General features: G+C 72.8%; 57 protein-coding genes, 2 pseudogenes and 1 riboswitch (2 of these 60 running past the window's edge). Of the genes and pseudogenes, 19 read left to right on the top strand and 40 right to left on the bottom strand.

All coding sequences use genetic code 11. The annotated features are described in order from the left end of the window. On the bottom strand, positions 1 to 145 hold the 5' end (the start) of the coding sequence (locus tag IEZ04_RS27395) for a YbaK/EbsC family protein (protein WP_189219648.1). The gene continues 413 nt to the left of window position 1, outside the view; 145 of the gene's 558 nt are visible here — the first part of the coding sequence; it begins with the start codon at positions 143 to 145; the stop codon falls past the left edge of the window. A gap of 44 nt (positions 146 to 189) precedes the next feature. Next, positions 190 to 984, bottom strand: coding sequence for an acyltransferase (locus tag IEZ04_RS27400; protein WP_189219649.1), 795 nt, complete (start codon positions 982 to 984; stop codon positions 190 to 192). A gap of 134 nt (positions 985 to 1,118) precedes the next feature. Between IEZ04_RS27400 and IEZ04_RS27405 the strand changes: the two genes are divergently transcribed. Then, a complete protein-coding gene (locus IEZ04_RS27405) occupies positions 1,119 to 1,649 on the top strand; it encodes a gamma carbonic anhydrase family protein (protein WP_189219650.1) in 531 nt (176 codons plus the stop codon). Positions 1,650 to 1,667: 18 nt separating this feature from the next. On the opposite strand, the gene IEZ04_RS27410 is transcribed toward IEZ04_RS27405, so the two are convergent. From IEZ04_RS27410 to IEZ04_RS27420, 3 genes are all read right to left on the bottom strand, one after another. Continuing rightward, complete coding sequence (locus IEZ04_RS27410) at positions 1,668 to 2,315, bottom strand: DedA family protein (protein ID WP_189219651.1); 648 nt, start codon at positions 2,313 to 2,315, stop codon at positions 1,668 to 1,670. Between the two features lie 106 nt (positions 2,316 to 2,421). After that, positions 2,422 to 4,944 (bottom strand): beta-glucosidase family protein, encoded by a 2,523-nt coding sequence (locus IEZ04_RS27415; RefSeq protein WP_229821305.1) that lies wholly within the window; start codon positions 4,942 to 4,944, stop codon positions 2,422 to 2,424. A gap of 145 nt (positions 4,945 to 5,089) precedes the next feature. Beyond that, positions 5,090 to 5,542: a DUF4442 domain-containing protein gene (locus IEZ04_RS27420; RefSeq protein WP_189219652.1), complete on the bottom strand. Its 453-nt coding sequence runs from the start codon at positions 5,540 to 5,542 to the stop codon at positions 5,090 to 5,092. A gap of 105 nt (positions 5,543 to 5,647) precedes the next feature. On the opposite strand from IEZ04_RS27420, the gene IEZ04_RS27425 reads away from it, so the two are divergent. Beyond that, on the top strand, positions 5,648 to 6,955 hold the full coding sequence (locus tag IEZ04_RS27425) for an MFS transporter (protein WP_373296369.1): 1,308 nt from the start codon (positions 5,648 to 5,650) through the stop codon (positions 6,953 to 6,955). Between the two features lie 11 nt (positions 6,956 to 6,966). On the opposite strand, the gene IEZ04_RS27430 is transcribed toward IEZ04_RS27425, so the two are convergent. The 3 genes from IEZ04_RS27430 to tuf form a co-directional block, all read right to left on the bottom strand. Continuing rightward, a complete protein-coding gene (locus IEZ04_RS27430) occupies positions 6,967 to 7,497 on the bottom strand; it encodes an ABC transporter substrate-binding protein (RefSeq protein ID WP_189219654.1) in 531 nt (176 codons plus the stop codon). Between the two features lie 156 nt (positions 7,498 to 7,653). After that, positions 7,654 to 8,499: a spermidine synthase gene (locus IEZ04_RS27435; RefSeq protein ID WP_189219655.1), complete on the bottom strand. Its 846-nt coding sequence runs from the start codon at positions 8,497 to 8,499 to the stop codon at positions 7,654 to 7,656. A gap of 68 nt (positions 8,500 to 8,567) precedes the next feature. Beyond that, complete coding sequence (gene tuf, locus IEZ04_RS27440) at positions 8,568 to 9,746, bottom strand: elongation factor Tu (RefSeq protein WP_189219656.1); 1,179 nt, start codon at positions 9,744 to 9,746, stop codon at positions 8,568 to 8,570. Positions 9,747 to 10,508: 762 nt separating this feature from the next. Here tuf and IEZ04_RS27445 point away from each other — a divergent pair. Beyond that, positions 10,509 to 11,315, top strand: a complete 807-nt coding sequence (locus IEZ04_RS27445; protein WP_189219657.1) for a TVP38/TMEM64 family protein — start codon at positions 10,509 to 10,511, stop codon at positions 11,313 to 11,315. Positions 11,316 to 11,334: 19 nt separating this feature from the next. Here the strand turns inward: IEZ04_RS27445 and IEZ04_RS27450 are convergent, their stop codons facing one another. Genes IEZ04_RS27450 through IEZ04_RS27460 form a run of 3 tightly spaced genes read right to left on the bottom strand, consistent with a single transcriptional unit; the run spans position 11,335 to position 14,266 of the window. After that, complete coding sequence (locus IEZ04_RS27450; RefSeq protein WP_373296370.1) at positions 11,335 to 12,075, bottom strand: cupin domain-containing protein; 741 nt, start codon at positions 12,073 to 12,075, stop codon at positions 11,335 to 11,337. Then, entirely contained in the window at positions 12,069 to 13,004 is a 936-nt protein-coding gene (locus tag IEZ04_RS27455) for a DUF6807 domain-containing protein (RefSeq protein WP_189219658.1), read from the bottom strand. The genes IEZ04_RS27450 and IEZ04_RS27455 overlap by 7 nt, the downstream gene beginning before the upstream one ends. Continuing rightward, positions 13,001 to 14,266: a Gfo/Idh/MocA family protein gene (locus tag IEZ04_RS27460; RefSeq protein WP_189219659.1), complete on the bottom strand. Its 1,266-nt coding sequence runs from the start codon at positions 14,264 to 14,266 to the stop codon at positions 13,001 to 13,003. The genes IEZ04_RS27455 and IEZ04_RS27460 overlap by 4 nt, the downstream gene beginning before the upstream one ends. A gap of 337 nt (positions 14,267 to 14,603) precedes the next feature. Between IEZ04_RS27460 and IEZ04_RS27465 the strand changes: the two genes are divergently transcribed. Next, complete coding sequence (locus tag IEZ04_RS27465) at positions 14,604 to 15,479, top strand: undecaprenyl-diphosphate phosphatase (protein WP_189219660.1); 876 nt, start codon at positions 14,604 to 14,606, stop codon at positions 15,477 to 15,479. A gap of 346 nt (positions 15,480 to 15,825) precedes the next feature. After that, positions 15,826 to 16,137 carry a hypothetical protein gene (locus IEZ04_RS27470; RefSeq protein WP_189219661.1) on the top strand — a complete coding sequence of 104 codons (312 nt, stop codon included), beginning with the start codon at positions 15,826 to 15,828 and terminating at the stop codon, positions 16,135 to 16,137. Between the two features lie 332 nt (positions 16,138 to 16,469). On the opposite strand, the gene IEZ04_RS35185 is transcribed toward IEZ04_RS27470, so the two are convergent. From IEZ04_RS35185 to IEZ04_RS27485, 3 genes are all read right to left on the bottom strand, one after another. After that, positions 16,470 to 16,946: an N-acetylmuramoyl-L-alanine amidase gene (locus IEZ04_RS35185; protein ID WP_229821306.1), complete on the bottom strand. Its 477-nt coding sequence runs from the start codon at positions 16,944 to 16,946 to the stop codon at positions 16,470 to 16,472. 154 nt (positions 16,947 to 17,100) lie between these two features. Beyond that, positions 17,101 to 17,586, bottom strand: a complete 486-nt coding sequence (locus IEZ04_RS27480) for a hypothetical protein (protein WP_189219662.1) — start codon at positions 17,584 to 17,586, stop codon at positions 17,101 to 17,103. 15 nt (positions 17,587 to 17,601) lie between these two features. Then, complete coding sequence (locus IEZ04_RS27485; RefSeq protein WP_189219712.1) at positions 17,602 to 18,666, bottom strand: hypothetical protein; 1,065 nt, start codon at positions 18,664 to 18,666, stop codon at positions 17,602 to 17,604. A 17-nt stretch (positions 18,667 to 18,683) separates the two neighbouring features. Between IEZ04_RS27485 and IEZ04_RS27490 the strand changes: the two are divergent. Together IEZ04_RS27490 and IEZ04_RS27495 are read left to right on the top strand one after the other, a co-directional pair. Then, a pseudogene (locus IEZ04_RS27490) lies at positions 18,684 to 18,809 on the top strand (undecaprenyl-diphosphatase); the annotation flags it as partial. Positions 18,810 to 18,949: 140 nt separating this feature from the next. Beyond that, positions 18,950 to 19,129: a hypothetical protein gene (locus tag IEZ04_RS27495; RefSeq protein ID WP_189219663.1), complete on the top strand. Its 180-nt coding sequence runs from the start codon at positions 18,950 to 18,952 to the stop codon at positions 19,127 to 19,129. A gap of 121 nt (positions 19,130 to 19,250) precedes the next feature. On the opposite strand, the gene IEZ04_RS27500 is transcribed toward IEZ04_RS27495, so the two are convergent. Next, on the bottom strand, positions 19,251 to 19,877 hold the full coding sequence (locus IEZ04_RS27500) for a DUF4291 domain-containing protein (RefSeq protein ID WP_189219664.1): 627 nt from the start codon (positions 19,875 to 19,877) through the stop codon (positions 19,251 to 19,253). A gap of 174 nt (positions 19,878 to 20,051) precedes the next feature. On the opposite strand from IEZ04_RS27500, the gene lnt reads away from it, so the two are divergent. Continuing rightward, the gene (gene lnt / locus IEZ04_RS27505) at positions 20,052 to 21,665 is read left to right on the top strand and encodes an apolipoprotein N-acyltransferase (protein WP_189219665.1); all 1,614 of its coding nucleotides are present in this window, start codon (positions 20,052 to 20,054) and stop codon (positions 21,663 to 21,665) included. Here lnt and IEZ04_RS27510 read toward each other — a convergent pair. Then, complete coding sequence (locus tag IEZ04_RS27510) at positions 21,568 to 22,494, bottom strand: Gfo/Idh/MocA family protein (RefSeq protein WP_189219666.1); 927 nt, start codon at positions 22,492 to 22,494, stop codon at positions 21,568 to 21,570. The two genes, lnt and IEZ04_RS27510, sit on opposite strands and share 98 nt — an antisense overlap. Positions 22,495 to 22,506: 12 nt before the next feature. Then, positions 22,507 to 23,796: an FAD-dependent monooxygenase gene (locus IEZ04_RS27515; protein ID WP_189219667.1), complete on the bottom strand. Its 1,290-nt coding sequence runs from the start codon at positions 23,794 to 23,796 to the stop codon at positions 22,507 to 22,509. Between the two features lie 140 nt (positions 23,797 to 23,936). Here IEZ04_RS27515 and IEZ04_RS27520 point away from each other — a divergent pair, with 140 nt between their 5' ends. From IEZ04_RS27520 to IEZ04_RS27530, 3 genes are all read left to right on the top strand, one after another. Further along, positions 23,937 to 24,527: a TetR/AcrR family transcriptional regulator gene (locus IEZ04_RS27520; protein WP_189219668.1), complete on the top strand. Its 591-nt coding sequence runs from the start codon at positions 23,937 to 23,939 to the stop codon at positions 24,525 to 24,527. 51 nt (positions 24,528 to 24,578) lie between these two features. Beyond that, entirely contained in the window at positions 24,579 to 25,091 is a 513-nt protein-coding gene (locus IEZ04_RS27525; protein WP_189219669.1) for a DinB family protein, read from the top strand. 119 nt (positions 25,092 to 25,210) lie between these two features. Next, positions 25,211 to 25,723 (top strand): hypothetical protein, encoded by a 513-nt coding sequence (locus tag IEZ04_RS27530; RefSeq protein ID WP_189219670.1) that lies wholly within the window; start codon positions 25,211 to 25,213, stop codon positions 25,721 to 25,723. On the opposite strand, the gene IEZ04_RS27535 is transcribed toward IEZ04_RS27530, so the two are convergent. The 7 genes from IEZ04_RS27535 to IEZ04_RS27565 all read right to left on the bottom strand — a co-directional run bounded on the left by IEZ04_RS27535 (position 25,720) and on the right by IEZ04_RS27565 (position 32,054). Beyond that, positions 25,720 to 26,208 (bottom strand): tetratricopeptide repeat protein, encoded by a 489-nt coding sequence (locus IEZ04_RS27535; protein WP_189219671.1) that lies wholly within the window; start codon positions 26,206 to 26,208, stop codon positions 25,720 to 25,722. The two genes, IEZ04_RS27530 and IEZ04_RS27535, sit on opposite strands and share 4 nt — an antisense overlap. A 187-nt stretch (positions 26,209 to 26,395) precedes the next feature. After that, positions 26,396 to 27,079: a uracil-DNA glycosylase gene (gene ung / locus IEZ04_RS27540; protein ID WP_189219672.1), complete on the bottom strand. Its 684-nt coding sequence runs from the start codon at positions 27,077 to 27,079 to the stop codon at positions 26,396 to 26,398. Between the two features lie 187 nt (positions 27,080 to 27,266). After that, the gene (locus tag IEZ04_RS27545) at positions 27,267 to 28,847 is read right to left on the bottom strand and encodes an ABC transporter substrate-binding protein (RefSeq protein ID WP_189219673.1); all 1,581 of its coding nucleotides are present in this window, start codon (positions 28,845 to 28,847) and stop codon (positions 27,267 to 27,269) included. 159 nt (positions 28,848 to 29,006) lie between these two features. Further along, positions 29,007 to 29,783: an SDR family oxidoreductase gene (locus tag IEZ04_RS27550; RefSeq protein WP_189219674.1), complete on the bottom strand. Its 777-nt coding sequence runs from the start codon at positions 29,781 to 29,783 to the stop codon at positions 29,007 to 29,009. Between the two features lie 37 nt (positions 29,784 to 29,820). After that, a complete protein-coding gene (gene fabG, locus IEZ04_RS27555) occupies positions 29,821 to 30,582 on the bottom strand; it encodes a 3-oxoacyl-ACP reductase FabG (protein WP_189219675.1) in 762 nt (253 codons plus the stop codon). 237 nt (positions 30,583 to 30,819) lie between these two features. After that, the gene (locus IEZ04_RS27560) at positions 30,820 to 31,230 is read right to left on the bottom strand and encodes a DUF3037 domain-containing protein (protein WP_189219709.1); all 411 of its coding nucleotides are present in this window, start codon (positions 31,228 to 31,230) and stop codon (positions 30,820 to 30,822) included. A gap of 68 nt (positions 31,231 to 31,298) precedes the next feature. Further along, positions 31,299 to 32,054, bottom strand: a complete 756-nt coding sequence (locus tag IEZ04_RS27565; protein WP_189219676.1) for a HipA family kinase — start codon at positions 32,052 to 32,054, stop codon at positions 31,299 to 31,301. A gap of 270 nt (positions 32,055 to 32,324) precedes the next feature. On the opposite strand from IEZ04_RS27565, the gene IEZ04_RS27570 reads away from it, so the two are divergent. Both IEZ04_RS27570 and IEZ04_RS27575 read left to right on the top strand, forming a co-directional pair. Further along, positions 32,325 to 32,795 carry a Rieske (2Fe-2S) protein gene (locus tag IEZ04_RS27570; RefSeq protein ID WP_189219677.1) on the top strand — a complete coding sequence of 157 codons (471 nt, stop codon included), beginning with the start codon at positions 32,325 to 32,327 and terminating at the stop codon, positions 32,793 to 32,795. 29 nt (positions 32,796 to 32,824) lie between these two features. After that, positions 32,825 to 33,292, top strand: coding sequence for a pyridoxamine 5'-phosphate oxidase family protein (locus tag IEZ04_RS27575; RefSeq protein WP_189219678.1), 468 nt, complete (start codon positions 32,825 to 32,827; stop codon positions 33,290 to 33,292). A gap of 43 nt (positions 33,293 to 33,335) precedes the next feature. On the opposite strand, the gene IEZ04_RS27580 is transcribed toward IEZ04_RS27575, so the two are convergent. Then, positions 33,336 to 34,241: a LysR family transcriptional regulator gene (locus IEZ04_RS27580; RefSeq protein WP_189219679.1), complete on the bottom strand. Its 906-nt coding sequence runs from the start codon at positions 34,239 to 34,241 to the stop codon at positions 33,336 to 33,338. 38 nt (positions 34,242 to 34,279) lie between these two features. On the opposite strand from IEZ04_RS27580, the gene IEZ04_RS27585 reads away from it, so the two are divergent. Next, the gene (locus IEZ04_RS27585) at positions 34,280 to 35,281 is read left to right on the top strand and encodes a DMT family transporter (RefSeq protein WP_229821312.1); all 1,002 of its coding nucleotides are present in this window, start codon (positions 34,280 to 34,282) and stop codon (positions 35,279 to 35,281) included. A gap of 39 nt (positions 35,282 to 35,320) precedes the next feature. Here the strand turns inward: IEZ04_RS27585 and IEZ04_RS27590 are convergent, their stop codons facing one another. Next, on the bottom strand, positions 35,321 to 36,664 hold the full coding sequence (locus IEZ04_RS27590; protein ID WP_189219681.1) for an aminotransferase class I/II-fold pyridoxal phosphate-dependent enzyme: 1,344 nt from the start codon (positions 36,662 to 36,664) through the stop codon (positions 35,321 to 35,323). A 128-nt stretch (positions 36,665 to 36,792) separates the two neighbouring features. Between IEZ04_RS27590 and IEZ04_RS27595 the strand changes: the two genes are divergently transcribed. Beyond that, positions 36,793 to 37,488, top strand: coding sequence for a pyridoxamine 5'-phosphate oxidase family protein (locus IEZ04_RS27595; protein ID WP_229821313.1), 696 nt, complete (start codon positions 36,793 to 36,795; stop codon positions 37,486 to 37,488). 141 nt (positions 37,489 to 37,629) lie between these two features. Here the strand turns inward: IEZ04_RS27595 and IEZ04_RS27600 are convergent. The 3 genes and pseudogenes from IEZ04_RS27600 to IEZ04_RS27610 all read right to left on the bottom strand — a co-directional run. Further along, positions 37,630 to 37,938, bottom strand: a pseudogene (locus IEZ04_RS27600) (EamA family transporter); the annotation flags it as partial. A gap of 47 nt (positions 37,939 to 37,985) precedes the next feature. Beyond that, the gene (locus IEZ04_RS27605) at positions 37,986 to 38,558 is read right to left on the bottom strand and encodes a Clp protease N-terminal domain-containing protein (protein ID WP_229821307.1); all 573 of its coding nucleotides are present in this window, start codon (positions 38,556 to 38,558) and stop codon (positions 37,986 to 37,988) included. A gap of 368 nt (positions 38,559 to 38,926) precedes the next feature. Beyond that, entirely contained in the window at positions 38,927 to 39,544 is a 618-nt protein-coding gene (locus IEZ04_RS27610) for a PadR family transcriptional regulator (RefSeq protein ID WP_189219683.1), read from the bottom strand. A 200-nt stretch (positions 39,545 to 39,744) separates the two neighbouring features. Here IEZ04_RS27610 and IEZ04_RS27615 point away from each other — a divergent pair, with 200 nt between their 5' ends. After that, a complete protein-coding gene (locus IEZ04_RS27615; RefSeq protein WP_189219684.1) occupies positions 39,745 to 40,554 on the top strand; it encodes a PhzF family phenazine biosynthesis protein in 810 nt (269 codons plus the stop codon). Positions 40,555 to 40,579: 25 nt separating this feature from the next. Here the strand turns inward: IEZ04_RS27615 and IEZ04_RS27620 are convergent, their stop codons facing one another. Continuing rightward, complete coding sequence (locus IEZ04_RS27620) at positions 40,580 to 41,359, bottom strand: CPBP family intramembrane glutamic endopeptidase (protein WP_189219685.1); 780 nt, start codon at positions 41,357 to 41,359, stop codon at positions 40,580 to 40,582. A 301-nt stretch (positions 41,360 to 41,660) separates the two neighbouring features. Then, on the bottom strand, positions 41,661 to 43,178 hold the full coding sequence (locus tag IEZ04_RS27625; protein ID WP_189219686.1) for a glutamate-cysteine ligase family protein: 1,518 nt from the start codon (positions 43,176 to 43,178) through the stop codon (positions 41,661 to 41,663). 569 nt (positions 43,179 to 43,747) lie between these two features. On the opposite strand from IEZ04_RS27625, the gene IEZ04_RS27630 reads away from it, so the two are divergent. Beyond that, positions 43,748 to 44,326, top strand: a complete 579-nt coding sequence (locus tag IEZ04_RS27630; protein ID WP_189219687.1) for a hypothetical protein — start codon at positions 43,748 to 43,750, stop codon at positions 44,324 to 44,326. A 491-nt stretch (positions 44,327 to 44,817) separates the two neighbouring features. Continuing rightward, positions 44,818 to 45,024 carry a DUF5999 family protein gene (locus IEZ04_RS27635; RefSeq protein WP_189219688.1) on the top strand — a complete coding sequence of 69 codons (207 nt, stop codon included), beginning with the start codon at positions 44,818 to 44,820 and terminating at the stop codon, positions 45,022 to 45,024. A gap of 139 nt (positions 45,025 to 45,163) precedes the next feature. On the opposite strand, the gene gcvP is transcribed toward IEZ04_RS27635, so the two are convergent. Next, entirely contained in the window at positions 45,164 to 48,049 is a 2,886-nt protein-coding gene (gcvP, locus tag IEZ04_RS27640; protein WP_189219689.1) for an aminomethyl-transferring glycine dehydrogenase, read from the bottom strand. Between the two features lie 188 nt (positions 48,050 to 48,237). After that, positions 48,238 to 48,333, bottom strand: a riboswitch (glycine riboswitch). A gap of 124 nt (positions 48,334 to 48,457) precedes the next feature. On the opposite strand from gcvP, the gene IEZ04_RS27645 reads away from it, so the two are divergent. Beyond that, positions 48,458 to 48,826: a PRC-barrel domain-containing protein gene (locus IEZ04_RS27645; protein ID WP_189219690.1), complete on the top strand. Its 369-nt coding sequence runs from the start codon at positions 48,458 to 48,460 to the stop codon at positions 48,824 to 48,826. A 30-nt stretch (positions 48,827 to 48,856) separates the two neighbouring features. On the opposite strand, the gene IEZ04_RS27650 is transcribed toward IEZ04_RS27645, so the two are convergent. From IEZ04_RS27650 to IEZ04_RS27685, 8 genes are all read right to left on the bottom strand, one after another. Next, complete coding sequence (locus IEZ04_RS27650; protein ID WP_189219691.1) at positions 48,857 to 50,281, bottom strand: DNA polymerase IV; 1,425 nt, start codon at positions 50,279 to 50,281, stop codon at positions 48,857 to 48,859. Between the two features lie 61 nt (positions 50,282 to 50,342). Continuing rightward, a complete protein-coding gene (locus IEZ04_RS27655) occupies positions 50,343 to 51,023 on the bottom strand; it encodes a MerR family transcriptional regulator (protein WP_189219692.1) in 681 nt (226 codons plus the stop codon). Positions 51,024 to 51,337: 314 nt separating this feature from the next. Then, positions 51,338 to 51,811 (bottom strand): bifunctional nuclease family protein, encoded by a 474-nt coding sequence (locus IEZ04_RS27660; RefSeq protein WP_004002801.1) that lies wholly within the window; start codon positions 51,809 to 51,811, stop codon positions 51,338 to 51,340. A 146-nt stretch (positions 51,812 to 51,957) separates the two neighbouring features. Next, positions 51,958 to 52,716 (bottom strand): transcriptional regulator FtsR, encoded by a 759-nt coding sequence (ftsR, locus tag IEZ04_RS27665; RefSeq protein WP_189219693.1) that lies wholly within the window; start codon positions 52,714 to 52,716, stop codon positions 51,958 to 51,960. 42 nt (positions 52,717 to 52,758) lie between these two features. Beyond that, complete coding sequence (locus IEZ04_RS27670) at positions 52,759 to 53,709, bottom strand: zinc-ribbon and FHA domain-containing protein (protein WP_189219711.1); 951 nt, start codon at positions 53,707 to 53,709, stop codon at positions 52,759 to 52,761. 82 nt (positions 53,710 to 53,791) lie between these two features. Beyond that, positions 53,792 to 54,637, bottom strand: coding sequence for a DUF881 domain-containing protein (locus IEZ04_RS27675; protein ID WP_189219694.1), 846 nt, complete (start codon positions 54,635 to 54,637; stop codon positions 53,792 to 53,794). Positions 54,638 to 54,651: 14 nt separating this feature from the next. Then, positions 54,652 to 54,984, bottom strand: a complete 333-nt coding sequence (locus tag IEZ04_RS27680; protein ID WP_189219695.1) for a small basic family protein — start codon at positions 54,982 to 54,984, stop codon at positions 54,652 to 54,654. After that, positions 54,981 to 55,145, bottom strand: the final stretch of a protein-coding gene (locus IEZ04_RS27685) for a DUF881 domain-containing protein (RefSeq protein ID WP_189219696.1). Its footprint extends 738 nt past the window's final position; only the last 165 of its 903 coding nucleotides appear in the window; its start codon lies off the right edge, out of view — the gene reads right to left on this strand; its stop codon occupies positions 54,981 to 54,983. Before IEZ04_RS27685 ends, IEZ04_RS27680 begins: the two co-directional genes overlap by 4 nt.

The following is a 55,145-nucleotide window of genomic DNA, read 5'->3' on the forward strand; positions in this document are numbered from 1 at the left end:
CGGGTTCGGTGTCCACGTACACGATCTGCTCGGCGGGAACGCTGCCGGTCCAGTCGCGCACGGCGGCGGCGACCGGGGCGGTGAGCTCGTCGAGGCAGTCGGGGGCGGGCGTCGCGTGCTCGAAGTGTCCGATGGGTGCGTGCATGTGCCGCACGCTAACAGGACCGCACCGGACACCGGACCGGTGTCTCACTGCACGGGCGCCCCGCCGTCGTCCCGCGCCGCGAGCCCGCGCACGCCCTCCTCGTCCAGTTCGCCCAGCTCGTCCGGTACGGCCAGCGCCAGCAGTTGCTCGGACGTCACCCCGTCCGGTACCGGCACCGGTGCGGGCGTCCGCAGGGGCGGCTGCCAGCCGGCCGCGGGGTCCCAGCTGCGGACCACGCGCGCGGGCGCCCCGGCCACCACCGAGTGGTCGGGTACGACGCCGCGGACCACCGCGCCCGCGGCCACCACCACGTTCCGTCCGATCCGCGCCCCCGGCAGGATCACGGCACCCGTCCCGATCCAGCAGCCGGGACCTATGGACACCGGCTCCATCCGCGGCCACTGCTTGCCGATCGGCTGGTGCGGGTCGTCGTAGGAGTGGTTCGTGGAGGTGACGTAGACGTACGGCCCGACGTAGCAGTCGCTGCCGATGGTGACCGTCGTGTCGGCGATGACGTGGCTGCCGCGGCCGAGGACCACACCGTCGCCGATGCGCAGGATCGGGTCGGGGCCGAGGTCGAGGTCGGGCATCAGCCCCGCGGTCAGCGTGACCTGTTCGCCGATGACGCAGTGCGCGCCGAGGTGGATCCAGGGCTCCCCGAAGACCGTGCCGAGCGGGAAGGCCAGCCGGGTGCCGGCGCCCAGCGCGCCGAACCGGAACCGGCCCGGCCGGTCGGCGGTCACCGAACCCGTGCGCTGCACCCAGGCCCAGCCCGCGTGGACGGCCCGCTGGACGATGCGGCGCCGCCAGGACGAGAACGTGTTCTTGCGCTCGGGCACCAGCTCACCGTACTGACCACGGCTGCCGCCCGGACCGCCGTACCGCTGTGATCTTCACCCCACGGCCCCGCGGGGGACGGGGGCGGCCGCACGGCTTACGGTGCCCGTACCCCGACGACACGAAGGAGCGGACGATGACGCACGAGGCCCTGATCGCGGGTGTGGCCGGCAAGGAGCCGAAGGTGGACCGGCAGGCGTACACGGCACCGAGGTCCGTGGTGGTCGGCGAGGTGACGCTGCATCCGGGGGCGAGCGTCTGGTACGGCGCCGTGCTGCGCGCGGAGGCCGAGCCGATCGTCGTCGGCGCGAACAGCAACGTGCAGGACAACTGCACCCTCCACACCGACCCGGGCTTCCCGGTCTCGATCGGCGAGGGCGTCTCGATCGGGCACAACGCGGTGGTGCACGGCGCCACCGTCGAGGACGGCTGCCTGGTCGGGATGGGTGCCACGGTGCTGAACGGCGCGGTGATCGGCGCCGGTTCGCTGGTCGCGGCGCAGGCGCTGGTGCCGCAGGGCATGCGGGTGCCGCCGGGTTCGCTGGTCGCGGGGGTGCCCGCGAAGGTCAGGCGGGAGCTGACGGCGGAGGAGCGCGAGGGCCTCGCCCTGAACGCGGCCCACTACGTGGAACTGGCCGGGACGCACCGCGAGGCGCACGAACGCTGACCGGCCCGGCGGCGGAGGCTACTCGGCGGCCGGGACCGGTTCGGCCGCCGCCGGCTTCTCGTCCTGCGCCTTCCTCGCCTTGCGCCGCACGATCAGCATCGAGGCCGCACCGAGCAGCACCGCCACCACCAGGCCGAGCCAGGAGAAGCGCTTGAGCCAGGACTCGGCGACGACACCGACGTAGTAGACGACCGCCGTGGTGCCGCCCGCCCACACGATGCCGCCGAGGACGTTGGCGATCAGGAACTTCCAGTACGGCATGCGCAGCACGCCCGCCAGCGGTCCGGCGAAGATGCGCAGCAGGGCCACGAACCGGCCGAAGAAGACGGCCCACATGCCCCACTTCCGGAAGGACCGCTCGGCGGTGGCGACATGGCCCTCGCTGAAGTGCCGGGGGAACCTGTCGCCGAGCCAGGCCAGCAGCGGGCGCCCGCCCTTGCGGCCGATGGCGTAGCCGATGGAGTCACCGATGATCGCGCCCGCGGTGGCGCACGCGCCGAGGACGACCGGGTCGATGTCACCGTGCTGCGAGGCCAGCAGGGCGGAGGAGACCAGGATGATCTCGCCGGGCAGCGGGATGCCCAGACTCTCCACGCCGATGACCAGGCCCACCAGCGCGTAGATGCTCACCGCGGGCACCGTCTCGAGCCATTCCTGGACGTGCAACGCCGCCGCTCCTTTCGCGTTCACCGGGCCTGACGGCTCCCGGCGTGCGGCTCCCGGGGAGCCGCACGCCGGGCAGCCTACCTCTTCGAGAAGACGCGTCCGCGGGTCACCGGGACACCCTTCCGACGACGGTGAGAGCCAGATCACGCGAGGACGCGCCGATCCACACGGTCCGCCGTCCGGTGCCGAGCACCCAGCCGTGCCGTTCCGGGTCCCAGGACGACAGGGTCCGCCGCCGGACGGTCACGGTGATCCGGCGCCGCTCCCCCGCCCGCAGTGCGAGCCTCCGGTAACCGCCCAGGACGCGTACGGCCTGGTCGAGCCGGAGGTCCGGGGAGCGGCCCACGTACACCTGCGGGACCGCGACGCCCGCGCGGTCGCCGGTGTTGCGCACGGTGAAGCCCACGTCGAGCCCTCGCCGCGTCCACCGCGCCGACGGCTCCGCGTAGGAGAAGGAGGTGTACGACAGCCCGTGCCCGAACGGGAACAGCGGCCGCACGCCCTTCGCGTCGTACCAGCGGTGGCCGATGTGGACGCCCTCCGCGTACTCCACGGTGCCGTCGACCCCGGGGTAGCGGCGCGGGTCGCCGGCGACGGGGTGGTGGTCGTCGCCGGCCGGGAAGGACTGGGTGAGGCGGCCGCCCGGGTCGCAGTCGCCGAACAGGACGGCGGCGGTGGCGGCCGCGCCCTCCTGGCCCGGGTAGTACATCTGGAGCACGGCGGCGGTCCCCTCCAGCCAGGGCATCGAGACCGCGGACGAGGTGTTGAGGACGACGGTGGTGCGCGGGTTGGCCGCGGTCACCGCCCCGATCAGCTCCTCCTGGTGGCCGGGGAGCGCGAGGGTCGTGCGGTCCAGGCCCTCGGTGGCGTCCTCGTAGGCGAACAGGACGACGTGACGCGCCTCCCGCGCGGCCTTCACGGCCCGGGCGACCTCCCGTGCGCGGGTGGTGCCGTCGACGCACCGCAGCCGGAACCGCAGCCCGTCGGCGCCGCCCGCCGCGGTGATCCGCAGCCGGTGGCGGCCCTTCGTCACCGCGGTCGTGGCGCGGCGCACGGACAGTCCGTCAGGCGCGGCGGAGCCGAACCCGCCGGAGAAGAACTCCTGGTAGCCGGGCTGCTGCGGGAACAGCTCCGCACCGTCGAGCAGCACCTTCGGCCGCTTCGTGGGGTCTCCGTCGTAGTGCAGGACGAACGTCCACTCGTCGTCCCGGTGCACGGTGAGCGTCCCGTCGTACGCCCAGTCCTTCCCGGCGGCGACGCGCCGCTCCTCGAGGCGGACGGCCGGGGTGAGGGCGTCCCCGGGCAGTGCCTCGCCGAAGAGGTTCTCGCCGGGCGCGTGGGTGACCCGCGCGTGTGTGCCCGCGCGCCGCCGGATCGCCGTCAGGGGGCTGTCGGCGTGGTCGGGCACGACGTGGGCGCTCCCGCCGCCGCCGACGAAGGGGCGGGAGCCGGAGGGCCCGATGACGGCGATGTCCCCGGCGCCGGCCGGCAGGGGCAGCGCCCGGCGTTCGTTCCTGAGGAGGGTGGCCCCGGCCTTGGCGACCTCCAGCGCCACGGCGGCACCCGCGCGCGCGTCACGGCGTGGGCGGGGCGGGCCGCCGTGGCCGTCGAGCAGTCCGAAGCGGTCCAGTACGCCGAGGATCCGGCGGACGGCCCGGTCGACGTGTCCCTCGGGGACGCCGCCGTCCCGGACGGCCCGCTCCAGCGCGGCGCCGAAGTACCTGCCGTCCGGCATCTCCATGTCGAGGCCCGCGGCGATCGAGGCGACGGTGCTGTGCGCGGCGGACCAGTCGGTCATCACCCAGCCCGCGAAGCCCCAGGTGTCCCGCAGGACCTTGGTGAGCAGGTCCCTGTTCTCGCAGGCGTGGACGCCGCCGACCTTGTTGTACGCGCCCATCACGGCACCCGCGCCGGCGGTGACGGCCGCTTCGAAGCCGCGCAGTTCGACCTCGTGCAGCGTCTGCTCGTCCACCCGCACGTCGACCGTCTCGCGGTCCCGCTCCTGGTTGTTCAGCGCGAAGTGCTTGACCGTCGCGACGAGGCCCTCGTCCTGGATGCCGCGGATCTCGGCCGCGACCAGGTCGCCGGAGAGCAGCGGGTCCTCGCCGAACGTCTCGAAGTTGCGGCCCGCGTACGGGGTGCGGACGAGGTTCACCATCGGGGACAGCAGCACGTCCTGGCCGAGCGCGCGGCCCTCGCGGCCGATGACCCGGCCGTAGCGGCGGGCGAGGTCCGGGTCGAACGCGGCGGCGAGCAGCACCGGGGCGGGCAGCGCGGTGGCGTGCCGCGTCACGCGCACCCCGGCGGGGCCGTCGGCCAGCCGGAGCGGGGGGATGCCGAGGCGGGGCACCCCGGGGACGTACCCGGCCTGGCCGAGCGGTGCGGGATCGGTGGCGCCGTGCAGGAGGGAGATCTTCTCGGCGAGCGTGAGCCGGGCGAGCAGCCGCTCGACGCGGGCCGGTCCGCCGGAGGAGAGGGAGGTGGTGGCGGTGTGCGGGGGGACCGTGAGCCCGGTGGCGGTCGCCGCCGTGGCGACCGTGACGGCTCCGCCCAGCAGACGCAGGGCGGAGCGCCGGGACACGGAGGACGGGGCGGGAGCGGTGGTGGGGGTGCGGGCGGGGACGGACACGGGCCGTCACTCCTTCGTGCGCGTGTCGTGGCGGACCGCGTGGAACACGCCGGCGGGCGCCGGCTCCCGGCCCTTGCCCACACTCTGCTCCACCGGCGACAGGGCATGCCGCCGGACACCGCGGGTACGGCACGAAAGCGTGACGTCAGCCGCCCGGGCGCAGGGTCCACACCACCGTCATCTCCCCGGTCACGGCGCCGTCGCCGCGCCGTATGGCGACGGACACCGGGAACTCCGGACGCTGTCCGGCGTCCAGTTCGGCGACGACCTCGGCGGCGGGGCGGCCCAGCGTCGCGGTCGCCGTGACCGGCCCCATCGCCAGCTTCCTGTACGCGATCTCGGCGCCGACCGCGAGCGGTACGGCCCGGGAGAGCTGCTCCCCGAAGGCCGCGAGCACGACGGCGCCGCTCGCCGACTCGCCCAGCGTGAACATGGCGCCGGCGTGCGGGCCGCCGAGGTGGTTGTGGTAGTCGCGCTGGTCCGGCAGCGTCACCACGGCCCGCTCCGGCGTCGTCTCCGCGAACTCCAGGTTCAGCGTCCTGGCCATCGGCACCGTGGCGGCGAGCATCTCGCCGATCGACTTCTGGTCTGCGCTCATGAGCCGGAGGTTACCCACGAGTAGCCACTGTTGGCCAGGGTGGTGCGGAGGACGGCGCGAACAAACGATTTGGCACCTCGCTCCCCGGCCCGGGACAGTGTGCCGGTGACCTCAGCAGACCCCGTACGCCCCCGGCGCCGCGCCTGGGCGGGCCGCAACCACACCCTGCTGACCGCCGCGGCGGTCGTGACGGGCCTGGGCAGCCACGGCGCCCTGATCGCCTCGGCGTTCGCCGTCCTCGAGGCGGGCGGCGACGGCGGCGACGTCGGTCTGGTCGCGGCGGCGCGCACCCTGCCGCTGGTGCTGTTCCTGCTGGTGGGCGGCGCGATCGCGGACCGGCTGCCGCGGCACCGGGTGATGGTCGCGGCGAACACCCTGAACTGCGTCTCACAGGGCGCCTTCGCGGCGCTCGTGCTGACCGGGGAGCCCCAGCTGTGGCAGATGGTGCTGCTGTCGGCCCTCGGCGGCACCGGACAGGCGTTCTTCGGCCCGGCGGCCGAGGGCATGCTGCTGTCCTCGGTCACCGCCGAGCAGGCGGGGCGCGCCTTCGCGCTGTTCCGTTTCGCGACGCAGGGGGCGACGCTGACCGGCGCGGCCGTCGGCGGCGCGCTGGTCGCCGTGATCGGCCCCGGCTGGGTGCTCGCGGTGGACGCCGCCGCGTTCGCGGTCGCGGGGCTGCTGCGCGCCTTCCTCGACGTGAGCCACATCCCGCCGCGTACACCGGGCCACGGCATGCTCGCCGATCTGCGGGACGGCTGGCGGGAGTTCACCGGACGGACCTGGCTGTGGGCGATCGTCGTCCAGTTCTCCCTGGTCAACGCGGTCGTCACCGCAGCCGACGCGGTCTACGGACCGCAGGTCGCCCGGGACCACCTCGGCGGGCCGGGCTCCTGGGGCCTGGCGCTCGCCCTGTTCGGCGCGGGCAACGCGGCCGGGGCGCTGCTGATGACGCGCTGGCAGCCGCGCCGGCTGCTCCTCGTGGGCACGCTGTGCGTGTTCCCGTTCGCGCTGCCGTCCGCCGCGCTGGCCGTACCGCTGCCGCTGTCCCTGCTGTGCGCGGCGATGTTCGTGAGCGGTCTGTCCATCGAGGTGTTCGGCGTCTCCTGGATGACCGCGCTGCACCAGGAGATACCCGAGGAGAAGCTCTCCCGGGTCGCGGCGTACGACTGGATCGGCTCGGTGTCGCTGGTGCCCCTGGCCACGGCACTGGCGGGCCCGGCGGAGGGCGGGTTCGGGCGCCCGGCGGCCCTGTGGGGCTGTGCCGCGCTGGTCGTGGCGGCCACCGCTGCGGTGCTGTGCGTGCGGGACGTACGGGATCTGACGCGGCGCACCGGGCCCGTGGGCGTGAAGCGGCCGGGCGACGGGCCGGACACGGCCGTCCCGGCCGCCCCGGCGTCCGCCACCGGGGGTTGAGCCCCGCACGGTCAGCGCGGCGGATCGGAGGACGGCCGCGGGGCGGGCGGGAGGCGTGGCACCGCGTCGCGCAGCGCGCGGGTGGCGGGGTGCGCGGGGTGGCGCAGCACGTCGGCCAGCAGGCCCTCCACCACGACCCGTCCGTGCCGCAGGACGGCCACGTGCCGGCACAGCCGCTCCACGACCAGCGTCAGCGGGTGCCCGGAGCGGAACCGCACGTGGTCGCGCAGGGTGAACGTCCAGGTCCGGCGGTCCTTCGACGAGGTCCACCGGGTCGCGAGCACCCCTTCGGCCCTGCCGGTGCCGGCGTCGTACCGGGTGAGCGTCTCGTACGTGTTGGCGAGGGCCACCATCTCGTCGGAGTAGGAGCGCGCCGGGTCGCACTCGGTCACCAGCCCCGTTCCGATCAGGTGGACGAAGGTGTCGTCGTCCCGGCCGGCCGTACCGCCCCCGCCGGAACAGCCGCCCACCGCCAGCGACGGCGGCCGCCGCGGTGGCCAGGGGCCGCGGACGGCTCCGCGCGCGGTCCGCTGCGCGGACATCCGTCCGGGTGGAACGACCGGGGAAAGGCTGCACCGACATGACCGGGCCCTCCGGGACTGGTCCTGCCAGGTTGGCACGCGCGTACGGCTGATCGGCAGCCCCCGTCGGGCTGTTCGAGCTCCCGCCGGGCCGTACCGTCGCCGGTGCCGCGGGCCCTAACCGATGCCGAAGGCGCCCTCCGGCGGCTCCGGCGACGGTACGGCGTCCTCGTCGCGCACGGGCTCGGCGGCGCCGACGAGCACGCGCAGCGCCGCACCGTGCACGACGCGGGCCGGGAAGGCGTCGGCGGCCGTGCGGCGGGCCAGCGCCGCGGTGTCGAGCGGCCGGTGGGCGGCGAGGAGCACGGCGTTGCCGAAGCGCCGGCCGCGCAGCACGCCCGGCTCGGCGACCAGCGCGAGCTCGGCGAAGACCGTGGCCAGCGTGGCGAGCTGGGAGCGCAGGAAGGCGAAGGGCGCGGCGTCCGCGAGGTTGGCGAGATAGACCCCGTCGCCCCGCAGGACGCGGGCGGCGGCGCGCGTGTACGCGACCGTCGTCAGGTGCGCGGGGACGCGGGAGCCGCCGAACACGTCCGCGACCAGGATGTCGGCGGAGCCGGCCGGTGCCGCCTCGAGCCAGGCGCGGGCGTCCGCGCCGTGCAGCGTGATCCGCTCCCCGGCCGGCAGGGGCAGGTGTTCGGTGACCAGTTCCAGCAGGCCGCGGTCGGCCTCGACGACGTCCTGGCGGGAGCCGGGCCGGGTGGCGGCGACGTACCGGGGCAGGGTGAGCGCGCCACCGCCGAGGTGAGCCACGTCGAGCGGCCGCCCGGGCGCGGCCACCGTGTCCAGCGCGTGCCCGAGCCGCCGCGCGTACTCGAACTCCAGGTGGGCCGGCTCGTCGAGGTCGACGTACGACTGCGGCGCCCCGTCGACCGTCAGCAGCCAGGCCCGCTCCCGGTCGACGTCCGGCATGAGCTTGGCGGTCCCGTGGTCGGTGACCCGGGTGACGGGTATGGGCTCGTTCACGGACCCATTGTGCCGCCGGGCCGCGCGGGGCCGGGTGCCCGCACACCTGCGGGCACCCGGCCCCGTGTTCAGCCGACCGAGGTCACCGTCCCCGCGCCGACCGTGCGTCCGCCCTCGCGGATCGCGAAGCCGAGGCCGGGCTCCAGCGGGACCTCACGGCCGAGCGTGACCGTCATCGTGACGGTGTCGCCGGGCCGGGCGACCGCCGTCTCCCCGAGGTCGATGTCGCCGACCACGTCCGCGGTGCGGAGGTAGAACTGCGGCCGGTAGCCGGTCGACACCGGAGTAGTGCGGCCGCCCTCGCGCGCCGACAGCACGTACACCCGCGCCGTGAAGCGGCGGCCGGGCACGACGCTGCCGGGCGCGGCGACGACGTGCCCGCGCCGTACGGCGTCGCGCGGGACACCGCGCAGCAGCAGCGCCACGTTGTCGCCGGCCTGGGCCTCCGCCATCGGCTTCCCGAAGGTCTCCACCCCGGTGACCACGGACTCCAGCTCCGCGCCGAGCACCTCCACGCGGTCGCCCACGCGGACGGTGCCCCGCTCGACGGCGCCGGTGACGACCGTGCCGCGGCCGGTGATGGTGAGGACGTTCTCCACCGGCAGCAGGAACGGCGCGTCCAGGTACCGCTCCGGCACGGGCACGTACGTGTCCACCGCGTCGAGCAGCGCCTCGATCGACGCCGTCCAGCGCGGGTCGCCCGCGAGGGCCTTCAGCCCGGAGACCCGGACGACGGGGACGGAGTCGCCCCCGTAGCCGTGCGCGGTGAGCAGTTCGCGGACCTCCAGCTCGACCAGGTCGGTCAGCTCCTCGTCCCCCGCGTCCGCCTTGTTGAGGGCGACGACGATGTGGTCGACGCCCACCTGGCGGGCGAGCAGCACGTGTTCGGCGGTCTGCGGCATGATCCCGTCGAGCGCGGAGACGACGAGGATCGCCCCGTCGAGCTGCGCCGCGCCGGTGACCATGTTCTTGACGTAGTCGGCGTGGCCCGGCATGTCGACGTGCGCGTAGTGCCGGGTGCCGGTCTCGTACTCGACGTGCGCGATGTTGATGGTGATGCCACGCGCGGCCTCCTCCGGCGCCTTGTCGATGCGGTCGAAGGGGACGTAACGGGTGCTGTCGCCGGAGCCGCGCTCGGCGAGCACCTTGGTGATGGCGGCGGTCAGGGTGGTCTTGCCGTGGTCGACGTGACCCATGGTGCCGATGTTGAGATGGGGTTTCGTGCGGACGTAAGCCGTCTTGGACATGGCGCTGCCTCGAAGTGTTCGGCTGTGCTCAAGTGACGGTTCCGGCGCGGAGAAGCGGCCGGAACGGGGACCCCGAGGTGTTTCCGACCCTCCCCCTGCGGGGTCCGCCGGACGATCCGGGGAGGGTCAGCTTCGGGCGCCGTCTGCCGCTGCGGCGGCCGTGCCGATGACGACGAGAAGGGCAGCCTTCGGCGCATCCGCGACTGTCGCGGATGCGGCGCTGAGGAAGGCGTGCCGGAACATGACGCCGATCATCTCCGACGCGTCCGCCCGCGTCGAACGATTTTCGTGACGGGTGTGACCACGGGGATCCACGGCCGCCAAAGCGGCTCCGGGGCGTCTTTTGACGAGAGATGCTTCACACGGCGACGCACGGCCTGGACGGCGCGGGGGGGCGGGAGGGGCGCGGGAGGGGCGCGGATGAAGCGCGCGCTTCTCCCTGAGCCGCTTGGCGCGCGCTCACCGCCCGCGCGGCCGACCGCTTCCGAGCCGGTCCGTCCGTGGCGCGCGGCGCGGCTGTCCGCGTCCCGTCTCGCCAGGTCAGCGCGGGGAGGGACGGAGAAGTCGCCGTGTTCCACGAAGGCGCGTACGGGTCCCCGGGGCGGCCGCCGAGGTGTACGGAGAGCCGATCCGTGTCAGCGCGATGCCGGCCGGAGACGGCGTTCCGGTGCCCCGGCCGGGTAACCCGGCGTTCCCCGGCCCGTGGCGGTCGTGAGACGTTCCATACGGCGCTCACACATATCGGTCGGTTACTGTCGCCGGATGCTCGATGCCACCACCCGCTCTGGGGGCACCGCCACGGCCGTTCCCCCGGCCACCGCCACGGAGCTCGCCGCCCCCGCGGCCGCCTCTTCCCCGTCCCTGTCCGTTCCGCCCGTCTCCCCGACGGGCCCCGCCGCACGCTGCGTCCGCGTGCTGCTCTCCCCATGGGCGCGTTTCTCGCTGCTCCTGGCGCTCCTCGCGGGCGCCGCGTCGGCCGTCCTGCTGTTCGAACCACAACAGATCCTGACCGGCGGCTGGCCACCGCAGCTCGGGGGCGCCGCCGCCGCGCTCGTGTACGCCGTCGCGTACGGGCTGTGCACGGTGGCGTTCGTGCCGCGGCCGCTGCTCAACCTGGCGGCCGGCGCCCTGTTCGGCTCCGAGTTCGGCCTGGCGGCCGCGCTGGGCGGCACGGTGCTCGGGGCCGGGATCGCCTTCGGCCTCGGCCGGCTGCTCGGACAGGACGCGCTGCGGCCACTGCTGCGCGGCCGCGTGCTGCAGGCGGTCGACGGACAGCTCAGCCGGCACGGCTTCCGCTCGATGCTGGCGGCCCGGCTGTTCCCCGGCGTGCCGTTCGCGGCGTCGAACTACTGCGCCTCCGTCTCCCGCATGGGCTGGCTGCCGTTCCTGCTCGCCACGGGGCTCGGCTCGATCCCGAACACCGCGGCGTACGTGGTGGCCGGCGCCCGCGCCTCGACGCCGACCTCGCCCGCGTTCCTGATCGCCATGGCGTGCATCGCCGTACCGGCCCTGATCGGCGCGGTGGTGGCCTGGCGCAAGCGCCACCACCTGCGGCCCACGGGCCGGTGACCGCCTCACCGGCGGTCCGTCACGTCCCCCGGTAGACGTCCAGCCGTCCGCACATCCCGAACTTCCCGTACTGCGCGGGCTGTTCGACCCGTACGACGGCGTCCGCCAGATGGGAGACGTCACCGTCCTCCAGCCGGTCGAGCTGGTCACCGGTGGCCGCCGCGGCCGCGCGGGCGCCGCGCTCCCAGCGCTCCCGCCACTCCGCGAGCCGGGGCCGCACCAGCGCGGCCGCGGCCCGGTGGAAGGCCGCCAGCGGCTCCGGACCGTCGGCGTCGCGCAGCGCCCGGTAGCCCTCCAGCGCGAGGTCGCGCCGCGCACGGGCGGCCCGCTCCCGCTCCTCCTCCGGGGCGTCCGCCGGGACGGTGGTCGCGGCGGCGTACGTCTCCGGGTCGGTGAGGTACTCGGGCGGCAGGGTGAGCACGGCGTCGCCCGCCTCCGGCAGCCCGTTGTTCTGCATCAGCACCGTGATCCGCAGGTCGTCCTCGTTGACCAGCCGGTGGATGGTGCCCGGCGTGAACCAGGCGACCGTGCCGGGCACGAGCGGCGTCACCTCGTACCCGGAGGCGGTCAGCGTCTGCACCGCGCCGCGCCCACCGGTGACGACGTACGCCTCCGAGCAGGTCAGGTGCAGATGGGGGCTGCCCCCGCACACACCGTCGGCCGCCGGCCAGTCGTACACGGACAGGTGCGACAGCGCGACCGCGCCGGGCAGCCCGGCGAAGCCGGTCGCCACCGCGCCGGCCCCGGCCCCCGTCACCACGGGTGCTCCTCCAGGTACTTGGCGATCTCGTCCCGCTCCCAGGCCCCGTCGGCCACCACCACCCGGTACCGGCGGGTCAGCGTGTCACCGGGCGCGAGCTCCAGCTCGTCGTGGAAGGCCCAGGACGGCGCGACGGCGGCGAAGGGCTCGTTGCGCACGAACCAGTGGGCGGGGTGGGTGCCCCGGGCCCCGTCGTGGTCGTTCTCGGGGGCGTGCGCGAAGACCAGAGTGGCGTGGCCGTCGGTGACGTCGTGCTCGCCCGAGTAGGCCAGCCAGGGCGACTGGCTCCCCATCAGCCCGGGCCCCTCCGCGTCGGGCCCGATGACCCGGCCGTCCCGGAAGGCCCTGGGGCCGCGCCAGAACAGGCCCGTGTAGCCCGCGTTCGAGCGCCCGGCGGTGGTCGGGCTGCCGAAGAGCAGTGGTTCGTCGCGCCGGTTGGTGATGGCGCTGGTCCAGGTCAGCGCCCAGGACCCGGCCGCCGGGTCGACGTCGTGCACCTCGATGCGGCGCTCCTCGTCGGCCCACAGCTCACCGGTGTACGGGTGCCAGGTGAGCCGCTCGGCGATGACGGCACGGTCGCCGCCCGCGGACACCTCGTCGAAGCCGACGTGCGCCATCGATCCCACGCGCTCGGGAAGAGGGAGGTAGCCCTCCCCGTGCACATAGCTGTTGCCGCCCCACAGGTTCTGCCCGGACAGGTGCGAGGCGGTGAGCTGGAGGCCCTTGTGCCAGCGGTGGTCGTTGGGGCGGTAGTCGGTGACGACGTCGCCCTTGAGGGTGCGGACCGGGTGCAGGTACGGCTTCGGCGCCTCCCAGGCCGCCTCGGGCCGGTAGACGTAGGCGAACAGCTCGACACCGGTGGTGGGTTCGGTGACCGTGACCCGGTCGCCGTGGGCGTGGACGATGCGCAGGCCGTCGTGGATGGTCATGCGGGGATCTCCTCGCTGCTCTCGGCGCCCGCGGTCGCGGGTGCCCAGCCGGGGGCGCCGCCGTGCAGGGCGGTGTAGTACGGGTCGCCGGGGCCGATCTCCCCGGCCCGTACGGTGGTGTCGGTGAACGCCGACTTGTAGATCGCGGTGATCAGCTCCAGGCTGGTGCGCCCGTCGGCGCCGCTGGATCGCGGCCGCGTCCCGGCGCGCATGCTGGCCACCAGGTCCCGCAGCTGCGCCAGGTGCGAGCTCGGCACGTCCGCGCCGAAGTCCCGCCAGGCAGCCGCGTCCTCGTCCGGCACGTCCCGGGCGGGGGTGATGCGCCAGTTGTCGTTGCTGTGGCCGTACAGGTGCGTGAGCTCGACGGTGGCGCGCTCACAGTCGATGCGTATGCGGCTGACTTCGTCGGGGCTGAGGACGCTGTTGACGACCGTCGCCATGGCGCCGTTCCCGAAGCGCACCAGGGCGGTCGAGACGTCCTCGGTCTCCACGTCGTGCACCAGCCGCCCCGCCATGGCCCGCACCTCGCTCCACGGACCGAGCAGATCGAGCAGCAGGTCCATCTGGTGGATGCCGTGGCCCATGGCGGGCCCGCCGCCCTCCGTCTCCCAGCGGCCGCGCCAGGGCACGGCGTAGTAGGCGGCGTCGCGGTACCAGGTGGTCTGGCAGTGCGCCACCAGGGGGCGCCCCATGGCCCGCTCGGCGATCAGCCGCCGCACGTGCCGGGAACCCGAGCCGAAACGGTGCTGGAAGACGATCGAGGCGTACGGGCCCCCGTCGGCGCCCTCCTCCGCCTCCACGGCGTCGAAGTCCGCGAGCGTGGGGACCGGCGGCTTCTCGCACCACACCCAGGCACCGGCCCGCAGCGCGGCCACGGTCTGCTCACGGTGCAGGGTCGGCGGGGTGCAGACGGCGACGAGGTCGGGCCGCGCCTCCGCGAGCATCTCGTCCAGATCGGTGTAGGCGTGCGGGATGCCCGCCTCGGCGCAGAACGCCTCGACCGCGCCGGCGTCGATGTCGACCGCGGCGACGACCTCCGTCTCGCCCTCCCCGGCGAGCGCGGTGAGCGCGGGCAGGTGGCAGCCGCGGGCGATGCCGCCGGTGCCGACGATCGCGGCGCGGATGCGGCGGCCGTCGAGCGGGGGCGGCACGGGACGGTCCGGGACCGGGTCGGCGAGGGGCGTGCGGCTCTGGTTCGTACGGCTGGCGTCCGTACGGCTCTGTGGGGTGTCGGGACCGGAAGCGTCACTGGATGTCGGCATGTACGTGATCAGCTCTCCATCGGTCGTGCGGGCGGAGGCGGGGACGTGGACGGCGGCTCCGTCACACCGGCGATAGCAAGCGCTTTCCCCGCCGCTGCAACGTATGCCGGGCCGGAACGGGCGGTCAACACCCCGGACGGCGCCCCGGACGATCTCCGTCCCCTCGGGTCGCGTACGGGCCCGTACGCGGCCCGAGGCCTCACTGGAGCCCGCCAGCCCAGGTGCCGAGCCCTTCACCCGGAGGCGCTACGCTGCCCCTTGCACCCGTGATCAGCGCCCCACCGCGAGCACGCGTGTCCGTCGACCCTCTTCGAGCAGCGCTTGGACCACGTACTCCATGTCTTGGTTTGAATCCCTCATCCTCGGACTCGTCCAGGGACTGACGGAGTTCCTCCCCATCTCCTCCAGCGCCCACCTGCGGCTGACCGCGGCGTTCTCCGGCTGGGAGGATCCCGGCGCGGCCTTCACCGCGATCACGCAGATCGGCACGGAGATCGCGGTGCTGATCTACTTCCGCAAGGACATCGGGCGGATACTCGCCGCGTGGTCCCGGTCGCTGACGAACAAGGAGATGCGGCAGGACCACGACGCGCGGATGGGCTGGCTCGTCATCGTCGGCTCCATCCCGATCGGCGTGCTCGGCGTGACGCTCAAGGACCAGATCGAGGGGCCGTTCCGCGACCTGCGCCTGACCGCGACGATGCTCATCGTCATGGGCATCGTCCTCGGCGTCGCGGACCGGCTGGCGGCACGCGACGAGACGGGCGGCCGGCACCGGGCGATCAAGGAACGCAAGACGCTGAACGAGCTGAACGTCAAGGACGGCCTGCTCTTCGGTGTCGCCCAGGCCATGGCCCTCGTCCCGGGCGTCTCCCGTTCCGGCGCCACCATCAGCGGCGGCCTCCTCATGGGGTACAACCGTGAGGCCGCGGCCCGCTACTCGTTCCTCCTCGCCATCCCGGCGGTGCTCGCCTCCGGCGGCTTCACGCTCAAGGACGCGGTCGAGGAGGGCGGCGTCTCGTGGGGGCCGACCGTTCTCGCCACGATCGTCTCCTTCGTGGTGGGTTATGCGGTCATCGCCTGGTTCATGAAGTTCATCACCACCAAGAGCTTCATGCCCTTCGTCTGGTACCGCGTCGTCCTCGGCATCGTCATCATCGCGCTGGTCGGCATGGGCGTGCTGGACCCGAACGCGGGGGACTCGGCGCACTGACGGAGGCCGTGGACCGGCGGATTCCTCTAGCCGCCGGGTAGCGGAAATCAGCGGAGAATCCCGTCCATTCGCGGCCTCTCCCCATGGTCATCTCCCAGTCGCCTCCCACTCTCCCACTCCCCTGCGGCACTGCTACTGCTCCTGGGCCGGTGAAGTCGCGGACAAGCCGATGCATGAGGGCCTCTTTCTCCCAACTGTCACTGCTGTCACCATGGCTGGCGTCGGGGCGAGCCCGAACAGGTGTAGCCCGAAGCGTTTCGAAGGGGAACAGATGCGCATCAAACGACAGCGAGCTGTGACAAGACTCGCGACAGCAATCGGGGCGGGAGTGCTGGCGACCGCTGGCATGACGGTTCCTGCCGTCGCCGCGGACTCCGGACCGGCCGCCGCCCCGCACAGCCAGAGCGTGGGCATTCAGAGCGGCTACGTGGAAACCTGGATCAACGGGAACGTCAGGTTCGGACCGTCTACGACCTACGGGATCAACTACACCGTGGCCGCGGGATTCCGTTCATACGGCCTTTGCTGGCAGCAGGGCGGCTGGGTCAACGCCAACGGCGTTGCCCACGACAAGTGGGTCAAGCTCGACGACAACGCGTGGATCTGGGGCGGCCTGCTCAAGGGCGACGAGACCGGCGGCGTCCACAACCACTGCTGACCTGGTTGACTCGCCGGTGGTTCCGGTGCCGGGAGAGGGCCCCCACAGGAAGAAGCAGGGGGCCCTCGTGCGCACACCAGACGACCGAACCGGCCGCTGAGCGCCCCGCCGACCACCTTGGAACCTGCGGGGCCTCGCCGCGCCCGGGGCCGCAGGATCGGATCATGTCCACCGATGCCTCCGACCGCGGCCGCGTGCGTCCCGCTGCCCTCGTGGACGAGGAGATCCGGGGCCTGCCCGCGCGCACCCGGCGGCGGCTTGCGTCATCTAGGGGACGAAGGACTGCTGTGCAGTTCAGGGCAATGATCGGCGGTGCAGGCAAGTAAGGCGTGTCAGCGTTTGATGCGTCCGCGGACGGCGAGGATGCCGAGGGCGAGGAGAGCGGGTTCGAGGAAGCGGGAAGTCATCTTGATGTAGGTGCCGGGCGTGGTGAGGTTCTGTCCGCTGGAGCGGAAGACGACCGAGTTGATGGCGACGCGGGTGGCTTTCTCCGCGCGGGCCCACGTCATGCGCTGGTTCCAGCCGCCGTGCAGGGCAGGTTCGGGCGTGCTGGTGTGGAGACTGATCTTGCTGTTGGTCAGGGTGCCGGTGGTCGCGGGATCGGGGTCGTGGGCGGGCAGTCCGAAGCCCATGAGCAGGACGTCGTCGTCGCCCAGGCCCGCGTGGTTGGCGCGGCCGTAGCCGATGAGGTGGACGCGGCCGTCCTTGGTGATGACGCCTTGGGGAAGGGGGCCGGGCAGGCCGGGACGGCCGTCGTGGCAGAGGCGGACGGTGCGGTCGCTGCCGGAGGTCACGGTGTGGTGGATCATCACGCCGTGCATCGGGCCCCAGGGACCCGCCTCGTTGCGGTTGCGCTGCTTCCAGCCGCCGACCTCGACGACGGTGACGCCCTCGTTCCGCAGGGCTGTCAGTCGTTCCGCAGGGCCGTCAGGGAGGTGCCCGCGGGCATGGGCGGTGCCATGGTCAGGCTCCCGTCGAGTGGATGGCGAGCTTGAACTCGGCGAGGAGCAGGCGGCGCGGTGCGCTGTCGTTGTGGGAGACGCGCACCGCGAGCGGCACCCCGGGGTGCACGAAGATCTCGTGGTGCTTGGTGAAGCACTGCATGCCCGGGCTCGGCGGCCGGTGGTCGGTGGCCGTGGTGTTCACCGGGTCGCCGGTCAGCCCCAGCGGGTCGCGGACGAACTGGTCCCGCAGCTCGGTGTAGTCGCCCGCCTCCCACTGGATCATCGCGGTCAGCGAGCCCCAGCCGTCCGCGGCCGGCCAGATCAGCCCCGCCCGGTCGTCGGTGCGCCAGTTGGTGACCTGGTAGCCGTCGGGCTGGGCGACCTGGTGCATGCCGTGCGCGTCGTAGGACTCGCCGGCCCCGAAGGGGAAGCGCACGACCTGGTAGCCGCCCTGAGGTATGACCTGCGGCTCGTCGAGGATCAGTGAGCAGACGTGAACAGACATCGGCGTACCTTTCGGTCAGGCGGCCTGGTAGTGGCCGTGAAGGCGGAGGGCGAATCCAGATGCCCACGCGGTGGATCCGGTTGATGATCCTCCGAATGAGGTGGCGGCGTCGATGAGTCCGCCGGAGTCGCCGGTGATGTTGTTGTAGGCGCCGCCGATCAGATCGACCTCGAAGACGCTGACGGTGGTGAGGCGGGCGCGGACGGGGAAGCGTTCGCTGCCCGAGGCGCCCTGGATCTCTCCCGAGCCTGCGATGAGCCGCGTCTCGGCGGCGGTCACGGGGGCGGAGAACCGCCAGTTGTCGAAGGTACCGCGCATGCTGCGGCAGCCCACGATTCCGGCGGCGGCGAGGTCGGATTCGGTGGCCTCCGGCTGCCAGCCCACCGGGTCCGTGCCGCTCGCCGTCCACGCGCGCGCCTTCAGCGCGGTCCCGTCGCCTTGGAAGCGCAGCCGGTAGAAGGTGTGCGCGGTGTGCGTCAGCGTGGTCGTGTACGTCCCGAGCCGCGTTTCCACTCCGGCAACACGCTTACGGAGCGTCAGCGTCATGACCTGCGCGGTGGAGATCGCCAGCCGGGCCATGTACAGGTCGTTGCCGTCCGCGGCCCGCCCGACCACGGAGACGTACTGCGGGCCGCCGGTCGCGAGCGCGCCGGTGGCGACGTCCGCCTGCACCTCGAAGTCCGCGGTCGATGCCGCGAGCGTCGACAGGCGCGCCACGTCGGCACTGGTCAGCGTGTGCGTCCCCGCGGTGCCCGTGACGTCGTGGTCGCTGCCGGCGCCCCCGGCGTTGGTCCACGCCCCGCCGATGCCGGCGCTGCCCCAGCCGTCCGTCACCGACCGGGTGAACGCATCCGACGCCCACGAGGAGAGGCCGATGACCCGCATCACCTCACCCCCGGTACGGACGTCGAGAGGGAACTCCTCCGGGCTGCCGCCCGCCGGGCGGATCATCACGTGGGTGGCCCACAGGACATCCGTCGACGGCGGGAAGTCAGGGACGGCCGGTGCCGCGTTCGCCGGCGTCGCGCCCACCGGGGCCGTGGCCGTCACCTCGAAATAGGTCCACTCGTTCTTGACCACCGCGTCGTCATCGCTCGATGAAGTTCATCACCACCAAGGGCTTCATGCCCTTCGTCCGGTACCGCGTCGTCCTCGGCATCGTCACCATCGCGCTGGTCGGCATGGGCGTGCTGGACCCGAACGCGGGGGACTCGGCGCACTGACGGGACCGCCCGGCACACAACGCCATTCCCACCACGCCCACTTGACGCCGGGCCACGGATCTCCCGGCCGTGACCAATCGCATACCGCGCACGTAGCCGTCCGGTGGCGCACTGTCAGCCACGGTGCATAGTCTGTTGGCATGCCCGCAAAAACCGCACCCTCTGGTCCCGCGCGGTCCGCTGCCGCGGTGAACGAGCAGATACGAGCCCTGTGGACCCGCACGGGCGGCTCCCTGTCCGACCGGGAGCGGGCCGAGTACGAGACGCTGGTCGTCGAGTGGGCCATGGCGGCGCGCGGAGAGGTCATCGAAGCGGCCTGAGCCCGCGCTCCGCCGGCCCGGGCCCGGCCCGCCCGGACTCTCCCCGTGGCCGTGGTCCGTGGGAAGCCGCCCGGCCCCACGAACCGTACGGCGCCGGTGACCGGCCCCCCTGAAGGACCGGTCACCGCCGGTCGTCCGCCTGCCGCAGGTGGGCCGTCAGTCCGTCGTCCACCGGGTACGGGCGCTCCACGGGCAGCAGCCGTGCCGCGTGGTCGAGTTCGCGCCGTCCCACCAGGCCGTGGATCTCCCGCGCCAGCGGTGTCACGTCCTCGATGCCCACGATCCACTCGTCCGCGTACCGCGCCGCCGCCTCCCCGGACAGGCCCAGCTGCAGGGAGCGGTACGGCAGCGGGTTCAGCCGCAGATCGCGCTCGGGGTCCCACTGCACCCGCACGGGCGACCGCCGCAGCGCCTGCCTCCACGCCCGCTCGTCGCCGTGCAGCGCGGGGACGTGGTGCGACAGGCAGGAGTTCCGCAGCGCCCAGTGGAAACCCTCACGGGTGATCTCGACGGCCAGGACGGTCTCCTGGTTCTCCTTCAGGCCCCAGCCGCAGCGGTACATCATCCACAGGAAGGACGGCTTGATCCAGGTCATGCGGTCCCGCTTCCACGCCGGCGGGAACCGGCCGGTGCGGGCCGCCGCCCGGCCGATCCGCGGGGCGTACGCCTGGTAGACGGTGACCGTGGACCCGGTGTAGCGGGCACGTATTCGGAACGGGGGTTCCTGCGGGATCGGCTGATCGTTCACGGGGGACAGGATGGGCCGGTCGCGGCGCCCGCGGCCAGCGAATATCCCGGCGGCGGGCCCGGCGGGCCGGCCGCGCCGGACGCGGAAGGAGCCCCGGCCGCCGGTCGCCCACTGTCGTAGATCGTCCCCGGCACGCACACTGGAGGCACGTACGACCGGGGAGGGAGGCCCTGTATGCGGACGCCCGACCGGTGGCTCGCCTCCCGATGGCGACGCGGCTGCCTCGCCGTCCTGGCCGGCGCGCTGCCCATGTTCGCGTTCCCGGCCCCCTCGCTGTGGTGGCTCGCGTACGTCGCCCTGGTCCCGTGGATCCTGCTGGTCCGTTCCGCTCCCACGGACCGGCGCGCCGCGTACGACGGCTGGCTGGGCGGCACCGGGTTCATGCTGGGGGTGCACCACTGGCTGCTGCCGAACCTGCACGTGTTCACGTTCGTCATGGCCGCGCTGCTCGGTGCGCTGTGGGCGCCCTGGGGCCTGCTGGTGCGCCGCTTCCTGGCGGGCGCGCCGTCGGGCGCGCGGGTCGCGGCCGCGCTCGTCGTCGTGCCGTCGGGCTGGCTGGCGGCGGAACTCGTCCGGTCCTGGGAGGCGTTGGGCGGGCCCTGGGGGCTGCTGGGGTCCAGCCAGTGGCAGGTGGGTCCGGCGCTGCGGCTCGCCTCGGTCGGCGGGGTGTGGCTGCTGAGCCTTCTCGTGGTGGCCGTCAATGTCGCCGTCGCCGTGCTGGTCGCGGTGGACCGGGCCCGGGTGCCCGCCGTCGCCGGTCTGGCCGCGGTGGCCGCCGCCGGCTCCGCGGCCTGGGTGTGGGCGCCGCGCCCCGTGGTGGACGGCCACGCGCGCGTGGCCGTCGTCCAGCCCGGCTACGCCGACGCCGCGGGCAGCCCCGGCAGACGGTTCGCCCGCGAGGAGGCGCTCACCCGCCGGCTCGCCGGACAGGACGTCGACCTGGTCGTGTGGGGCGAGAGCAGCGTCGGCTTCGACCTCGCCGACCGCCCCGACCTCGCGGACCGGATCGCCGCCCTGTCCCGCACGACCGGGGCGGACGTCCTGGTGAACGTCGACGCCCGCCGTTCCGACCGGCCCGGCATCTACAAGAGCTCGCAGCTCGTGGGGCCCGACGGCCCGACCGGCGACCGCTACGACAAGATGCGGCTGGTCCCCTTCGGCGAGTACGTCCCGGCCCGGTCCGTCCTCGGCTGGGCCACCTCGGTCGGCGAGGCGGCCGGGGAGGACCGCAGGCGCGGCACCCGGCAGGTCGTGATGGACGTCCCCGCCGGGCTGCGGGACGGGAGCGGGTTGCGGATCGGGCCGATGGTGTGTTTCGAGTCCGCGTTCCCGGACCTGGGCCGCCGTCTCGCGAGGGACGGGGCCCGAGTGCTGATCGCCCAGTCGGCGACCTCGACGTTCCAGCGGAGCTGGGCCCCGGCACAGCATGCCTCGCTGGCGGCGCTGCGGGCCGCCGAGACCGGCCGTCCGATGGTGCACGCGACCCTGACGGGCGTCTCGGCGGTGTACGGTCCGGGCGGCGGGCGCGTCGGCCCCCGGCTCGGTACGGACGCCAGTACCGGCGCCGTGTACGAGGTGCCGCTGGCGACCGGCGTCACCCCGTACGTCCGTCTCGGCGACTGGGCGGTGTGCGCGGCGCTGCTGGTCCTGGTCGTGGCGGGCGCCGCCGACACCGTACGGGCCGTACGGCTCAGGCGGAGGGGTCGGACGGGTCGGACGGGTCGCCGAGGACGGCCCGCACCACCCGCTCGCACAACTCGTGAGTCGCCAGCGCGTCCCGCGCGCTGAGCGCCCTGCCCTCCCGCACGGCGTCGAGGAAGGCGAGCACGGCCCCTTCGATGCCGCGCTGCCGGGCCACCGGCACCCAGTCGCCGCGCCGTCGTGTCGTCGGCTGCCCCTTGTGGTCGACGACCTCGGAGAGGTTGACGACCTGGCGCTTGGTGTCCTGCCCGGACACCTCGAGGATCTCCTCGTTGGAGCCGCTGAGCCGGTTCATCACGCCGAGCGCCGTGAAACCGTCCCCCGCAAGCTGCAGCACGACGTGGTGCAGCAGGCCGTCCGCGGTGCGGGCGCGCACGGTCACGTCGTCGACCGTGCCCGGCACCAGGAAGCGCAGCGTGTCGACGATGTGGATGAAGTCGTCGAGGATCGACGTGCGCGGCGCCTCGGGCAGGCCGACCCGGTTCTTCTGCATCAGGATCAGCTCGCGCGGATGCTGCGCGCACTGCACGTACGCGGGCGCGTGACGCCGGTTGAAGCCCACGGCGAGCGGGACGCCACGCTCCTCGGCCAGCCGTACCAGCCGCTCGGAGTCGGCGAGTTCGTAGGCGAGCGGCTTGTCGACGTACGTCGGGACGCCCGCCTCCAGGAGCCGGGTGACGATCTCCGGGTGCGCGGTGGTGGGGGCGTGCACGAAGGCCGCGTCCAGGTCCTGGGCCAGCAGCGCGTCGAGGTCGGCGTGCCGTTGCGCCCCGGGGAGGTGCAGGCTGTCGGCGACCTCCGTGAGCGTCGCGGGCGTGCGCGTCTGCACGTGCAGTTCTACGCCCGGCTGTGTGCCGAGCACCGGCAGGTACGCCTTGCGCGCGATGTCCCCGAGCCCTATGCAGCCGACCTTCACAGCGTCCCCGTCCTATGGCGTCCGTGCCGTCCTTGCCTCGCCGGAAGCATACGTCCGGCGCGGCGGGCGCCAGTCGGCGATCCCGTCGAGGGCGCGCAGGAAGAGCGCCGGTCCGACGTGGGAGAGCGCGGTGATCGCCGCGTCACGGACGGCCGTGCCGGCCGGGTGGGACATCATGTTCAGCCGGGCGGCCCGGACCGCCTTGCGGGTGATCGCCGTCGTACGGGGCTGCCGTGCCGCCGAGTACGCGGCGAGGCCCTCGACGACGGCGGTGCCCGTGCCCGGACGGGGCCGCGGCAGGGACAGGGCGAGCACGATCGCGTCCTCGATGGCCTGGTTGCCGCCCTGGCCCAGGGTCGGCGGCATGGCGTGGGCGGCGTCCCCGAGCAGTGCGGTCCGGCCGCGGTGGTGGGCGGGCAGCGGCTGGGCGAGGTGATGGACGTCGTGGCGCAGCACGTCCTCGGGGCGGGTCGCGGCGAGGACGGCCGGGACGGGATCGTGCCAGTCGCCGAACCGGCGCACGAGCTCCGCCCGTTCGTCGTCCGGCGCGTGCTCCCCCTCGGGCGTCACGGCGGCGGCGTACGCGTACGTCCTGCCGTCCTTCAGCGGATGTGTGCCCCAGATGCGGCCCCTCCCCCAGGTCTCGTGCGAGGCGAGGGTCGCCGGGGTCAGCCCCGGCACCGGGACGACGATCCGCCAGGTGGTGAAGCCCGAGTAGACGGGGCCGGGGTGGCCCGGGAAGAGCGCGCCGCGTGCGGCCGAGCGGATGCCGTCGGCCGCGACGACCAGGTCCGCCTCGAGTTCCCCGTCGGGGGTGGTGACGCGGGCGGGCCGGCCGGGACCGCCGCGGTCGGCCAGGGTCGCGGGGGCGGCCAGGCGTACGGTTCCGCCGGGCAGCCGGGAGGCGAGGCGTTCGATCAGCGTGGCCCGGTGCAGCAGGACGAGCGGTCCGCCGAAGCGCTCGGCCGCGGCGGCCGTGCCGGCACGGGAGAGCCAGCGGCCGCTCGGTGCCCGCAGACCTCCCTGGCTCCCGGCCGCACCCGGCCCGGCGGGAGCGTCTCCGTCCGGCCAGGCGGCGAGGGCGCGGAATGCGTCGCCGAGGCCGATCACATCGAGGGCGCGCAGCGCGTTGGGCGCGAGGGAGATGGCGGAGCCCACGGGGTCGAGGGAACCGGCCCGCTCCAGGACGGTGACGCGCCAGCCGTCGCGGTGCAGGGCCGCCGCCGCGGTGAGACCGCCGATCCCACCGCCGATGACGACGGCGTGCGCGGTCCTGCCCGGTGCCGTGTCGTTGCCCGCCATGACTTCTCCTGTCGTCGTGCCGTCGCGCCTCCGACTGCGGCCGCAATCTCCACTACAGCCGTAGTTCCCACCCGGCGGACCGTACTACAGATGTAGTGATACGGGAAGGCGGCACGGAAAGGCGCGGGTAGGTTGGTTCCATGTCCGTACGCTCCACCGGCGCCTCCCGCACCGACCTCATCGGCGACGCCGCCATCCAACTGCTCGCCGAGCGCGGGATGCGGGGCCTCACCCATCGCGCCGTGGACGAGGCGGCCGGGCTCCCGCAGGGGTCCACCTCCAATCGCGCCCGCACCCGGCAGGCGCTGCTGGAGATCGCCGTACGGCGCCTGGCCGAGCGGGAGGCGCGGGTCCTCGTACCCGCCGCGATGCCGGCGCCCGGCGGTGGGCTCGACGCGCTCGTGGACGTCCTCGCCGCGACCCTGCACGACTATCTGACCGGCCACCGCACGCTGCTGGTCGCACGGTGCGAACTCGCCCTGGAGGCCACGCGCCGGCCGGAACTGCGGGAGGTCTTCGACACGGCCGGCCGGCGGTTCCGGGACCTGGTGACCGCCCTGGTGACCGCCGCCGGTTCGACGGATCCCGCCCGGCACATGCTGTCGCTGGTGGCGTGGTGCGACGGGATGATGTTCTCCTGCGTGGCCGGTTCGTTCCATGCGACCGTGCCCGAACCGCGTGATCTGCGACGGAGCTTCCGCGAGCTGCTCGGCGGGATGCTGCACGGCTGATCCGCGAAATGGGGGTGAGGAGATCCCGCCCGCTCGGACAGGATGTCCTCCATGACCATCGAACGCACCGTTCCCCCCGTCACCGCCGACGAGCGGACCATGCTCGAGGGGTGGCTGGACTTCCACCGTCAGACGCTCGCCCTGAAGTGCGCGGGCCTGGACGACGCCCAGCTCAGGACCGCTTCCGCGGCGCCCTCCGACCTCTCGTTGATGGGACTGGTACGGCACATGGCGGAGGTGGAGCGGAGCTGGTTCCGCCGCGTGCTGGCGGCCGAGGACGCCGGGCCGATCTACTACAGCGACGAGGACCCGGACGGCGAGTTCCACCCCGGCGAGGCGGACACCTGGGAGGAAACCCACGCCACCTGGCAGGCCGAGATCGCCGTCGCCCGCGGCAACGCGGCACGCTTCGGCCTGGACGACATGAGCGACGGCCGCCACCGGCGCACCGGCGAGGCCATCAGCCTGCGCTGGATCTACACCCACATGATCGAGGAGTACGCGCGCCACAACGGCCACGCGGACCTGATCAGGGAGCGCATCGACGGGGCCACCGGGGACTGAGCGGAAGTTGACGCGGGCGGCAGCACGCCTCCCGCGGGCGGCCGCGGGGATCACCCGTGCGGGGCATCATCCGCCCCGCCCTCTCCTCAAATCGGTGCGGACACAGCAGAGTTGCGCGGGTGCATCGTACGACCACCACAGCAACGTTCCTGGTCACCGTGGCCGTCTCGGCCCTTGCCGGCTGCGTCGGCGAGCAGCACCCGCCCCCGCCCGCCGGATCGGCCGGGCCGTCCCTGTCCTCCGTACCGCCGTCCGTGCCGCGCCCGGCGGGTTCCGCCGAGCCGCGCCTCGTGCGAGCCCCGGTGCGGGAGGCGCTGGAGGCCCTGGAGGCCCCGGAGCTGATCGAGCCCCTGCGGGCCTCCGGGCCGGCTCCCGCTCCGGCTCCCCCGGCCGCCGCCCCGGCTCCCGTATCACCCGTATCGCCGAAAGCCGTACCAGCGCCGAAAGCCGTACCAGCGCCGGAACCCGGGCCGCCCGGTCCCCGGGCGACCGGCTCCGCACCGCGCCCCCGGCCCGCCGATGTCTGCGCCGTCGGTGCGGACCACGGCGGCTGGGCGGAGGACGGTCCTCAGACGGTCGCCTGCGCACTGCTCAGCGGAGAGTCCGTGGGGCGGGCGCGGGGCAGGAGCTAGTCGCTCGGGCCCCCTCCGTCCAGCTGTCCTTCCAGACGGGTCAGCGCCGAGCGGATGCCGTCCCCGTAGTCGTCGTCCGCCAGCGCGCCGACCGTCTCCCGTGCCAGGCGGAGATGTGCGCGGGCGGTGTCGGCCCGGCCGAGCCTCATGTGGTCCGCCGCGAGGTTCAGGTGCAGCGAGGGGTAGAAGGCACGCGCCTGGAGCGAGTGGTGGTGCTCCGCGATCCGTCCGTCGGTCAGCTCCTCGGCCGCCGACAACGCCCGCAGGTCCCAGGCGAGTTCGTCGGCGGGGTCGTCCTGGGTGTCCGCCATGTGGTGGGCCAGCATGCAGCGGTGCAACGGGTCGCCGTCCTCGCCGATCTCGGCCCACAGGTCCAGGAAGCGGCTTCTGGCCTCCTCCCGGTCGCCGCCCCGGTGCAGCATGATCACCTGGCCGATCCGCGTCATCACGGCGTCCGGCGCCGCCGTGCCCTGGTGCTCCGCCACCCTCGTCCTCCTCGCTCGCTGTCGTCTCCCCGCGACGCTAGCCGCAGGCACCGACGACGACGGTCAGGCCGCTCCGAGCGCCCACTGGGCCAGGCCGGTGACACCCCGGTTCGGCGGCGCGCCGGGGCACCGCCGGACGGGCGGGAGGTACGCGGTCGACGTACGTGGCCGGACGTACGCGAACGGGTCAGCCCAGGTTCGGGATCGTCCAGTCGATCGGCGCGTGCCCCTGCGCGGCCACGGCCTCGTTGATCTGCGTGAACGGACGGGAGCCGAAGAACTTCTTGGCGGACAGCGGCGAGGGGTGCGCGCCCTTCACCACCACGTGCCGCTCCTGGTCGATCAGCGGGAGCTTCTTCTGCGCGTAGTTGCCCCACAGCACGAAGACCGCCGGGTCGGGCCGGTCCGCCACCGCGCGGATCACCGCGTCGGTGAACCTCTCCCAGCCCTTGCCCTTGTGCGAGTTGGCCTCGCCGGCACGCACCGTGAGCACCGCGTTGAGCAGCAGCACGCCCTGCTCGGCCCACGGCATCAGGTAGCCGTTGTCGGGTATCGGCGTGCCCAGCTCCTCGTGCATCTCCTTGTAGATGTTGCGCAGGGAGGGCGGCACCTTCACCCCGGGCCGCACCGAGAAGCACAGACCGTGCCCCTGGCCCTCGCCGTGGTACGGGTCCTGGCCGAGGACGAGCACCTTCACGCGGTCGTACGGCGTGGCGTCCAGCGCGGCGAAGACCTCCTCGCGGGGCGGGTAGACGGGACCCCTGGCGCGCTCCTCCTCCACGAACTCGGTGAGCTCCTTGAAGTAGGGCTGCTGCAGCTCCTCGCCCAGGACGCCGCGCCAGGACTCGGGCAGCATGGCGATGTCGGTCACGTCAACTTCCTCCGATACGTGCGTCGCTCACGGCCACGCGGGGCGCGGCCGCGGACGGCCGCGTGGAACATGGCCGCCGTCACACCACTGAACCTACAGGCGGCCACTGACAGCCGGAGCCGTACCGCGGAGGAACGGGGAACGGGGGGAACGGGGGGAACGGGGGGAACGGGGGGAACGGGGGAACCTACCAGCCGGTCTTCCGGAACAGCTCCCACACGACCATGATCGTCGACGGGTCCAGGGCCCGGTCGCCGCCCCCGATCTCCTGGCTCGCGGCCACGTACTGCTTCCCCTGCCACAGCGGCAGCAGCCGGGCGTCGGCGGCGAGGATCCGCTGGGCCCTCTCGAACTGCCCGGCCACCTCACCGCGGTCGGTCTCCCGGCGCGACGCGGGCAGCAGCTCGGAGGTGATCTCGGGCACCGGGTACGGCGTACCGAGGGCGTTGCGCTCGCCCACGAAGGGGGCCACGAAGTTGTCGGCGTCGGGGAAGTCGGGGAACCAGCCGCGCCCGAACACCGGGTACGCGCCCTTCTGACAGCCGTTCACGAACGTCTTCCAGGGGCGGCCCTGCAGCGTGATCGCGAACAGACCGGAGGCCTCCAGCTGCCGTTCCAGCTCCTCGAACGCCGGCCCGGTCCGGGAGCCGTAGCGGTCGGTGGCGTACCAGAGGGTGAGCGGGACGGGCTCGGTGATGCCCGCGTCGGTGAGCATGCGCCGTGCCTTGGCGGGGCTGGGCTCCCCGAAGTCGTCGAAGTAGTCGGTCGTGTGGCCGGCCAGCCCCGTGGGGATCATGGAGTACAGCGGTTCGACGGTGTCCCGGTAGACCTTGTGGGCCAGGGCCGCGCGGTCGACGACCTGGGCGACCGCCTTGCGGACGGCGGCCCGTCCCGCCCACGGGTCCTCGGGGTTGAACACCAGGTAGCTGATCTCGGTGCCGGCGTGCTCGATGAGCCGGAGGCCCTTCTCCTCGTGGCTGCTTCGCAGGTCCACGACGTCCGGGGCGCCGAGGCCGCGGTACGTGACGTCGATCTCCGCCGCCTCGAGGGCGTCCACCATGCCGGCGGAGTCCGGGAAATAGCGGATGGTCACCGCGTCGTTGCGGCGGTCCGCGAAGCCCTCGTAGGTGTCGTTGCCGACGAGTTCCGCCTGCCTGCCCTCGTCGTAGGCGCGCAGTTCGTAGGGCCCCGAGCCGGTGACGGCGCCGTCGTCGCGGAGCGCGTCCGCGGGGTAGTCGGCGGGGTCCACGAGGGACATGGCGGGGGTGGCGAGGACGAGAGGGAAGGTGGCGTCGGGCTCGTCGAGGTGGAAGACGATCTCGCGGTCGTCCTTCGCCCACACGCGCGCGAGGTTGCCCAGCAGCCCCGCGGGACCGCCGGCCGCGTCGATGTCCTTGATCCGGTCGATGGAGTGCTTGACCGCCCGCGCGTCCAGCGCGTGCCCGTTGGAGAACGTCAGGCCCTCGCGCAGCGTGCAGCTGTAGACGGTGCGGTGACTGCCCGTGAACGCACAGGACTCGGCGGCGTCGGGCTCGGGCCCGGCCGCTCCAGGGGGGTGGCTCAGCAGGGTCTGGTAGACGTTGCGGAACAGTTCCCAGGAGTTGTCCCAGGAGGCCGCCGGATCCAGGGTGCTGGGGGAACTGGTCGTCCCCACGACGATCGGTTCCCCGTCGTCGGAGGAGTCCGAGAAGAGGACACCGCATCCGGCGACCAGGAGTAACGAGGTGGTCGCCGCCAGCTGACGCAGCCATCTGTCCCGATAGAACACGCGTACGCTCCTCGATCGGCCGTACCACAAGGATCGGCAGACCTTACCGCAGCGTCTCCTCGGTTCAACTCCCTTTTCCGTACGGTCACTTGATCGTCTCGGGCGGCCACGCGTCGGCGGGTCCGCGCGGACGCCCGCCGACGCCGTCGGCCGGTGCCGTCAGCCGACTCCGGCGTTGAGGAAGATGCCGCCGTCCACGACGAGGGTCTGCCCGGTGATCCAGTCCGACTGGTCCGAGGTGAGGAACGCGGCGGCGCCTCCGACGTCGGAGGGCACACCGAGCCGTCCCAGCGGGTACGCGGCGGCCGCCTCCGCCTCCCGGCCCTCGTACAGGGCCTGCGCGAACCTGGTCTTCACCACGGCGGGCGCGATCGCGTTGACCCGTACCCGGGGTGCGAACTCGTGCGCGAGCTGCAGGGTCAGATTGATCATCGCGGCCTTGCTGATGCCGTACGCGCCGATGAAGGGCGAGGCGGACACACCCGCGAGGGAGGCGATGTTCACGATCGCCCCGCCGTTCTCCCGCTGCCACGCCTTCCAGGTGCGCTGGGCGAAGCCGAGCGCCGAGACGACATTGGTCTCGAACACCTTGCGCGCCACGTCCAGGTCGAGGTCGGCGATCGGACCGAAGACCGGGTTGGTGCCGGCGTTGTTGACCAGGAAGTCGATGCGTCCGAAGGTCTCCATGGCGCGGTCGACGGCGACGGCCTGGTGGGCCTCGTCGTGCGCCTTGCCCGCCACGCCGAGGGCCCGGTCGGCGCCGAGCCTCTCGACGGCCTCCTTCAGGGCGTCCTCGTTGCGGCCGGTGATGACCACGCGGTCACCGCGGGCGACGAACGCCTCGGCGACGCCGTAGCCGATGCCGCGGCTGGCCCCCGTGATCAGCGCGACCCTGCCCGACGGCTCGGCGAGCTCGGGAAGTTCCACAGCAGTCATGTCCCTTTCGTCTTCGCTCACGTTCCCTTACCGGACCTCAGTCGAGCGGTCCGCCGGCGACGTACAGCACCTGGCCGGAGACGAAGCCGGCGTCCTCACCGGTGAAGAAGGCGATGGCGTTCGCGATGTCGTCGGGCCGGCCGACGCGCTGCACCGGGATCTGGGTGGCGGCCGCGGCCTGGAAGTCGTCGAAGTCCATGCCGACCCGGGCGGCGGTGGCGGCGGTCATGTCCGTGACGACGAAGCCGGGCGCGACGGCGTTGGCGGTGACCCCGAACTTGCCGAGCTCGATGGCGAGGGTCTTGGTGAAGCCCTGCATACCGGCCTTCGCAGCGGAGTAGTTGACCTGGCCGCGGTTGCCGAGCGCGGAGGACGAGGACAGGTTCACGATGCGGCCGAACCCGGCCTCGACCATGTACGACTGGACGGCCCTGGTCATCAGGAAGGCTCCCCGCAGGTGCACGTTCATGACCGTGTCCCAGTCACCGGTGCTCATCTTGAAGAGGAGGTTGTCGCGCAGCACGCCCGCGTTGTTCACCAGGATGGTGGGGGCGCCCAGTTCCTCGGCGATCCGGGTGACGGCGGCCTCGACCTGCGCCTCGTCGGAGACGTCGCAGCCGACCGCGAGCGCGTGGCCGCCGGCGGCGGTGATCTTCTCCACGGTGTCCTTGCACGCGCTCTCGTCGAGGTCGATCACCGTGACGGCGCGGCCCTCCGCGGCCAGGCGTACGGCGGTCGCGGCGCCGATGCCGCGTGCGGCACCCGTGACCACGGCGACCCGCTGCTCAGTGGTGGACATTGCTGCCTCTCCTCGTCCTGGGAAAGCCTGTGGGCGGCTCCCGGTCATGGGAGCGGCCCCCGGTGGGCCCGCGGTCCGGCGATACGCCCTTCGGGTGAGCGACCGCTTAGTACCTTGTCCCGGACGTGACGCTAGAGACCGCGGCACCCGGTGTCAACGGCGCGTGGGCGACGAGTGATCGATCGGCAGCGGCGGGCGCGGTCACCCAGCGGGCCGGAGGACGGCGGGCGCGGCCCCTCACTTGACCAGGAGATCGAGCAGCCGCCGCGTCTCGGCGGCCGGGTCGGTGGTGAACCCGGTGTGCACCGGGCCGGGCTGGATCACGGTGGAACGGGGCGCGATCAGCCAACGGAAGCGCCGTCCGGCGTCGTCGCGCGCGGCCTGTCCCGCGGCCTCTCCCCCGGCGCAGATTCGCTCGACGGCGCCCAGCGCGGCCCGTACGCCGGCCACGTCGGCCCGGGGGTCCAGCGCGAGCAGCTTGGTCTCGTCGAGGTGGGTACGGGCGCCGACGAAGGACCTGGCGCGGCAGTACACGAGAACGCCCGCGTTGAAGCACTCGCCGCGCTCCACCCGGGGCACGACCCGCAGCAGCGCGTACTCGAAGACGTCCTGCTCCGTCGACCGGGTCGCCAGGGTGCGCTCGGTCATCCGCTCGGCCAGGTGCCCGGCCATCCGTTCGCTCAGGTGCTCGATCGGGTGCTCACTCATCGGGCCGCTCACTTGATCCCCTCGATGCGGTCGTGGACGACTGCGGCGCGGGTCAGCAGCGGCTCCGCGTACGCCCGCCGGAGCGCGTCCGCGGACTCGAACCCCGGCTCGTCCGCCAGCCACACCTCGGGGATCTCGGCGGTGACCTCGGCCAGCAGGTCCTCGGTGACCCGGGGCGCGAGTTCGGCGGCGGCGCTCGCGACATCCGGCGCGAAGGGCGCCAGGGCGTGGTCCGAGGCGTCGTAGGCGCGGTCGGCGAGGGCGCGAGCGCCGGACCAGTTGTGGTGCCAGATCATCGTGGCGCCGTGGTCGATGAGCCACAGATCGCCGTCCCGCACCAGGAGGTTGGGGTTGCGCCAGGACCGGTCGACGTTGTTCACCAGCGCGTCGAACCAGACGACGCGTCCCGCCTCCTCGGGACTCACCTCGAAGGCGAGCGGGTCGAACCCGAGCGCGCGGGACAGGAACCCCATCCCGAGGTTGGTGCCGCCGCTGCGCTTGAGCAGCTCCTGCACCTCCTGGTCGGGCTCACCGAGGCTCAGCACGGGGTCCAGGTCGAGGGTCACCAGGTCCGGCACCCGCAGCCCGAGCCGCCGGGCGAGTCCGCCGCAGACGACCTCCGCGACGAGCGTCTTGCGGCCCTGCCCTGCACCGGTGAACTTCATGACGTACGTGCCGCGGTCGTCGGCCTCGACGAGTCCCGGCAGCGAACCGCCCTCGCGCAAGGGTGTGACGAACCGGGTCGCGGTGAGTTCCTTGAGCACGCGCCCAGGTTACCGGCGTGCGGCCCGGAGCCCGTCGTGACTCCCGTGCGCACCTTCTCCGGCCCCTCGCGGCACATGCCACTTTCGATACCAGTAGGGTCGAAGTCCTCATCGTCCCCGGGGCTGAGCAGTGGACGGCCACGCTCCGTACCTCTGTGCAGCCGAGCACAGCTCGTGACGCACTCGGAACGCGCACCGGATGCGTCTCGCACGTACACGTACCGCACCCGACGCGTTCCGACGACGCATCTCGTGGAAGGGAACTCCGACATGGCCAGCGCATCGTTCCAGCCCACCGCACTCCGGTCCCGCCGTACCGTGATGGCGGCGGCCGGCGCGGCGGGACTCGCCGTCGCACTGACCGCGTGCGGTTCGTCGGACGACTCGTCGGCTGCTGCCGGCAGCCAGGACGCCGGCGGCTCGAGGGGGAACGGCGAGGGGAACGCCCAGGCCGGCACCGAACTCGCGAAGACCGCCGACATTCCGGAGGGCGGCGGCAAGGTCTTCGCGAGTGAGGGCGTGGTGGTGACGCAGCCGACGGCGGGCGAGTTCAAGGCGTTCTCGGCCACGTGCACCCACCAGGGCTGTGCCGTGAAGAGCGTCGCGAACGGCGTCATCAACTGCCCCTGCCACCAGAGCAACTTCTCGATCACGGACGGCAGCGTGCAGAGCGGGCCGGCGTCCGTGGCACTGCCCGCGCAGCGGATCAGTGTGGAAGGGGACTCCATCAAGCTCGCCTGACCGCCCGGCCTTCCCGGGAAAGGATCCGTATGACCGGTACACAACGTCGGGGCCGGAAGATCATGATGACGCCGGCCGAGCTGGACGCGTTCCTGACCACGCAGCGCACCTGCCGGGTGGCGACGGTCTCCGCCGACGGCTCCCCGCACGTGAGCCCGCTCTGGTTCGTCTGGGACGGCGCGTCGCTGTGGCTGTACTCGATCACCCGCAGCAAGCGCTGGGCCGCCGTGCGCCGGGACCCGCGGGTCGCCGTCGTGGTCGACGCGGGAGAGGAGTACGGCGAACTGCGGGGCGCCGAGCTGTCCGGCGCCGTCGAGGTCGTCGGGGAGGTGCCGCGCACGGGCGAGCCCTGTGCCGAACTGACCGCGGTGGAGCGGCTGTTCGCCCGCAAGTACTTCGCCGTCGACGAGCTGCCGCACGACGGCCGGCACGCCTGGCTGCGGCTGGCACCGGAACGGACCGCCTCCTGGGACTTCCGGAAGCTGGGAGCACTGTGAACGAGTGGTGCGACGGTGACCCCTGAGCACTCAGGGGTCCTCCTCAGGACGCGATCGTCGCCCCCGCCCGCCGCAGCGCCGCCACCACCGCCTTGATCGACGGACGGCGGTCGGCATCGGAGCGCCACACGGCGTAGACATGGCGCGTCACCCGGTGCCGCACGGGCACGGTCCGCACCCCCTCCGGCAGCGGATCGCGGCCGAGCCGGGGAGCGACACAGACGCCCAGCCCCGCGGCGACGAGAGCGAGCTGCGTCTGGTGCTCCTGCGCGCGGTGGGTGATGAGGGGCTCGACGCCCTCCGCGCGCAGCGTGGAGAACAGCCACTCGTGACAGAACTCGCCCTCGGACCACGCCACCCACTCGTCGTCCGCGAAGTCCGCCAGGTCGGCCTCGTCCCGACCGGCCAGGGGATGTCCGGCCGGCATCGCGATGTCCACGGGGTCGTCGAGCACGGCCGCCCTGACGAGACCCTCGGGCATGGGCAGGGGCTTGTTGTACCAGTCCATGACGACGGCCAGGTCGATGTCGCCCCTGACCACCGCGTTGATCGCGAACTGTGGTTCCAGTTCCCGTGAGCTCACCCGCAGCGCGGGGTGCCCCGCCCGGAGCTCGCCGAGCACGGACGGGAACAGCCCGCGCATCGCGGTGGGGAACGCGGCGAGCCGCAGCTCACCCACCACCTGACCGCGCTGCGCCTCCAGGTCGGCCTGGGCGAGTTCGACCTGCGACAGGATCCGTGTGGCATGGTCGGCGAGCAGCCGGCCGGCGTCGGTCAGACGTACGCCGCGCCCGTTCCTGGCGAGGAGCCGCTGCCCCACCTCCCGCTCCAGTTTGGCCATCTGCTGGGAGACGGCCGAGGTCGTGACGTGCAGCCCGGCCGCCGCTCCGCTGACCGAACCGTGCCGGGCGAGGGCGTCCAGGGTGCGCAGGCGCTCCAGGTTCAACATGTAAGCGATGCTACGAGATTATGCTCACCAATTCTCGCTTGTGCTACGAGATGGCGCGGAGCATCGTTGCGGACATGACCACCACCGTTCCCTCACCGGCGTCCGCGTCCGTCTCCTCACCCGGCGCGGTCCCGTCCGCGCCTCCGGCCGCCGGACGCCGCCGGCCCACCGTCGACTGGCGGCTCCGCTTCCTCTTCCTGTCCCTGGTCTGGGGTTTCAGCTTCCTTCTGATCAAGGTGGGCACCGGCGGCTACGCGCCCTTCCAGGTCACCCTGGGGCGGCTGGCGTTCGGGACGGCGGTGCTCATGGTGGCGCTGGCGGTGAAGCGGGAGCGGCTGCCCCGCGGCGCCCGTGTGTGGGGGCACCTCGCGGTCGCGGCGTTCCTGCTCAACGCGCTGCCGTTCTCGCTGTTCGCGTACGCGGAACTGACGATCCCGTCCACGCTCGCGGGCATCTGCAACGCGACCTCGCCCCTGTGGGGCATGGCCCTGTCCCTGGTCGCCCTGTCGGAGGACCGGCCGACGCGGGTACGGGTCGCCGGTCTCGGAGTCGGTTTCCTCGGCGTACTGACGGTGCTCGGCGCCTGGCAGGGCTTCAGCGGCCTGGACGCCTCGGGCACGGCGCTGGCACTGCTGGCCTCGCTCAGCTATCCGGTCGGGTGGGTCTACGTCCGCCGCACACTGGTCGGCACCGGACACTCCCATCTGTCGCTGACCGGCGGCCAGTTGCTGCTGGGCACCGCTCAGCTCGCGGTCGTCACCCCGCTGTTCACCACCCTGCCCACCTCCTTCCCGATGGTGCCGCTGCTGGCGGTCGCCGCACTGGGCGTCCTCGGCACGGGGATCGCCATGCTCGTCCAGTACGGGCTGGTCGACCAGGTGGGACCGACGACGGCCCAGATGGTCACGTACTTCGTCCCGGTGATCGCCACGGCCGCGGGAGTGGCGCTGCTCGGTGAGTCGCTGACCTGGTCCACTCCGGTCGGCGCGGTGATCGTCCTCGCGGGCGCGGCACTCACCCAGGCCAGGCGCCGGCCGTAGGTCCGGGCGCGGGCAGCGGCGGGCCCCGCCCGCGCGCCGTCATCCGTAACGCCGTGCCGGAACGGGACCGACCGCAGCGGCCACCGTGTCCGCCAGCCGCTCGACCTCGCCGTCGCGTTCGTCCTCGGGCAGCGTGGAGACGGTGATGCGGATGCCCGGCGGCGCGCTCGTCCGGAAGCGTGCGCCGGGCGCCACGGCCCAGCCGGCGTGCAGCAAGCGGGCGACCGCGCCGGTCTCGTCCGGCACGGGCACCCATACGTTCAGCCCGCTGCGCCCGTGCGCCGGGACACCGCGCCGGGCGAGCGCGGCGATCAGGGCCTCGCGCCGTCTCCCGTACGCGGCGGCCACGGCACGTGCGTCGACGGCGCCGTCGGCCCACAACCGGACCACGGCCCGCTGCAGCAGCAGGCTCACCCAGCCCGGGCCGAGCCGCTGCCGGCCACGGACCCGGTCGACGGTGACGGGATCCCCGGTGAGTACGGCGAGACGCAGGTCGGGCCCGTACGCCTTGGCGACCGAGCGGACGAAGGCCCAGCTCCGCGTGGAGCCGGCCAGCGGGTGCAGGGGCTGATCGACCAGCTTGTACCCGTGGTCGTCCTCGACGAGCAGGGTGTCCGGGTGCTCGCCGAGCACCGAGCGGAGGACACGCGCGCGTGAGGCCGTCACCGCGGCACCGGTGGGGTTCTGCGCCCGGTCCGTGACGACCACGGCGCGCGCCCCGCCCACCAGGGCACGGCCCAGGTCCTGCGGAACGGGTCCCTCGTCGTCGACCTCCACGGGGACGACCCGCAGTCCGAGCGCCGGGACGAGGTCGAGCAGGCCGCCCCAGCCGGGGTCCTCGACGGCGACCGCGTCACCGGGCCTGAGGTGCGCGGTCAGGACACGCTCGACGGCGTCGAGCGACCCGGAGGCGACGGCGACCGGCCCGTCCGGGACGCCGTCGGCGGTCAGCTCCGCGCGGGCGATACGGGCCAGCTCCGGCTCGACGGGGGCGTCGCCGTACCGGACGGGCCGGCGATCCCCCTGCTCGGCGGCGGCCGCCAAGGCGTCGGCGAGCGGCGGCAGGAGCGCCGGATCGGGGTTGCCGTCGGCGAGGTCGCGGGTGTCCGCCGGTACGTCCACGCGGATGTACTCGCGGCCCGTGGTGGCCGGCTTCGGACGCACCCGGCTGCCCCGGCGCCCGGCGGTCTCGATGACCCCGCGCTCGCGCAGCGTGCGATAGGCGGCCGCGACGGTGTTGGGATTCACGCCCAGCCGGACCGCCAACTCCCGCATGGACGGCAGGAGTTGCCCCGGCTCCAACTCGCCCGAACCCACCGCGCGCTCGACGCTCGCCGCTATATCGGCTGCACGCCGCCCCTCGATCCGGTAATCTCCTAGCACAAACCACAGTATGCACTAGTGCAATGGAGGGCGCAATGCGGAACACCCCGCGGGCTCAGGCTGAGGCTCGGACCCGAACGCGAACCCTCCGGGCCGGGACTCGGACCCGGCCCGAGGAGAGGGCTCCGCTGGAGCCGTCGCAGGAGGCGGCACCGCCCACGCCCTCCCCCGCCTACGCCTCCACCGGCCGCACCACTCCCACGCGCGCGGCCCACAGGGCGTCGTACGACAAGGAGCTGGTGCACTCGATACTCGACGAGGGGTACGTCTGCCACCTGGGCTTCGTCCGGGACGGCGCGCCCGTCGTGCTGCCCACCCTGTACGGCCGCGTCGGCGAGCGCTTGTACGTCCACGGTTCGACGGGCTCGCGCCCGCTGCGGATGGCGGGCGGGGCCGACCCGGGGCTCGCGGTCTGCCTGACGGTCACGCACGTCGACGGCCTGGTCCTCGCCCGCTCCGCCTTCCACCACTCGATCAACTACCGCTCCGTCGTCGTGCACGGCACCGCCCACCAGGTGACCGGCCCGGAGGAGAAGCGCCTCGCCCTGGACGCGCTGGTCGACCACGTCGTGCCGGGCCGCTCGCACGACACCCGCGCGGCCAGCGCCAAGGAGTCGGCCGCGACGGCCGTGCTCCGCCTGGACCTCGACGAGGTCTCCGCCAAGGTGCGGACGGGCGGCGTCAACGACGAGCCCGAGGACCTCTCCCTGCCCCACTGGGCCGGCGTCGTACCCCTCCGCAAGGAGTACGGGGCCCCGGTGCCGGACGCCGCCCTGGCCCCGGGCACGGAACTCCCCGGCTACCTGGCGGCCCTGTCACGCTGACGCGTCACCGCGCCCCCGGCGCCACCGCCCGACCCGGCCTCGCACCTCGCACCTCGCACCTCGCACCCGGAACGCACCCGCCACGCCCGCGTTCGCGGCCACGTCGGCATCCGGCCGGACCGGACCAAGTAGCCGACCTGGCAGCAGGCCGACGACGTCGAAGCCCGGCCCGGACCAGACCTCGACAACGCACGCGAGTCCGCCGACCGCGAGGACGTCGCCGACGGCCGCGGCGCGCGTGACCGGCCGCCGCTGCACGGAACGCACCCAGCCGAGCAGGAGCGCGGGCCCGAGGTACCGCACGAGCAGGGCGACACCGACGGGAACACGGGAGATCGCGGCGCAGCAGCAGGCCCGGACACCTGCCACGGCCGGCAGCCCGAACCCGGCGAGCCGCGCGGGCCCACGGCGCAGCGGAGCACGGTGGCGCACGGCCGACGGCAGCGTCACCCGCTGCGGCGCCGGTGCCCCACAGCGGGTGCACGGCCGACACCGCGTCAGGCCAGCTCCGCCACCCGCCGCGCGACGCTTCCCGTCACCGCTTCCGCGTCGACGCCCGCACGCCTCAGCACCTCCACGGCCCGCGCGTCGGGGGCCGCCACGAGTGCGGCGAGCAGATCGATCCCACGGGCGCGCGTCTCGCCGCGCCGCTCGGCCCGCGCGCGTGCCTCCTCCATCGCCCCGGCCGCCAGCGGCGACCAGCCCGTCGCGCCGGTGACGACGGGCAGGGCGCCGGAGTCCTCGACGGTGCCCTGCCAGCGCAGTCCGTATCCGATGCTCCGCTGCACCAGGTAGCCGAGCAGCCGCGCGGCCTGCGGACCGTCACCGAAGACGGCGCGCGCCTCGGGGTCGGAATCCAGGAGCGCGTGCAGCAGGTGGGCCGTGTCGATCTGCCGGTCCCCGTCCCGCAGCGCCCGCCTGCGGGCACCGGTGACCACCGCCGCCAGCTCGTCGGTGAGCCCGGCGACGGGCTCCGCGTACCCATGACCGTCACTGTGGCCCTGGTCCCGGCACTGATCCTGGTCCTGACCCTGGCCGTCGGCCGCCTGCCGAGGGAGTCGGTGTCGCACGGTCCCACCCCATCAGCCACGCCGATCGGCGTCATCCTCGGTGGGCAGCATTCTCCCCTCCCACGCAAGGTGGGCAGGGCCGAGGGGTTGTCCTCCTTACGGATGACTTGGCGCCCCCGCGGCGGAGGAAACGCGGCCCTCCTGACGGAGCGCACGCCCTCCCGTCCCGCGCCCCACGCACGCGGAGCGCGCGCAAGAGCACACGCAAGCGCACGCGAACAGCGCGTGAAAGAGCACCTGAAAGCGCGTGAAGGCCCCGCGGACGCGCGTCCGCGGGGCACCTCGCCACCGGGCACCGGGCCACCGGGACCTCGCCACCGGGCCACCGGGCCACCGGAAGCGGACCGCCGGCCGGCCCCAGTCGGCCCTCAGTCCTCGTCGGCGAGGATCAGGTACAGCTTCTTCCGGGCCTCGTTGACGACTGCGAGCGCCTTGTCGCGCTGCTCCTTGCTGCCGGCCTTCCAGACCTGCCCGAACGCCTCCATCAGACCGAAGCCGGCCTGCCGGATCTCGCTCAGCGCCTCCTGGTCGACCCCGCGCGAGGCCTCTTCCCACGGAGCCTGCGGACCCTCGTCCGCGGTGGCTCGGCCGGCCTCCGTCAGCGAGAACAGTTTCTTGCCGCCCGTGCTCTCGCTGGTGATCAGCCCCTCGTCCTCCAGCAGTTGGAGCGTGGGGTAGACCGATCCCGGGCTGGGCTTCCACGTCCCGCCACTGCGCTCGGCGATCTCCTGGATCATCTCGTAGCCGTGCATCGGCCGGTCCCTGAGAAGGGCCAGGATCGACGCGCGGACGTCACCGCGCCGCGCCCTTCCCCTGGGTCCGCCCCTGCCGCGTCCACCCCACGGCCCCGGACCGAAGCCCGGCCCGCCGAAGCCGGGGCCGCCGTGCCCCGGACCGAAGGGCCCGAAGGCACCGCGCAGCCCCTCGTGCCCATGCCCGCGTCGGTGACCGTGCTCGAATCCGTAGCCCTCTCCACGGGTACGCATCACCACCACCCCATTCCATCGTTGATCTGTCGCGATGCTTCAACGATATATCGGAATCTGTCGTGCGGCAATCCCCGGCCGTCGCGCACGCCGTCCTGTCCCCGCCTGCCCGGTTTCCCACCGACAGCGATGGGCGCAGGGGTCCAGTCCCTCCCGATTGGCCTTGGTCGGCGGCTCCGCCGGGCACCTAACGTCGTCCCATGCGCATCCGAATCGTCGACGCCTTCACCGACCGCCCCTTCTCCGGCAACCCGGCCGGCGTCCTCCTCCTCGACAGCTTCCCGGACGACGCGCGGCTGCGGAACGTGGCCCGCGAGGTCAACCACCCCGAGACGGCCTTCGCCCACCCGCTGCCCGGGGACGGCGAGGCCGACTGGGCACTGCGCTGGTTCACCCCCGCCACGGAGGTCGCCATGTGCGGTCACGCGACGCTGGCCACGGCGCACGTCCTCGCCACGACGGGCGCCCACAACGGCCCGGTCAGGTTCGCCACCCTCAGCGGGGTGCTGGTCGCGACACCGCACCAGGACGGCACCATCACGCTCGACTTCCCGACGGCGCCCCTCACCCCGGCCGACGTCCCGGACGGTGTGGCCGACGCGCTGGGAGCCGAGCCGCTCACCGCCTTCGACACCGGGCCGAACGTCGGCGACCTGCTGGTCGAGCTCCCCGACGAGAGGACCGTCCTCGGACTCGCCCCCGACTTCCGGGCACTCGGGCGGTACTCCAGGCGCGGCGTCATCGCCACGGCCCGCGCTCAGGACCCCGGCCGGGGACACGACTACGTCTCGCGCTGCTTCTTCCCGAACGTCGGCATCGACGAGGACCACGTCACGGGGAGCGCCCACACGGCCCTCGCCCCCTTCTGGTCCGAGCGGCTCGGGCGCCCGGCACTCACCGGCCTGCAGGCGTCCCCCCGCGCCGGCCTCGTCCGCACCGAACTGCGCGGCGACCGCACCCTGCTGACCGGCCGCGCGGTCACGGTCATCGAGGGGGAGCTGCTGGCGTGACGAGGGCTGCTGCCCACGGCCACCGTCACGCCGTGGGCAGCCACCCCACCTTGCCCGCCAGCAGCGCGTACCCGACGAACGCCCCGATGTCGAGCAGCGTGTGCGCGGCGACCAGCGGTCCGACGCGCCCCCAACGCCGGTACAGCCAGACGAACACCACGCCCATCACCAGGTTTCCTACGAAGCCGCCGACGCCCTGGTAGAGGTGGTACGACCCGCGCAGCACCGACGTCGCCACCAGCGAGGTCCCCGGGCTCCAGCCCAGCTGGTCGAGCCTGCGCAGCAGGTACCCGACGACGATGACCTCCTCCAGGATCGAGTTCTGCAACGCGGAGAGGACCAGGACGGGGAACTTCCACCACACGTCGGGCAGCCCTTCCGGCACCACGGTGAGGTTGAAGCCGAGTCCGCGCATCGCCAGGTAGAACGCGATGCCCGAGCTGCCGATGACCGCCGCGACGGCGGCTCCGCGCCCCAGGTCCGACCAGGGTCTCCTACGGTCGAAGCCGAGCGCGCGCAGTCCCGCGCCCTCGCGCAGCAGGAAGTGCGCCACGAGGGCCACCGGTACCAGCGCCGTGGTGATCCCGAACAGCTGCCAGGCGAGGTCGAGCCAGGGGCGGCCCGGCGCGGCCGAGGCGTTGAGCGTGGCGGCCTGGTCCTTGAGCCCGCCCGGCTTGGTGACCGATCCGACGAAACTGATCAGGGCGGAGACCCCGCTCGCACCGAGCGACACCGCCAGGACGAGCAGTGTCTCGTCCCGGAGCGTCCGCCGGCTCGGCCGCTCCCCGGGCGAGTTCCCGGCCACCGGCCCCGGAGCCGTACCCGCTCCCGGAGCCGTACCGGGTCCCGAAGCCGTCCCTGGCCCCGAAGCCGTCTCCGAGCCCGCGTCCGCCTGCACTTGCACCTCCGAATGGGCACGTCCGTCGGCCCCATCTTCGCCCCACCGGAGTCAAGGAAGCATCAGGGGGCCACCCTGGGGCCGACACGACCGACATGCTCCCGGCCGACACGTGTCCGGGCAGACGCGGGTCCGGGCAGACGCGGGTCCGGGCGGCAGACACACATCCTTCCGACACGCACCCGCCGGCCCGCACCCGCCCGACAGCTCACCCCAGCAGCACCGGCTCCGGCAGCCCCACGGGCCAGCTGTGCACCGGCTCCCCCGCGTGCATCAGCTCGGCGTACCTGCGTGTGGTCGCGGCCAGCGCGGCGTCCCGGCCGAGCCCCTTCTCCAACGCGCGATGAAACGTTTCCGCCTGCCAGCTCGCCCCGTTGACCCGACGCCGGCACCGCTCCTCGATCACCCCGAGGTAGAAGTCCCGGTCCACCGGCTCGATGCCCCAGGCGTCCAGGCCCGCCTCCGCCAGCGGCAGCAGCTCGTCCCGTACCAGGGTCACCGCGTCCACCTCCACGGTGCCGCCGTACCGGCCGCGCCGCGGCCACCGCAGCCGCGCGTCGATGCCGTGCCGGCATGCCTCCTCGAAGTTGGCGGCGGCGGCCTCGAAGGGCAGCCGCGTCCACACGGGCCGCGACTCCTCGGCGAGGGCGCGGACGAGGCCGTAGTAGAAGGCGGCGTTGGCGAGGACGTCCGTGACGGTCGGCCCGGCGGGCAGCACCCGGTTCTCCACCCGCAGGTGCGGTACGCCGTCGGCGATGTCGTACACGGGCCGGTTCCAGCGGTACACCGTGCCGTTGTGCAGTACCAGCTCGGCCAGCTTCGGCACGCCTCCCTCGTCCAGGGTGCGCAGCGGGTCCTCGTCGTCGCAGACGGGCAGCAGTGCGGGGTAGTACTTCAGGTTCTCCTCGAAGAGGTCGTACGCCGAGGTGATCCACCGCTCGCCGAACCAGGTGCGCGGCCGCACGCCCTGTGCCTGGAGCTCGGGCGGCCGGGTGTCGGTGGCCTGCTGGAAGAGCGGGGGCCGGGACTCGCGCCACAGCTCGTGGCCGAACAGGAACGGGGCGTTGGCGCCCACGGCGATCTGGGCGGCGGTGACCGCCTGGGCCGCGTTCCACACATCGGCGAACCGGTCCGGTGTGACCTGCAGATGCAGCTGCACGGAGGTGCACGCCGCCTCCGGCGCGATCGACCCCGAGGTGCACTCGAGCCGTTCCACACCGTCGATCTCGAGCTTGAACTCCTCCCCGCGGGCGGCCACGATCTGGTCGTTGAGCAGCGTGTAGCGGTCCGCGTCGGACAGGTTCGAGGACACCAGATCGTCCCGGCCGAGCGTCGGCAGAATGCCGATCATCACGATTCCGGCATCGACCTCGCCGGCCTTCCGGTGGGCGTACGCCAGCGACGTCCGCAGCTCCTCGGAAAGCCTGTCGAATACCCGGCCGCCCAGTCGGTGTGGAGCTATGTTGACTTCCAGGTTGAACATGGCGAGTTCCGTTTGGAAATCACGGCTCGCTATGCGCTCCAGCACCTGCGCGTTCAGCATGCGCGGCAGACCGTCGGTGCCCGCGAGATTCAGTTCGATCTCCAGGCCCATCAGATTCTTCGGGCGGTCGAACCTCTTCTCCTCCAGCAGTCGCTCGAGCCCCGTCAGGCACTGCCACAGCTTGTCGCGGTAGCGCTGCCGAACAGACAGGTCGAACGGCCCCGCCACGACCTTCTCCCCCATCTAAGTGTCCCCTCCTCGGATGGGCAGGCCGATGATCCGGCCGTCTCTTGTCCCGGGTCATGATGCCCCGGCGACGCGATCGATAACGTCCCTCTCGGAACCACTCGACAGCACTCCGGGCACACCAGACACCCACTAGGCTTGGCTGTGTACCCACGAACCGATTCACCAGACACACAGAGGTGCGCAGGTTTACCCCTACTGCCGTCTTGGTGAAAAACGCCGACGACAACCGGCCGACCGTCGCGCGGGCTACGGACCTGGTCATCGTGGTCTACACCACCGATAATCGGGAGATTCACCGCATTTCCCGGACCGAATACCGCCTTGTTCTTCATATGCGAAACGGCTAGACGAAACACCAGCTGAACACGTGTCGTATAAACTCCGCAATTGAGGCAGAGAGTTGGCGCTCGCGGTCCTCGGCCTGCCGCAGGACGACGCACGGCAGACCGCCCCCCTCATTTTCGGACCTTCAGCCCCCGCCTCTCTGGCCCCGAGAGCTGACAGCGCCGTCCGCCCCCCTCCCTCGTGCCACCCGTGCCTGTCTGAATGAGAGGCGACCCACCATGCCGCTGCATGTCCCCGAGGCTCCCGCGCCCGCCCTGCGCACCGTCCTCACGGCACTCGGTTCCCCCACCGCCGTCAAAGAAGCCCGCACTCCCTCGCTGCGCAAGGCACAGGGACCGACGACCCCCGACCTCCCGCTGCCCGTCCACGTCCTGGACCGGATCGCCCCGGCCGGCGCCTCCGCCACCCGGCTGTCCGGCTGGCGCTTCCTGATCCGCTGCGGCGATCGCGCGGTGGCCGCGGCCGAGACCCGGCTGACCCCCGACGGCTGGGCGTTCTCGCACTTCTTCGAGGGCCCGTACGTCGCCTCCACCGAACGCGCCCTGCGCCAGGCCGAGTCGGTGCAGCAGCCGTACCAGGCGCGACTGCTGTCGGTACCGGAGCTGTACATGCTCACGCTCTGGCTGCACGGCGACCGCACCGCCGACGGCGCCACCGGCCGCCTCGCCCCGACCGACATCCTGATCCCGCTGGCCCCCGCGCCACCGGGCATCGCCGCCCACCGCCCGCACCGGGTCGCGGACCTGCTGCCGGTCCTGACCCACCGGCTGGCCCCCGCCCCCCTGCTCAGCGCCTGACCGCCCGACCGCCGACCGCCCCTCCCGAGAGGGCGCGCCGACGGATCCGCGTGCCCCGCCACCACACGCACGACCGGTGGCGGGGCACGCCTTTCCGCGCCCTCTTCTCTTCCACGCGCCCGTTTCGTGCGCCCACTTCCTCCGCGCCTCCCCTCCCTTCGTGCGCCACGCGAAAGCAGTCGCTCTTTTGTGCACCCATACGCTCGTACGAGTCACGAGGAGGCCTTGTGACCCGCGCGGACTAGCCATATCCGGTGACCGCCAACCACCCGAAGGGACCGGCGAGTTGAGCTGAACCATCCGCTTGGGCCATGCGTCATGAACCTGTGATAAGTGGTGCTGCGAAATCCCTGCGGATCGACGCCCGTAGGGCAACACTGGGACCGACCGACTTCACACCACGGGGGGCGGCCATGAACGACGTTTCGCGCCGCGGGACTGACGAGACGGCCAACTCATCCACTTCGACACAGCGAGAGACACCGACCACCATGTGCCAGCACCAGCCACCGTGTCCGACAGCCGAGTCCGCCGACCGGGAGTCCGCCCGCCTCGTGGCGCCCCACCCGGAGCAGGGATGGAGCCTGCTGTGCAACGGAGTTGTGCTCTTCGAGGACACCGGTGAGCTCCTGCCGGACGGCAAGATCATCGCCCCGCACCGCCCGTTGGGCCCTGACCAGGTGATGACCGCCGCCTAGGCGGACAGCAGGTACCCACGGAGCGACCGACGCACAGCGCGACCGCTCGGGAAACATGAGGGGCCGGCCCGGAGAACCACTCTCCGCACCGGCCCCGACGCGTGCCCGGTGACACCCTCGCGATGTCACCGCACGGCGCCTACTCGTCGTAGGCGTCCAGCGGCGGGCAGGAGCAGACCAGGTTGCGGTCGCCGAAGGCCTGGTCGATACGGCGCACCGGCGGCCAGTACTTGTCCGCGGCCCCGACACCCGCCGGGAACACCGCCTCCTCACGGGTGTACGCGTGCTCCCACTCCCCGCCGATCGAGGCGGCGGTGTGCGGGGCGTTGCGCAGCGGGTTGTCGTCCGCGGGCCACTCCCCCGCGCCGACCTTCTCGATCTCTCCGCGTATGGCGATCATCGCCTCGCAGAAGCGGTCGAGTTCGGTGAGGTCCTCGGACTCGGTCGGCTCGATCATCAGCGTCCCGGCCACCGGGAACGACATGGTGGGCGCGTGGAAGCCGTAGTCGATCAGCCGCTTGGCGACGTCGTCGACGCTCACGCCGGTCGCCTTGGTCAGCGGGCGCAGGTCGATGATGCACTCGTGCGCGACGAGGCCGCCGGGGCCGGTGTAGAGCACCGGGTAGTGCGGCTCCAGGCGCTTGGCGATGTAGTTGGCGGACAGCACGGCGATCTGCGTCGCGCGCTTGAGCCCCTCGCCGCCCATGAGCCGGACGTACGCCCACGAGATCGGCAGGATGCCCGCGCTGCCCCAGGGAGCGGCCGAGATCGGGCCGACGCCGGTCTCCGGGCCCGCCGCCGGCTGCAGCGGGTGGTTCGGCAGGTACGGCGCGAGGTGGGCGCGCACGCCGACCGGGCCGACGCCCGGACCGCCGCCACCGTGCGGGATGCAGAACGTCTTGTGCAGGTTCAGGTGCGAGACGTCGCCGCCGAAGTGCCCCGGCTTGGCGAGCCCCACCAGCGCGTTGAGGTTGGCGCCGTCGACGTACACCTGGCCGCCGGCGTCGTGCACCGCCGCGCAGATGTCGGCGACGTGCTCCTCGAACACGCCGTGCGTCGACGGGTACGTGATCATCAGCACGGACAGCTCGTCGCGGTACTGCTCGATCTTCGCACGCAGGTCCTCGACGTCGATCTCGCCGTCCCCGGCGGTCTTCACGACGACGACCTTCATACCCGCCATGACGGCGCTCGCGGCGTTCGTGCCGTGCGCGGAGGAGGGGATGAGGCAGACGGTGCGCTGCTCGTCGCCGTTGGCCCGGTGGTAGCCGCGTACGGCCAGCAGGCCGGCCAGCTCGCCCTGCGACCCGGCGTTCGGCTGGAGCGAGACCTTGTCGTACCCCGTGACCTCGGCGAGGCGCTCCTCCAGCTCGGTGATGAGCGTGAGGTAGCCCGCCGCCTGCTCCGCGGGCGCGAAGGGGTGCAGCTGCCCGAACTCGGGCCAGGTGACCGGCTCCATCTCGGTGGTCGCGTTGAGCTTCATGGTGCAGGAGCCCAGCGGGATCATGCCGCGGTCGAGCGCGTAGTCGCGGTCGGCGAGCCGGCGCAGGTAGCGCAGCATCGCCGTCTCGGAGCGGTGCTGCTGGAAGACCGGGTGGGTCAGGTACGCGTCGGTGCGCAGCAGCGCGTCCGGCAGCACGTCACCGGCCTGTGCGTCCAGCGCCCCGACGTCGCCCTCGACGCCGAACGCGGCCCACACGGCGGCGAGCTGCGCCCGGCCGGTGGTCTCGTCGCACGCGATCGACAGGCGGTCGGCGTCGACGAGGCGCAGGTTGATCCCGCGCTCGCGCGCGGCCGCGACGACCTCGGCGGCCCGGCCCGGCACCCGCACGGTGAGGGTGTCGAAGTACGCGCCGTGCACGACCTCGACCCCGCCCGCGGCGAGACCGGCGGCGAGGATCGCGGCGTAGCGGTGGGAGCGCCGCGCGATGGTCCGCAGCCCCTCGGGCCCGTGGTACACGGCGTACATGCCCGCCATCACGGCGAGCAGCACCTGCGCCGTGCAGATGTTGCTGGTCGCCTTCTCCCGGCGGATGTGCTGCTCCCGCGTCTGCAGGGCGAGCCGGTAGGCCTTGTGCCCGTCCGCGTCCACGGAGACGCCGACGAGCCGTCCGGGCAGGCTGCGCGCGAACTTCTCGCCCACGGCCATGTAACCGGCGTGCGGTCCGCCGAAGCCCATGGGGACACCGAAGCGCTGCGTCGTACCGACCGCGATGTCGGCGCCGAGCTCACCGGGCGAGGTGAGCAGGGTGAGCGCGAGCAGGTCGGCGGCGACGGTGACGAGGGCGCCGAGCTCGTGCGCCTGCTCGATGACGGGCCTCAGGTCGCGTACGGCACCGGAGGCGCCCGGGTACTGCAGCAGCACGCCGTTGATCTCGCGCTCGGCGATCTCCGCCGGGATGCCCTCGCTCAGGTCGGCGACGACGACCTCCACGCCCGTGGGCTCGGCGCGCGTCTCGATGACGGCGATCGTCTGCGGCAGCGCGTCCGCGTCGACGAGGAAGAGGCCCTTCTTGTTCTTCCCCATGCGCCGCGACAGCGCCATGGCCTCGGCGGCCGCGGTGCCCTCGTCGAGCAGGGACGCACCGGAGGTCGGCAGCCCGGTGAGGTCGGCGACCATGGTCTGGAAGTTGAGCAGCGCCTCGAGCCGTCCCTGGGAGATCTCGGGCTGGTACGGGGTGTACGCGGTGTACCAGGCGGGGTTCTCCATGACGTTCCGCAGGATCACCGGCGGGGTGAACGTCCCGTAGTAACCCAGCCCGATCATGGAGTGCAGGACCTGGTTGCGGTCCGCGAGGGAGCGCAGCTCGGCGAGGACCTCTGCCTCGGTGCGCGCGTCCGGCAGCTCCAGGGCGTCGGCGCTCTTGATCACGTCCGGTACGGCGGCCGCGGTGAGCTCGTCGAGGGAGCCGTAACCGACCTGCGCGAGCATCTTGGCCCGCGCCTCCTGGTCGGGCCCGATGTGGCGCTGCTCGAAGGGAATGCCCTGCTCGAGCTCGGAGAGGGAAGGGCGGTGGGCGGTCATTGCGGAGGCCTCCTGGTCTGACGCGACCTGCGAGGGACACCACGGCACGGGTGCCCCGACGGCCTCCCCCTCTGTCATCTCGACCTGAGAGCTTCACCGGACCGCCCCAAGCGGACTCCCGGCTTTCACCGTCGGTGAGAACGGAGGCCGTCGACGCCGTCGACATCCGCTCTGCTTTCCAGAGTGACCTCGTCCGTGCGGTACGTGGGCCTGAGAGATTCCGGGGAGGATTTGCTCCTTCGGCGCCTCCGGTGGGCTCCGGAGGACTCTCCCGCACGGGGTCAGCAGCCGTTGTCAGCCTACCAGCGAGGTCAACGCACGGGCTTTCGAGTGGCCACCTTTCCCAAAGTGCCTTTTCGTAGTGGTTGGGGAGGAGTTGCGACCCCGCTGCGACCCACTGGAGGGCCCGTGCACAGCGACATCGATCCGCGCAGTCTGATCGGCCGCAAGGCGTTCGACCGCAGGGGCACCCGGATCGGCACCGTCGACGAGGTGTACCTCGACGACGCGACCGGGATCCCCGAGTGGGCGGCCGTGCGCATGGGCCTGTTCAGCCGGGACGCGTTCGTGCCCCTGGAGCCCAGCGAACTGGCCGGGGACGCCCTCCACGTCCCGTTCGACCGGTCCCTCATCAAGGACGCTCCCGACTTCGGGGTCGGCCGCCACCTCTCCCCCGAGCAGGAACTCCAGCTCTACCACCACTACGGCCTCGACGTGGCACCCCCGCCCCCGCTGGACCTGGAGGCCGACCGGCTCGCGGGCACGGAGGAGGTCTGAGCCGCCCGCCATGGAGCCGCCCGCCGCCGGTCATGCGCCGCCCACCGCCGGCCACGGCCCCTCACCCGTCACGTCCGGCCCCGCCTCCGCCGGCACCTCGGCCGCCTCCTCCGGCACCACCGCGCCGCCGGGGACCAGCGGCAGCGGATCCGCCGGTTCCAGGTCCGGGTCGTCGGTACGGAACGTCCGTACCCGTCCCGGCAACAGCGAGTCGGGCGTCTCGAAGCGCACGGTGACCCGCCCGAGGCCGCTGCCCTGCACCCACCCGTGCCCGAACTCCGCGTGCCGCACGTCGTGCCCGGCCGGCCAGCGCCGCTCCGCGGGCCCGGCCGGCTCCTTCACGGGTTCCTCCGCCGCTTGCTCCTCCTCGAGCCGGACCTCCCCCGCCGCTTGCGCGAACAGGTCCTCCTGCGTGTAGTCGGCGAGCCCGCTCACGCCCACGCCGAGCAGCCGCACACCCCCGGTCGTGTCCACCGACTCCAGCAGCCGCGCGGCGGCCTCCCGCACCACCGCCGGATCGTCCGTGGGTCCGCGCAGCGTCTCGGACCGGGTCAGCGTCGAGAAGTCGTACCTGCGCACCTTCAGCACGATGGTCCGGCCCGACAGGCCCGCGCCGCGCAGCCGCCGCACGCACCGGTCCGCGAGCCGCTGCACCTCCAGGCGCACGCGCACCCGGTCGTGAATGTCGACGTCGTACGTGTCCTCCACCGACACGGACTTCGTGTCCCGCTCGGCCACCACGGGCCGCTCGTCCCGCGCCAGCGCCATGGCGTACAGCCCGTGCCCGTGCGCCTTCCCGACCAGCCGTACGAGCTCGTCCTCACCGGCCTCCACGATCTCCTCCACGGTCGTGATCCCGGCGCGCCGGAGATGGTCACCCGTCGCGGGCCCCACACCCGGCAGGATCCGCACCGACAGCGGCCCCAGCATCTCCCGCTCGGTGCCCGGCCGGATGAGCACGAGCCCGTCCGGCTTGGCCTGCTCGGACGCGATCTTGGCCAGCATCTTGGACGCGGCGAGCCCCACGGAACCGGTCAGCCCGGTCACGGCCCGTATGTCGGCGCGCAGCCTGGTGCCGGCGAGCCGCGCCGACTCCTCGTCCCACGCCGCTCCCCCGGCGTCCAGGTCGACGAACGCCTCGTCCAGGCTGAGCGGCTCGACCAGCGGCGACAGCTCACGCAGCAGCTTCATGACCTGCTCGCTGATGGCCCGGTAGAAGGTGAAGCGGGGGACGAGGTAGGCGGCGTTCGGCGCGAGGCGGCGCGCCTGCGCCATGGGCATCGCCGAGTGCACTCCGGAGACCCGTGCCTCGTACGAGGCGGTGGCGACCACGCCGCGCGGTCCGAGCCCGCCCACGACGACGGCCTTCCCCCGCAGACTCGGCTTCGACGCCTGCTCCGCCGAGGCGTAGAAGGCGTCCATGTCGAGATGCAGGATCGTGGGCGCGTTTCTCACATGTCCGATGCTGCCCTACGGCACTGACAGTGCCGTGGCACGGCCACCGGGGCCGGTGTTCTCAGACGGCCCGGTTGCGCCGGCGGGCCAGTTCGTCCGAGGGATGGTGGCCGACGAGCGTCTCGCCCGTGTCGACCCGCTCGCCGTGCAGCTGCGAGAGCGCGCTCTCCACGTCCCGCCACACCACTCCCACGGCGATGCCGAAGATGCCCTGCCCGCCCTGGAGCAGCGCGTGCACCTCGTCGGGAGAGGCGCATTCGTAGACGGTCGCGCCGTCGCTCATGAGTGTCATCCGCTCCAGGTCCCGGAAGCCCCGCTCGCGCAGGTGCTGGACGGCGGTGCGGATGTTCTGCAGCGACACGCCCGTGTCGAGGAACCGCTTGACGATCTTCAGGACGACGACGTCCCGGAAGCTGTACAGGCGCTGGGTGCCCGACCCGTAGGCGGGCCGGACGCTCGGCTCGACGAGCCCGGTGCGGGCCCAGTAGTCGAGCTGCCGGTAGGTGATGCCGGCCGCCGCGCACGCGGTGGGCCCGCGGTAGCCGACCTGCTCGGACTCCTCGGCCGTCCCCCCGTCCGCCGGTACGGCGGCCGCCCGGTGCGCAACGTGACCGGCCGCGTTGCCGTGCTGGGGATAATCCCCGCTCGAGCGGAGCCGGGAGCCCGGGGGAGGGTACGGGCCGTTCTCCCCCGGACTGCGTCCGCGGGCACCCCCTGCCGTACCGTCGCCGCTGCTTCTCACGCCGACCTCCGTCCTTGAACTGCCTTCTCGACGGTAGGCAGTCACCAAGGGTGCGTCAACGATCGCCACACTCGGCACGCCGAGTGATAGTGACCCAAGGAGTGGTTTCCCGTGCCCCGCCGCGGGGAAAGGCTAGCCGAATGCCTTTCGGCCGGGCCGTGCGACGCATCCCTTGTCGCGCTTACGTGTCGAACATGTGACCTGCGCCGACTTCTCCTTTTTCCCACCTTCGCCGCGAGCGCCGTCCATGCGCTCCGACGCGCACACCCGGCGGCTCCCGTGGCGCCGTCCGCGCCACGGGGCCGGGCCCGGCCTCACTGGCTGCTGGTACCGAAGTCCTCCGGCGAGATCTGGTCGAGGAACTCGCGGAACTTCTCCACCTCGTCCTCCTGCTCGTCCGGAATGGCGATCCCGGCGTCGTCGAGCACCCCGTCACTGCCGTAGATCGGCGTGCCGGTGCGCAGGGCGAGCGCTATGGCGTCGGACGGCCGGGCACTCACCTCGACTCCGCTGGCGAACACCAGTTCCGCATAGAAGACGCCCTCACGCAGATCCGTGATGCGCACTTCGGTGAGCTCCTGGCCGACGGCCTCCAGCACGTCCTTGAACAGGTCGTGGGTCAGCGGTCGAGCGGGGGCCATGCCCTGCTGGGCGAAGGCGATCGCCGTCGCCTCCCCCGGCCCGATCCAGATGGGGAGGTAACGGTCGCCTCCCACTTCGCGCAGGAGCACGATCGGTTGGTTGGAGGGCATTTCGACCCGGACACCTACGACATCGAGCTCGTTCACACAGCAACCCTAGGCCGTGGGCGGGACGTTTGGGTAGTCGGGCAGAGAATGGCTGCCGAGTCCGGCGTCCGACCGGGGCAGTCGCACACCCGGACGAGGGGACGCTGGCCGGCCGCTCCGGCGTCCGCGCCGCGCGGGCGGACCGGTCAGGGCAGCCGCACGCCGAGCGCCGTCCGCACCAGCGCGGCGTGCAGCTTCACCGCGAGCCCGGCCAGCTCCTTCGTACGGGCCTCCGCATGGGCCCTGGTCTGCGGATTCCGGTGGCGCCGCAGGGGCGCCACCACCTGTTCCACCAGCACCGCCTCACGGTCGGCGGCGGCCTTCATGGCCCTCAGGTGACGCGGCTCGATACCGAACCGCCCGAGTTCGACCAGAAGGGTGGCCACAGTGACCGTCTCCGCGTCGTACGCTCCGTCCTCCACGGAACTGACGAGCCCGTACGACTCCCACTCCGCCAGCTGCTGCTCCTCGATCCCGGCGGCCTCCAGGAGCTCCTCCCGGCCGATCCGGGCCGGTGCCGGCTCCTCGGGCTCCCCGAAGACGGCGAGGAACCACTCCTCACCGTCCCCCGCCTCCCGCTGACGCCCCGGGGCCGGGAGCCGCACGGGCTCACCGCGCTCCAGGGCGTCGAGGTGCTCACGGATCACCTTCAACGGCAGATAGTGGTCCCGCTGCATCCTCAGCACACGTGCGAGCCGCTCGACGTCCTCCGCACTGAACTTCCGGTACCCCGAGGGGGTCCGCTGCGGTTCCACGAGCCCCTCCGTCTCCAGAAAACGGATTTTGGAGACGGTGACTTCGGGGAACTCGTCGCGCAGCACGTTCAGCACGGTGCCGATGCTCATCAGTCCGCTGTCCGTGGCGGCGGCGCCGTCGCCGGCACCGCCGCTCGGTGTGTGAAGCATGGACCTTCCCTGGTGGTCCCCCCGGACGGAGATCGGGGACGGTCAGATGCCCCGCTGGCTCGCGTAGAAGACCAGACGGTACTTGCCGATCTGCACCTCGTCACCGTTGGAGAGCGCGACCTGGTCGATCCGCTCCCGGTTGACGTACGTGCCGTTGAGGCTGCCGACGTCGGCGACCGTGAAGCTGCCGTCCGGGCCACGGCGGAACTCCACGTGCCGGCGCGAGACGGTGACGTCGTCCAGGAAGATGTCGCTCTGCGGGTGACGGCCCGCCGTGGTCAGATCGCCGTCCAGGAGGAAGCGGCTGCCCGAGTTGGGGCCGCGGCGCACCACCAGCAGGGCCGAGCCGAGCGGCAGCGCGTCGACGGCGGCCTGTGCCTCGGGCGAGAGGGCCGGCAGCTGCGTCTGGCCCGTGACCTCGGAGTCGTACGCCTCGAGTCCCGAGATGGAGATCGTGGAGGTCGTCTCGGACGCACGCTCCGCAGCGACCCCGGGCCGCAGCGGCGCACCGCAGTTGGAGCAGAACCTGCTGTTCTCCGCGTTGCGGTTCCCGCACCTCGTACACACCAGGGCCGACATGGACGGATCCTCCTGCCGCGGCTGCCCCGCCGGGGCATTGGACGCGTACGGACCGGAGGCGAACCCCCCACCCGTACCTGAGGCTGACGGTTCTCCGAAACCTATGCGGCCGGACTGGGCAGGGTCAACAGACGGCGCGCCCTGACCTCCGGAAATGTCACCACCCGGACCATCGACCTGGTCCCGGAAGAGCGGGCGCCGGCCGCCCTGGCCCTCCGCGTCCGATGGCTGCGCGCGATGGCGGGCGGTCGCGTTCTCGCTGCCCTGCCGCGCACTCTTGCCGAACAATTTCGCAAACAACTTCACGGGCGATTCCCCTTGACCGAAACAGACCCGCCCGTGGGGCAGGACGAACCCTGAACCAACACACCGGCCGACCCGGACATCCTCACAACGTCCGTATCCACCAGACAGTTTCCACCACGCACCACCCGATCGGTGCGCCGACCCCCCGCAACCTCATGCCCCCGCCGGACGGCCCCCATGCACCCCCTGTTCACTGGGAGGACGACCGAGCGTAGTCAGGCCGCTCGGCCGCTCGCAAGGCGTCCACGATGATCTTGTCCGCCCGCTCCACAACCACGGTGGCCTGCTCCTTCTCCAGTGTCTGCACCACGCCTCCTGGAATGTTCAGCGCGGGCTCCAGGTCCTGCGGCTTGCCGATGACCTTGAAACGATAGGGCTGGTCGATCTTGTTCCCGTCGACGCCGACCCCGTCTCCGGAATCCGTCAGATAGGTGCCGGCCACGACCCTCACACCGTTCACCTGGATCGCCTCCGCGCCGGCCGCGCGCAGCTCCTGCACCGCGTCGAGCAGCATGTCCGCCTCGACCGTTCCCTTCGTGTCCTCGACCGTCAGCGTGATGCCGGGTCCCTGCGCCGCCACCGTCCCCGCGAGGACGCCGAGCTGCCGTTCCTTCTCGACCGTCTGCCTGCGGGCTTCCTCGGCCTGGTCGGAGCTGTTCTCCAACTCGGTGCGCTGACTCTCGAGACCCTGCTTCTCCTCCTCCAGACGCTGTGTACGGTCATCCAGTTCATCGAGGATGCGTACAAGATCTTCCTGTCGCGCCCCGCGCAGCGCGCCGTCGCCCTCGCTGTTGGACGCGACCTGTACGGCCAGACCGAAGCCGAGGCCGAACAGCAGCAGGGCGACGATGAGTTGGGCGCGCGTGACGCGCGGCGGCCACAGCCCGTTGACCAGCCGCTGGCGTCCGGTCAGGGCGGGCTGCTGCTCCGCCTGCTGTCGCCCGGCCCCCGTGGGCGGCGCGGCGGGCGCCGCGGGCACCTCCGCGGGGAGTTCCCTGCGCAGCCGCGTGGTGGGCGTCTCGTCCCGGTCGCTCATCGGCCTCGTCACCCTCACGCCCGGAAGACGTGCCGCCGGATCGCGGCGGCGTTGGAGAAGATGCGGATGCCGAGCACGACCACGACACCCGTGGACAACTGGGCGCCCACGCCCAGCTCGTCGCCCAGGAACACGATCAGCGCGGCCACGACCACGTTCGACAGGAATGACACCACGAAGACCTTGTCGTCGAAGATGCCGTCCAGCATCGCGCGCAGGCCTCCGAAGACGGCGTCGAGGGCCGCCACGACGGCGATGGGGAGATACGGCTCGACCACCGCGGGAACCTCGGGTCCGACCAACAGGCCGGCCACGACTCCCAGGACGAGGCCCAGTACGGCGATCACGATGTGCCCTTCTCGGTTTTCGGTTCTGCGGTTCGTACGGTCACACGCGGTGCGGCGGGAACCCGGACGTCCTCCTCGACGGACAGGGCGGTCCGGATCCCGAAGTTCTCCTGCAGCGCGTGCAGGTACAGCCCGTCCGGGCTGTCCTGGAAGTCGCTGCC

Origin of the sequence: Streptomyces ruber, from assembly GCF_014648075.1 — a bacterium.
In the GTDB taxonomy this organism is placed as follows: Bacteria; Actinomycetota; Actinomycetes; order Streptomycetales; family Streptomycetaceae; genus Streptomyces; species Streptomyces ruber.

Coding starts and splice junctions, on each gene's coding strand:
- IEZ04_RS27570 (WP_189219677.1), top strand. CDS start 32,325: ATGGCCAGCGCATCGTTCCAGCCCACCGCACTCCGGTCCCGCCGTACC.
- lnt (WP_189219665.1), top strand. CDS start 20,052: ATGCGGACGCCCGACCGGTGGCTCGCCTCCCGATGGCGACGCGGCTGC.
- gcvP (WP_189219689.1), bottom strand. CDS start 48,049: ATGACCGCCCACCGCCCTTCCCTCTCCGAGCTCGAGCAGGGCATTCCC.
- IEZ04_RS27420 (WP_189219652.1), bottom strand. CDS start 5,542: ATGAGCGCAGACCAGAAGTCGATCGGCGAGATGCTCGCCGCCACGGTG.
- IEZ04_RS27515 (WP_189219667.1), bottom strand. CDS start 23,796: ATGGCGGGCAACGACACGGCACCGGGCAGGACCGCGCACGCCGTCGTC.
- IEZ04_RS27465 (WP_189219660.1), top strand. CDS start 14,604: ATGTCTTGGTTTGAATCCCTCATCCTCGGACTCGTCCAGGGACTGACG.
- IEZ04_RS27430 (WP_189219654.1), bottom strand. CDS start 7,497: ATGTCCGCGCAGCGGACCGCGCGCGGAGCCGTCCGCGGCCCCTGGCCA.
- fabG (WP_189219675.1), bottom strand. CDS start 30,582: ATGTCCACCACTGAGCAGCGGGTCGCCGTGGTCACGGGTGCCGCACGC.
- IEZ04_RS27630 (WP_189219687.1), top strand. CDS start 43,748: ATGCCGCTGCATGTCCCCGAGGCTCCCGCGCCCGCCCTGCGCACCGTC.
- IEZ04_RS27615 (WP_189219684.1), top strand. CDS start 39,745: ATGCGCATCCGAATCGTCGACGCCTTCACCGACCGCCCCTTCTCCGGC.
- tuf (WP_189219656.1), bottom strand. CDS start 9,746: ATGTCCAAGACGGCTTACGTCCGCACGAAACCCCATCTCAACATCGGC.
- IEZ04_RS27525 (WP_189219669.1), top strand. CDS start 24,579: ATGACCATCGAACGCACCGTTCCCCCCGTCACCGCCGACGAGCGGACC.
- IEZ04_RS27460 (WP_189219659.1), bottom strand. CDS start 14,266: ATGCCGACATCCAGTGACGCTTCCGGTCCCGACACCCCACAGAGCCGT.
- IEZ04_RS27610 (WP_189219683.1), bottom strand. CDS start 39,544: ATGCGTACCCGTGGAGAGGGCTACGGATTCGAGCACGGTCACCGACGC.
- IEZ04_RS27495 (WP_189219663.1), top strand. CDS start 18,950: ATGCCCGCAAAAACCGCACCCTCTGGTCCCGCGCGGTCCGCTGCCGCG.
- IEZ04_RS27635 (WP_189219688.1), top strand. CDS start 44,818: ATGTGCCAGCACCAGCCACCGTGTCCGACAGCCGAGTCCGCCGACCGG.
- IEZ04_RS35185 (WP_229821306.1), bottom strand. CDS start 16,946: ATGATCCACCACACCGTGACCTCCGGCAGCGACCGCACCGTCCGCCTC.
- IEZ04_RS27575 (WP_189219678.1), top strand. CDS start 32,825: ATGACCGGTACACAACGTCGGGGCCGGAAGATCATGATGACGCCGGCC.
- IEZ04_RS27675 (WP_189219694.1), bottom strand. CDS start 54,637: ATGAGCGACCGGGACGAGACGCCCACCACGCGGCTGCGCAGGGAACTC.
- IEZ04_RS27520 (WP_189219668.1), top strand. CDS start 23,937: ATGTCCGTACGCTCCACCGGCGCCTCCCGCACCGACCTCATCGGCGAC.
- IEZ04_RS27560 (WP_189219709.1), bottom strand. CDS start 31,230: ATGACCGAGCGCACCCTGGCGACCCGGTCGACGGAGCAGGACGTCTTC.
- IEZ04_RS27580 (WP_189219679.1), bottom strand. CDS start 34,241: ATGTTGAACCTGGAGCGCCTGCGCACCCTGGACGCCCTCGCCCGGCAC.
- IEZ04_RS27445 (WP_189219657.1), top strand. CDS start 10,509: ATGCTCGATGCCACCACCCGCTCTGGGGGCACCGCCACGGCCGTTCCC.
- IEZ04_RS27405 (WP_189219650.1), top strand. CDS start 1,119: ATGACGCACGAGGCCCTGATCGCGGGTGTGGCCGGCAAGGAGCCGAAG.
- IEZ04_RS27480 (WP_189219662.1), bottom strand. CDS start 17,586: ATGTCTGTTCACGTCTGCTCACTGATCCTCGACGAGCCGCAGGTCATA.
- IEZ04_RS27625 (WP_189219686.1), bottom strand. CDS start 43,178: ATGGGGGAGAAGGTCGTGGCGGGGCCGTTCGACCTGTCTGTTCGGCAG.
- IEZ04_RS27470 (WP_189219661.1), top strand. CDS start 15,826: ATGACGGTTCCTGCCGTCGCCGCGGACTCCGGACCGGCCGCCGCCCCG.
- IEZ04_RS27455 (WP_189219658.1), bottom strand. CDS start 13,004: ATGACCATCCACGACGGCCTGCGCATCGTCCACGCCCACGGCGACCGG.
- IEZ04_RS27550 (WP_189219674.1), bottom strand. CDS start 29,783: ATGACTGCTGTGGAACTTCCCGAGCTCGCCGAGCCGTCGGGCAGGGTC.
- ftsR (WP_189219693.1), bottom strand. CDS start 52,716: ATGCTTCACACACCGAGCGGCGGTGCCGGCGACGGCGCCGCCGCCACG.